Below are 57054 nucleotides of genomic sequence, written 5' to 3' on the forward strand. Positions count from 1 at the left end.
AATATTATCCAATATAATCAGCATGTTAAGCCGTCCGTAAGGGCGGCTTTCTGCGTTTGGGAAACACGCGCAGGAAACACATAGGAAACAGACGAAAAGGTACCGGGGCGCGATTTTGTCCACTTTCACAAATGCGTGATTTAAGAGCGGGGCACCCTGTCGCCTGTTTCAGGGTATGATCCTGTCTTGTCGAGTCAGGACAGTCTGCCCTTCTGCTGTCCGTATCAGGAGACGCACGAGCAGCCATGGCCGCAGACGAACTCACGGGACTGATCCGTTATCTCGGTCAGGAGGACTGGCAGGAGTGTTTTGGCGAAGTGCTCGGCGATCACATCGGTCCGGCGCTGGAAGCGGGCGACATCTCCTTCGAGGAGCTGGCGGAGATGATCGGCCCTGACGTTGCCATGACGCTGTGGGGCTGCGCTTTCGAAGATTTTCTCGGCCAGGACTGGAACGATGGCCGGAACTTCGTCGACATTTACCTCAAACGGCGGGGCTGGAAGGAAGGGCCGCGCAACAGCGCCTATATGCGTGCCCTCAAGGCTTCGGTCATGAGCCTGTATGAAGTCTCGGATATCAAACCCGGCCAGAGCCTGATGGCGCGTGACCTGCTGCGGGGTGGGGAACCCGTTCTGGTGCATGAAGGCACGGCTACCCGGACGCTGGAACAGTGGGACCGGATTGCAGCACGTCTCGTGCCGTCCGATGGAAAGACCATTCTGGCAGGTGGGCTGCTCGCCTATTCACGGGGTGCCTGCGAAGATCTGGCTGCGAACCTTTACATGGCTCTACGGAAAAGACGGGGCAAGGCCGAGTTTCCGAAAGTCGATACGCAGACGCTGCATGAACTTGCGCCGATGTTCACGCTGACCTGGCTGTTTCGGACACTGGAGGACATGGCCCGGCAGATGGAGGGGCCAGCGCTGTTCAATGGGGACGGAGAGGATTTGGTCTTCCACGAAGTGTGTTTCCCGCTGGCAAAGGGCGTGACACAGAAGACAGTGGCGGACGTGCTTGACGGGATCATGGCCCTGCGACCGGAAAACCGGTCATTCTGGAACTGGCTGAAAGAGCCGAGTAATCCCGTGGGCAAGGCTGGACGAGATGAAAACGGGCGGTTCCTGCGCACGGAGATGGATGATGGTGCGATCGTGCTGGGCACGCTGGATCTTAAGGGGCGGCAGTTGCGGCTGCAGGTGAACTCGAAAGAGCGTGCCGAACGTGGCCGTGCCATGCTGCAGGCTGGTCTGGGAGATCTCGTGCGCGCTCCGCTCACGCAGATCATGACGCCAGCGCAGGCGATGGAAGACCGGAGGACGCATGGACGGGAGGTCTCGCCAGAACTGCAGATCCCGCCCGAGGAGGAAGCCCGGATTATCGGGCAGATGCTGGAGCGGCACTATCGGCAGGTGCTTGATGAGCCTGTTCCCGCTCTGGGGGATATGACGCCGCGCCAGGCCGTCCAGACAGCCTCAGGTCGTAAAAAGGTGGCCATCTGGTTGAAGGGTATCGAAAACACTACGGTCCGCGCCCACGGGAGTGGCGGTGCCATGGCTGCCTACGATTTTGGGTGGATGTGGCACGAACTCGGAATCATCAGGCTCAGGAAATAGTCCGCTTACGCCTCTTCTCAGACATATTTTCTCCGAAACGGACTTCTACATAGCGGACGCAATTCTGCTAAATCTGAGAGCCGGATTACCGAAGCGCAGGAAACGTGCGTCGGACTGCCAATCAATTTGCATTTCTAACCAGGCTCGAAGCAGCTAGATTTCTTCAAGTCGTGGCTCTAAGACCCAAGGATCGCACAATGAAAGAAAACTGTCCTATTTATTTAAATTTACTAGCATGCACTCTAATATTGGCGTGGACTTTTTATAATTTCATATCGTTTGCGGTAGCGAATATTTACTCACAGTCTGAACAAATAAGTGATTATTCAAAAACAACAGCAATAATGGTTGGCATGTACACGGGATTGTACTGCATAAATTACTTCACGCTGGAGAGATACAACATAAAAATAAACACCACATCACTTCTTACCGTATCAACTTTAATGTTTTCATCGGCGAGTTTTTCTCAAGATATAACAACAAAACAAAGCATTATGGGTTTTGTTTTTATTGCCATGGGGAATGCATCTATAATTATTATTTTTTTTTATTTGATAAAATTAATCTTCGAAAATTGATAGCTAAAAGATGATTGTCAGCTTCAATCAATAATCATGAGGCCCGAAGTGGACGCAAAGTTGACCGGCAGTAGTCGCCGCTCAAAGCGGCTGTGACCATTGCCCGAAAGTCGACATTATCAAGCAAACCGCTATAGACTAGAGTGTGGAACAAGGCCGTCGTCTCCGGTTCGCTGCTACGTTGACGGTTTTCAGCGAAAGCAGAAGCTTCAACCTCGTATTGATGCTATCGTCGATTGACTGTGATTGGAGGCAGGAGCCGCGTGGCGCATTTCGATCTCACAGTAGCGGATAGCGGTTGTTCCTCCTCTTGCTTTCATATGGGACATCCAAGAAATTTTGATATTTTATCAATACAGATCATCGAATATAATTAATATATTATAATACATTATCTGGGTTTGTATCAAATTACATAGATAATTTACTATAAATACTTATTTATTTAATAATTACCTCATATACTTACTTCATTAACACTTTCTCGAGCCCGAGAGGGCAGCACTGAGAGCCCGATCCGAAAGTTCTTCAACCCTGACAATGCCTTGCTGTCCGTCTTGTGAGCATGCGGATTGAAGCGATCAGTGTCCACGCGGTTGATGAGGCGATGGATTTTTCCCAATCTTTGGCCATCCGCCTGCATCGTCCCAGCCAGGCGAATGTCCGTTCAACCACCCAGCGGCGCGGCAGGATTTCAAAGCCCTTTGCCGTATCGGATCGCCTGATGATTTCGATGGTCCATTTTCCCATGGAGGCGAGTGCAGATCGCAGTTTGTCGCCAGCATAGCCGCCATCGGCGAAGATGTGGCGCAGCCAGGGAAAGCGCCTGCGTATTGCTGCCAGGACATCAACGGCCCCATCACGGTCCTGAATATCGGCGGCATGAACGAGGAGAAAGATCAGGAAGCCACAGGTGTCCGTCACGATATGACGCTTGCGGCCCTTGACCTTCTTGCCCGCATCATAGCCAGAAAGCCCGCCACTTTCCGTGGTTTTCACCGACTGGCTATCCATCACGCCCGCGCTCGGGGAAGCTTCGCGCCCCTCAATCTCGCGCAGGGTCATGACCAGCACAGTATTCATGACTTCGAACAGTCTCGCCTCACGCCACGCGTAAAAGTAGCGCCTGACAGTGGATACCGGCGGAAAGCATTTCGGCAGCAGGCGCCACGCGCACCCGGCCGACGCTATGTAGAGTATGGTGTTGACAACCTCGCGCATATCCGTCGTGCGAGGGCGACCGCCCCGTTTCGCCGGGGGCACGAACGGCATGATTAAGGCCCACTCCCCGTCCGTCATATCCGATGGATACCGCAGTCCTTCCCGGCTATGTTCACGTCGGGCAATACCAGTCCATGCCACCATTCACTCCATCTCTTTGCAAAGACGGATGAATCACAACTGACTGGTATTGTTCAAAAACTTTCGGATCGGGCTCTGATCCGATTTTGGTGGTCATCGAAGCAGCTTGGTTTCGATGGCATTTTGCGTTTAATATCGACAAAACGGAGAGGATCAAATGTCGCTTTCAGGTGTTATGAGTTCGCCTTACCAGCGTAAATTTTTCCTGTTTTCATCGATCTTAATTATCATTGTTTCCTGTTTTGTCGTATGGATTCTTTATTGCTTCACTTCGGACACTCGTGGCTGGAACCTGCTCATTAGTGTCTTAGTTTCGATTATCACCAGCGCCATATTCTCCCTTGGGTCTGCGCTCTATCTTGCCTTTTTCTTCGAAGACCCCTTCGAACTAGCTTCCGCCCGAGAGCTGCTGCCTCAAGATGTCGGCCAAGCCCTTAGGCAGATAGCCGAGAACACGGCAGACTATAAGCTGTTCGTGCGCACTGGCCGCCATTTTAGGGCAGAAATTCTCCCTGTACTCGTCAATAGCGCCATAAAGTCCCGCAGGCCTGTCCAAATCGAGGTAGTGTTACTCAATTTTCGTAATGACGCTTTATGCGAGAAATACGCGACTTACCGGAAAAGTACTTCCTTTGACGCCAAGGTGTGGACAAAAGAATATGTGCAGCAGGAGGTGTTGGCGACGATCTTGAAGCTGATCGATACCGTGGTGAACCACAGCAGCCTAGTTAAGGTTGATCTTTATTTGAGCGATCGACTTTCGACTTTTCGAATTGACGGATCATCAGACGAGCTTATCGTCACCCGGGAAGATCCCAAGGATACAGCGTCACGTTATCGCCGCGATGATAGCGCCTACGCAGCCTTCCTGACCGAATTCAATTGGACGCGCGATGATGCGATAAAGGTTAGGCCTGGAAGCAATGGCTTGTCATTGCCGACAACATTGGAAGAAATGTTTGGCGGATCTTCCGTGCCAGCAACTGTCAGCGCTGGCGCGGCGAAGGCAAAAACTGCCCCCTCGCCATATGCCCGTTAAAATTCCTTTTCCGCTCACGCTCGATTACGTCAGATCGGCTTCAACTTTTGCCCTGTTTACAAGCCTCCAGTCGTGGGTGAAGGGATCAGATTCTACCTGTCTGGTTCACCCACACGGCTTCGCCGTAGTCCTCCTCAGGTCCGGGTTCGAAGACTGGCGGCTTCATTGGTGGCCGAAAGGACCAAGAACTTTGACTGGCATGCCGGGGATGATTCACACCCACGACAAAATAATTGAGAGCAGAATTCTCACAGGACAGATCAAGAACGTTCTTTATGACGTTTCGGCAGTAACGACCGGAGGGCAGCCTGTGTACGAAGTGGCCTACGCTGGCAACAAATATGTCAGAAATACCGCGAATGTTTTGCAAAAAACTGCTGAGCGAGTACGGGCAAGAGTGAGTAATATCCAAACTCTCAAGGCGGGTGACTGCTACCGCATAGAAAAACATGTTTATCACGAGGCCATCGTTCCAGACGACGCCGTAACGGCAACGATCGTATGTATGCACTCTCCGTCGCCGGGGCCTATCAAGGTGATTGGCCTAGATGGTTATCCAGAACACCTCGAGTTTCAACGGATCGAACGCCGAGCAGCTGAGTACATGGGTTTCGTTTGAGCGCCAATCTTCACCTCAATCTATGAAAAGACGAGGCTGTCGCGGCGAACCGCGTTGAGCATCATGAAATGAATGACGGATTTTTGCCTACTATGGCGAATAGGAGACATTCCGCTCACCCCCCTGATCGGCCTGTCTGCTCAATGATACAGGAGCAGACAGGCAGCAGTCGCCTACAATTCGGTCATTCAACCTTACGTTTGTAAGTTCCGAAAGCGGACATAATTTTAATAAATATTCTTGTACATTCAACTCTATCAGAAACTTCCAGAACGTATTAATTATGTTTTTAGAAGTCTACGAATTTCGTATATCTGTATTCTATTAAATCTAGTCGAACAGTGGTGTAGGTCATGATAGAAACTCCAGAACAAAGGAGTATAAATCGTGAGTTACAAATATTACGAGGAAAAGTCGCATGCAAAGAATGCAACAAGCAATATTCCCGTATTGGGAGATTTCTGCGTTACCGGAGCGGAGCATGAATCAAGCACAGATCATTGTTTTTCATCATTTCATTTGTGGAAATTAGAAGAAGTTCCTTACGAAGGTAAAATTTATACACTATGGAAAGATAAGGGATGGGTATCATCCACTGAGATATTGAATATTAGAAGTAGAACCCTCCACGAAATATATTCGGCAAAAGAGAACGAAGATACTATTAATACCGGTGAAAAAATTGAGGTTGAATTTAGAGTGTCTCACAATAGTAGTTATTTTGACTTAAGTAAAATGCCTGGAAAATCTGTGTAATATCGAAAAAATTCCGTCTACCAAATAGCCGTATTGCGGCCTGTGGTGTTGGATAGCACTCTTTCCACTAACCCCCACTGAACTGCCTGTCTGTTCTACTTTGTGGGAGCAGACAGGCGGCAGTCACCACATGTTGGATGCTTTTGGGTAAGCAGGGGATCGCTGAAAGCAACTATTCATGCGGCCAGCATTTCCTGTGAATCTCGACAAGGGTTGCTAACGGATATATGGCCTAGATTCCCCAGTCATTTAGTGAAGGGAAACGCCTGCTTAGCGCGGCGCAAAACAAGGCCGTTTGTTAAGGGATGGAATATGACTTTAATAGTATGTCTCAAGGCAAGAGATTGCTTCGTTATAGCCGCCGATAGCCTAACCTCAAGAGGTCAGAACACGCTCAATAGCGCGACAGTTAAGTTGCATCGGGTCGGCCCCAATGCGGTGGTTGCCAACTGCGGTCTTGCAATGGTGGGTGGTAAATATTGGGACGGAATATTATCTGGGTTTACCCCATCCGGGACTGGAACTCCGCTTGCAACTACGTCAAATGATCTTCAAATATTTCTGAGTGGAGTGATAGGTGGCGTTCCGAAAAATAACGTTGGGGCCTGCGCCGGAGGAAACACTTTCCTATTGGCGGGATACGATTCTGCTGCCTCCTGCATGGGGGTCTCGAAACTGCGTCGGATCGGCGACCGTCGTGTATTCGAGGAAAGAATGAATTACTTGATTCCATCGAGTTGTTATTATGTCGAATGGCTTGGTGACACTACATCCATTATGAAATATATAAATAAAAAAACCAAATGTTACCACGCGGATATGTCACAACAGGACGCCGTCACGTTCGCCGTCAATGCTATCAGAGGTGGGATCACCGCAAGTCAAGCCGCAGGAAAGACCACCATTGGAGGTGATGTCATACAGGTCGCAATAGTTTCAGACACCAATGTTGTTTTCTCTAATCATTCGCCTATCCCTGCAAGCTTCTATCAACATCTTATTGATACTGTTCAGAATGTATGGAAGGATCTAAAAGCACGTTTTCATGTAGCCGGAATGCGAATAAGAAAAGGCATTGGCCGGAAGGTATAGGTGAGATTTGCAATCTCGATCTTCATTTCGGCGGCCTTCAATTCTTATAGTTCTGGTTATTTGTTCCATCACTGATTTTTCATAAACGAAGCATGTTCTATTTGGATGCTAGAGTGTCTGCTTGTTGCTCTTCCATAAACAGCATCGGACATTCGGCTTTCCCCCCCCCTATGCAGCCTGTCCGCTCACGGAATATGAAGCAGACAGGCGGCATACGCCCTCAAGACAGTCGTAGCGCGTGGTTCAAGCGTTTCCCAATAGCGGACACTGAATGAGAGTTATATGCTCTTCGCATGCCCGGTACCAAGCACCATACTGCCCTTGCTTCGGCGGCCACCGTTTATATGTCACGCTGGCATCTAGTTGCCGATGGTGCGCCTGTTCAGACAGCAAGTTCCTACTTAGTGCCGGCCACCCGCGACGGCTCCCCGGCTATGTTGAAAGTAACTTCTGACCCCGATGAACTTCGCGGCAATCATCTCATGGCACTGTGGAATGGGCAGGGTGTTGCCGCAGTTATAGAACATGATCGAGGCGCTCTTCTTCTGGAAAGAGCAATTAGCGGTGGCACTCTCGCCGACCTTGTTTACGCAGGCTTAGACGATGAAGCGACGCGAAATCTTTGTGCGACAGCGGAACTTCTGCATTCAGCTTCACGATTACAGCAAGAAGAAATGCGGTCTTTGAAAAGCTGGTTCGCGGACTTACTCGATTTCTCGCCGAACAACGTAGAATGGTTGAAAGACTGCGGCCGCCAGGCCCACACGCTATTAAGTGATCCACAGGAGCAACTCGCCTTGCACGGAGACCTCCATCACGGCAACGTTCTGGATTTTGGGGCGCGAGGTTGGCGCGCGATCGACCCGAAGGGCCTTTACGGGGAAAGGGCCGCTGATTTTGCTGCTTTATTTCTGAATCTCGATCTTGCAGATTCACAGCGCCCCTACGCTATTTCTCCACAAAGGTTCGAGCAAAGGATCAGGCTTGTCAGCTCACATACGGGTGTTGAGCCTGTCCGACTGCTGCGATGGATCCATGCCTGGAGCGGCCTGTCCGCAGTCTGGTTTATCGAAGATGGGATTGCTCCGGAAACTCAGCGGGCAGTTGCGCATCTGGCGTCTGAGGCGCTCGGTTAAGAAGGCAGCAGAAGTTGCCGCTTTCAACTCTCATATCGGCCGTAAACCTGTTACACTGACGTTTCCGAAACGGGATCAGCCTCACTGGCCACTGAAACAAGAAATTTGATCTACTCTAAAACTCAAATAGTAAGTTTGGAATTATGAATTTAGAAAACAATGATGAACTCGAAAAATTTAAGAGTTATATGCTTGAGAGATTTTTAGAACTAGAAAGAGATAGTCGTGGTACCGCTTGGGATTTTGTAGGGCTATCGGTATCCTTGGATTATCTTGCCTCACTTACCAAGATTCATGTCATAGATCAAAGAACAGGAAAATTAAAATGCCAGTCAGGCAGCGAATATTTCACGTCTTTCATCAATAATTTTTTTCCGGAAGCATATTCTCAATTCACCTATAGATGCGGCTCCAAGGACTTGCCGGAGCAGATGTACCGCATTCTTAGATGTGGTTTGGCACATGCCTTCAGCTTGTATGGCGAGCCCAGTGGGCGCGGTCGGACTGGATCAATTATGATCGGGCATGGGGTGGATAATCTAATCCCCGCTCAAAAGGAACCGCCTCGTGATGATACTGTAATCCTGAATTTTATTCCGTTTATTAATGATGTGCGGACGGCACTTAACAATCTCATAGAGGCAGCCCGCTTTGATTCACGGTTAAAAGAGCGCGTGTTAAAACGTATTCGAGCGCAACCCCCACTCCAACTAATCCTCGAATAGTTTCGCTGTTTAGCCTTGTGTAGAGATGAAAACTTGCTGGAGATCAGTTAGGCGTCAGTCTGATGGATTTCTCTCTTCATTGCCGATGACCGGACATTCTGCTCTCCTCCCCATAGCAGTTCATCCCCAGATACGGACTTTGCCGTGACATCTAAAAGGAGGGCTTCAGTAGTTACGGCAAGGCGATAGAGGCCGCAGTCATTTTATTCGATCTTCATCGTCAGAAGTGGAGCATCGATCTCTTGCGCAGAGAACGATACTGGATTTTGACAGGCGTTGTTAACCTGCAAACTGAAGATATCAGGACGGGCGTAATGGCCTGCCACGTCCAGATCGTATTTCCCCCGGATCACATCATCCAGATCGATATCCGCCGTAATAATGGCTTCACGATCATAGATCGGACCTGCGATGATTTCACCGAGCGGATTGACGATTACGCTTCCGCCACGAATGAGAACGGTTTCTGGGTCGTTACCCTGATGGCAGGTATAATTTTCCGGCGCATCCGCGCGCGTCATATACTGACAGGCACTGAGAACAAACGTCCGCCCTTCATAAGCGATATGCCTCATGGACGCCTGCCAGATGTCGCGCTCGTCTACTGTAGGTGCACACCAGAGATTGATGCCACGGGCATACATGCTTTGACGTAGGTCAGGCATGTAATTTTCCCAACAGATCGCAGCCCCGATACGCCCAATCTCTGTTTCGAATACCGGAATGGTCGAACCGTCTCCCTGTCCCCAGACCAGTCGCTCGGTGCCGGTCGGCATCAGCTTGCGATGTTTGCCCAAAAGCATCCCATCGGGTCCGAAAAAAAGCGCCGTACAATACAACGTAGCCCCATCACGTTCGATAACCCCAACAACGAGATGGGCCTTCATTTTCGCCGCGAAAGAGCCGATCCGCGCTGTTTCTGCTCCCGGAACGTCAATGGCTGACTTCCAGTATCGAAGGTAATCCTCACGTCCTTCAGGGGAGCGGCTTCCCAGAACAGCACCGAAGTTCAGACCTTTTGGATATCCGCCGACATACGCTTCAGGAAAAACTGCAAGCTCAACGCCTTGTGCTGCTGCGGCTTCGCAATGGGCCTCCATCCGATCCAGTGTGCGAGGGGTGTCGAAGAGACTGGTTCCTGCCTGGATAACGGCGACGCGACGCTGGCTCATGTCCGGATCTCTCATGGATATGGTGAATTGCAATGACGGGGAGAGTGGACTTTCTCACATTATCGGGCAAATTGATTGTTTTGATAGTCAAAATCACTATGGTCGATATCTCACGTCTTGATTTCAATTTGGTCACTACCTTTCTGGCGCTCTGGGAAGAGCGCAGCGTTTCCCGAGCCGCAAAACGGTTGTCATTGAGCCAGTCAGCCGTCAGCGCTTCTCTGGCCCGCCTGCGGGAAGCGGCGGATGACCCCCTGTTCGTCCGCACACGTGACGGCATGCAACCAACCCCTCGGGCAATTGCCATGGCGGAACCGCTACAAAACGGAGCGACGCTGATCCAGACAGCGTTCTCAACCGTCACGGCATTTGATCCGGCAACCAGCCGACAGCATTTCTCTTTGGGAATGTCCGACGACTTCCAGATCGCGGCTGGCCCCCTGATCGCAAAACGTCTGGCAGAGGAAGCCCCACGGGTTTCGGTGACATTCAGACAGGCCAACAAACATCGCGTCGAGGCTCTTTTCGAAGCAGGAGAAATCGACTTTGCTGTTGTCGCACAGCCAAATGTGCGCTCCGGATTACAGCAGCAGGAGATCGGGCGGTCCGGTTATGCCTGCCTGCTTGATCCAGTCGCCTGCGACCTTACACTGCCGCTAACACTGACAGATTATCTGTCTCTGCCACATCTTCTGGTCTCGTTTTCAGGTCGCGAAGGCATTGTAGATCAAGCCTTGAAAGATCTTGGTCACTCACGACGGGTGCAATCGGCGCTGACACATTTTTCTGCCCTTCCTCCCTTCCTGATCGGGGCGCGTGCCATTGCCACACTACCAATTCATGCCGCCCAGAGCCTCGCAGCTGTTTCAGGCCTTACTGTCTGCGCGGCACCCATTGATTTGGGAGACTATTCTGTATCGATCCTCTGGCAGCGAACGGTCGATAATCCCTGGATGCGTCAGATTATGAGCGATGCCTTCCTGGCGATTTCACCGGACTTAGAGGCAATCTATTCGGGTTAATCTCGCATCGTGAATGTCCGATATCGGACAACAATAAACTGATAACCGACATTCCGAATTCCCCCCCATTGGCGACATTTTTCTGCCGGGAAAGGGGCGAGCGTGCTGGCTTGGGTGTAGCCTTCGGAGTCAGAGGGTTGCGCGGATTTTCATGACGGGTTGAGAGGGTGGGAGAGAGTCTCCTGTCCGCCCGTCATGGAGTTTTTCGCCATGGCGACCGCTATTCCCAAAATCATCCTGAGTTCCTCCCGTGATATTCCGTTCAACAGGTTGGTGCTGTCTCAGTCCAACGTCCGGCGTGTGAAGTCCGGCCTGTCGATCGAGGAACTGGCCCGCGACATCGAGCGTCGTGGGCTGCTGCAGAGCCTGAATGTCCGTCCCATCCTTGACGGCGAAGGGGTCGAGACCGGTACCTATGAAGTCCCGGCCGGTGGGCGTCGTTTCCGTGCTCTCGAACTGCTGGTGAAGCAGAAGAAACTGGCGAAGACTGCCCCGGTGCCGTGCGTGGTGCGCGAGGCCGGATCGGCCATTCTCGCCGAAGATGATTCCCTGGCCGAAAATGTCCAGCGGGTAGCCCTGCATCCGCTGGACCAGTTCCGCGCCTTCCGTGACATGCTGGAAAAAGGCATGTCTGAAGAGGAAATCGCCGCAGCGTTCTTCGTCGCACCGGCCGTGGTCAAACAGCGCCTGCGGCTGATGACCGTGTCCGACAAGCTGCTTGAGATCTACGAGCAGGACGGCATGAAGCTGGAACAGCTGATGGCCTTTTCTATCAGCGATGACCATGCCCGGCAGGAGCAGGTCTGGGAGATCGTGTCCCAGAGCCATAACCGTGAACCCTATGTCATCCGCCGCATGCTGACAGAAAAGACCGTGCGCGTTTCAGACGCCCGTGCCCGCTTCGTGGGGCTGGATGCCTATCTTGCCGCTGGTGGCCACGTTATGCGTGACCTGTTCGAGGCCGATGATGGCGGCTGGCTGCAGGATCCGGCCATTCTGGACCGGCTGGTCATGGAAAAACTGCACGCAGCCGCCGAAGATATCCGTGCTGAGGGCTGGAAATGGATTGAAACCGCCCTGTCATTCCCATGGGGTCACACACGGCATTTCGCTGAGATCGACGGCACGGAAATGCCGCTGACCGATGAAGAGACAGCCCGTCTCGAAGCCCTGCGTGTCGAGCAGGAAACTATCGAGGCCGAATATGCTCAGGCCGATGAATACCCCGATGAGGTGGATGCAAGACTGGGCGAGATCGAGCAGGCCATTCTTGCCCTGGAAGAACGGCCTCTGGCGTTCGATCCCGCTGACATGGCGCGGGCAGGGGCTTTTGTCAGTCTCGACAGCGATGGCACGCTGCAGGTGGAGCGGGGGTTCGTGCTGCCCGAGGACATGCCGGCTGGGCCGGAAGAGACCGATAATGCCTATGGTTCGGATGAATACGATCACCCCGCGTATGATGGGCAGGATGAACGTCTTACGGGTTATGGTGGCGATGAAGGCGAAGTGAGCGATAGCGTTACTGCTGACGTCGAACCCGAGGAAGAAGACGGGATCAAGCCGCTGCCCGACCGGTTGCTCACCGAACTGACGGCCTGGCGCACGCTGGCCCTGCGGGATGCGTTTGCCGGCAACCCGCATATCGCCCTGACCGAACTGCTGCACACCTTGGTGCGCGATGTTTACTGGCAGACATCCGGCGCGGATTGCCTGGAAGCCTATGTCCGGGAAATCCCGCTGCCGATCCATTCGCCCGACATGCCGGGCAGCCTTCCAGCCCATGCGCTGCGTCAGCGCAACGAGGGCTGGAAGCATGATCTGCCGGATGACGAGGATGCGCTGTGGCGCTGGATCGACGGGCTGGACGATGCCAGCCGCATGGCTCTGCTGGCCCACTGCCTGTCCTTCGGGGTCAACGCGCTCTACGAGCGTATGCCCACTTACGGCGCGGTGTCCCAGCGCAGCGTCACCGAGCGTCTCAAACGGGCAGACCGTCTGGCATCGGCCCTCAGTCTCGACATGGTGGAGGCGGGCTGGCAGCCCACGGTCGAGAACTATCTCGGTCGGGTGACCAAGGCCCGTATCCTGCAGGCGGTGCGGGAAGCGCGCGGCGATGAGGCGGCCGAGCGCATCGCCCACCTGAAGAAGCCTGACATGGCCCGCGAGGCCGAGCGGCTGCTGGATGGTTCGGGCTGGCTGCCCGAGGCGTTGCGCACGACAGGTGGTGCAGAGCAGGTGCCGGTTGAAACGGCAACGGTGGACGAGGGTATGGAGGCTATCGCCGCCGAGTAGCCTTTATGAGGTCTGGAACTTTGAGACAGCGGCTTCCGATACCCGGAAGCCGCTTTTTTCATGTCCGGTGCCCGGAAAGAGGAAGAGGGCGGCTTCGCCTCTGGTGCCGAATAACCGGCATAGAGGAGAGTTTTCCATGACCACGACCACCATCCTGCCCCCTGCGTCCCATGGTGCAGCTTCCGGCGGCTTCCGGATTGATCCGTCCCGTGGCACCCGCAGCGCCCGCGTCTCGTCCGAATGGTTTTCCCGCCCGGATGACGAGCGGTATCTCTCGCTGTCCGATCTGCACGCCGCCACACTGGCGCGCGCGGATCGGGCCACGGCCCGCACGGTGGAAAGCCGCGCCATCCGTGTCGAGGCTGCTCGCGACAATGCCGAGCGTCTGACCCTGACCGTGCCGGGACAACATGAGCCGATCGCACCGACGCACTGGTCCTTTGGCCAGATGTGCAGTCTGGTGGGGGCACCATCGTCGTACCTGCGTAACCTGCCGGCCCCACTGGCGGCGATCAATCTACAGCACGGGCTGCTGTCGCACCGCGCAGAACTGGTGAAAACGCTGGAAACCGAGGACGGCCGCGTCGAACTGCGCGCCGTCACGGGGCCGGATTACGGCCGTATCTGGGACCATGAACTGGTCGGCGCGGTGCGGAAGATCGCCGGCGATGGCACAGGCGATACCAACTGGAAGGTGCCTGGTGTCATCGACTGGGCCACCATGACCCATAATCCGTACGTGGACATCACGAAGGAAACCACGACGCTCTACGCATCGGATCGCGATGTATTCCTGTTTCTCGTCGACGATACACACCCGATCGAGGCGGGACGCCTGCCCAATGGTGAGCCCGATCTCTATTTCCGGGGCTTCTATGCCTGGAACTCGGAAGTCGGCAGCAAGAGCCTTGGCATCGCGTCATTCTATCTGCGCGGAGTGTGCCAGAACAGAATGTTGTGGGGCGTGGAGAATTTCGAACAGATCACGATCCGGCATAGCAAGTTCGCAGCCTCGCGTTTCGTGCATCAGGCGACACCGGCGCTCCGGAATTTCGCCACGGCCAGTCCGGTCTCGTTCACCTCGGGCATTCAGGCCTCGCGCCGGGCGTTGGTGGCGAAGACCGACGACGATCGGGAAACCTTCCTGCGGCGTCGTGGGTTCTCCAAACCGGAAACCACGAAAATCATTGAGACGGTGTTGAACGAGGAGGGACGCAAGCCCGAGAGCGTGTTCGATTTCGTGCAGGGGATCACGGCGCTGGCGCGGACGAAGACCAATCAGGATACGCGGCTGGATTTTGAGGGCAGGGCACGCAAACTGATGGAGAAGGTCGGATGAATGCGTCCATCATCAGAGGCCAGCGTGATGGGGAAGGGGCGGCGGACAGGGTCCGCCGCCTTTCACCTGTCGGCAGGTCAGTCGTTCAGGCTGTCCTTGAGCGCCTTGGCAGGCGTGAAGGCCAGCTTGCGCGAGGCCGCGATCTGGATGGTCGCACCCGTGGCCGGGTTGCGGCCTTCGCGGGCGGCGACCTCTTTGACCTTGAACTTGCCGAAGTTCGGCAGGGTGATTTCGTCACCCGCTTTGGCAGCAGCGGTCATGGTCTCGATCAGCGCGTCCAGCACCTTGCGGGTATCGGTCCTGCTCGTGTCGGTGGTGGTGGCGATATGATCGACCAGATCGGCAATCTTCATGGGACTATCCTTCGTTATCTGTCGGGCCGAAACCCGCTGCTCCTGCCGTTACGGGGGAATTATGGCGTCTTCAAGCCTGCAGGGAGGGTGCAATGACAGACATGCCGCCATGGGATGCTGGTGATCTGGCCCGCAGGCTGGGCGAAAACGCCGAGGCGGTGTGCCGTCATTACCTCTCCGCTGGCCGACGGCACGGCAATTACTGGCTTGTCGGCGACGTTCATAACACGCTGGGACGGTCGCTCTATGTCCGCCTGCATGGTGGACCGGACGGACGTGGCCGTGCGGGCAAATGGACGGATGGCGCGACCGGGCAGCATGGCGATCTGCTTGACATCATCCGCGAAAGTTTCGGGCTGCTCGATTTTCGTGATGTTGCCGACGAGGCACGTCGTTTCCTCAGCCTGCCGCAACCGGCACCACGACCGGCCCCTGATCGCGGCCGTTCCCATGCGTTCAGCCGCGATATTTCGGGGCAGGCATCTGGCACCGCAGACGCCGCACGTCGGCTTTGGGCCATGTCCCGTCCGATCGTCGGCACGCTGGCGGAAACCTGGCTGCGGCATCGTGACCTGACGCGCCTGTCATCCCTGTCATCCCTGCGTTTTCATCCTGACTGCTATTATCGCGCCGATACCGACAGCTCGACCGAGACCTGGCCCGCGCTGATTGCCGCCGTCACCGACCTCGACGGCACTGTGACCGGGGTGCATCGCACCTGGCTGGCGCGCGACGGACGCGGTAAGGCGCCTGTCGAAATGCCGCGTCGGGCGATGGGCGACCTGCTTGGCAATGCCGTGCGCTTTGGCACGGTGTCTGACGTAATGGCGGCAGGCGAGGGCATCGAGACGGTGCTGTCGCTCCATGAGGTCATGCCCGATCTGCCGCTGGCCGCCTGCCTGTCCTCGGCGCATCTCGCCGCCATGGCGTTTCCGGCCACGCTGCGCCGCCTCTACGTGCTGCGTGATGACGACCTGGCCGGGGATCATGCAGTAGCGACCTTGATGGCCCGGACGCAGGAAGCCGGGATCGAATGCCTCGTGCTGTCACCGCGTCTGGCGGATTTTAACGATGATCTCCGCTACCTCGGGCGTAGCGCTATGCGGGCGATCCTGCATCCCCAGCTTGCCCCGCAGGACGTGGTGCGGTTTCTGCAACCCGTTGCGCACTGAGGCGGGCCGGGAAGGGGGTGTGAGATCCGTCTTCTTTCCCGTGTGGCGCGGGGCTGTCCTGTTTCCGGATGGGGCGCGCCCGCAGCCTTTCTGGAAGGGGAGCGGGCGTCAGCCAGGCCGGCCCTACAATGGCGGAGCCGGCTATTTTCCGCCGCGCGGGACTGCGTCCGCGCTTTGCATCGCGAAGCAAAATAGCCGTCTTCCTGCCATCCTCCTCTGCGTTCCGGCCGCGCGTTGCGCGGTTCCGGCCCGGCCTTCGTCTGCCGCTATCCGCCCCCGGAAAGGCCGCGAGGGGCGCGGCCAGAACCGGAGGACAGATCCATGACCCGCACACCGGACGATTTTGAACCCGCACACGCCACCTCTTCCACCGCCCACGTGCTGGCCGAACTCCAGCTTTACGGCCACCGTCCCTTCGAGGATGAGCCGGACGCGAGGCCGTTGCCCGACGCCAGCCAGATCGAGGGCGCGGTCGCCGATATCTTCGACGCGCTGTCCGCCACGCTGACCGACACGCGGCTGGAACCCGATCTCGAACCGCTGCTCTGGTCCACGGTCAACGTCTTCCATCGCATGGTCGGGCAGGTGGAGCGTGATCTTGACCGCAACGAGCAGGCGCAGAAACGCAGCCAGCAGGAACAGGATGGCAGTGAGATCCGCTCGGTGGAACTGGAACGCCTCATTGCCGAGGGGCTGACTTTGCTGGAGCGACGCAACGCTTACGAGATCTTCCGCGACCTCGCCTGCGACCAGTTCGAACGCCTGACCCTATCGCCCTGGCGGCCACGTTCCGGCTCGCTGGTCAGCCGCAGCACCCTGACGGCCTCCATGATCGACAGCCGTGATTTCCTCAACGCTCGCCGCAAGGCCGAAACCGAACTGCTCGTGCCGGCCGGCCCCAAGATCGCGGTCACGGGCGGCCCTGATTACGAGGACCACCATCTGATCTGGAACCGTCTCGACAAGGTGCGCGAGAAGCATCCCGACATGGTGCTGTTGCATGGCGGTTCACCCAAGGGGGCGGAATTCATTGCCTCCCGCTGGGCCGATCATCGTGATGTCGCGCAGATTGCCTTCAAACCTGACTGGAACCGGCATGGCAAGGCCGCCCCGTTCCGGCGCAACGACGCTCTGCTGAAAGTCCTGCCCATCGGCGTCATGGTGTTCCCCGGATCGGGCATTCAGGACAATCTGGCCGACAAGGCCAAGCAAATGGGCATTCCGGTCTGGAGGTTCCACAGGGAGGCTGGCGCGTGAGCGTTTATTCAAACTATTTTGATTGAGAGGGATGAATGATCAATCCACGTAAATTTGTGTCGTCCGGTTGCAGAAATTGATATGCAGTATGTTTGGCGTTTATTGCTGGAATGACGCCGCGCCAAAAGAACAACACCTGTTGTCCAACGTAGTCGGCCAAGTTGTTTAGACAAGGGTTTCTAATAGGCACATCAAAGCGCAATGGCAAACTTTCGCCATTGAACAAAAACCGTTTTATGGACGACAAAAAGTAATAATGTTTGCCCCGAGAGACTGTGGCGTCTCCGTAGATGATATGATTTTCACAGTCCAGAATATTTATATCGTTTTGTAAATATCGTATATATGTAAATGCAGATTTGTAATTCCATTGATGGTCGTTAATAGTCAGAGAATGAGCTTCCCGCTCGGTTTCGGGTATCTTGAACCATGTGTCGACAATTTTCGACATCGTAGCAGGATAAAGTGGGCGAGATGCTTTTGCCGTACGGGACAATGCGATTAATTGTTCTTTTGAAGGAGGCATTCGCCGTTGTGGGCGTGGTGGCATACCGAGACAGTTCGGTATTGGGGTCGGAGGTAATATACTAGGTTTCGGTTTGGCTTCCCCGGGTTGAAGAGGATCAGAGTGACTTTCCGCTTCGTTAGGGCATCCAGTTACATGTCCCTCCTCCGCATAGAAAAACGTATTCTTGATTGTCTTTGGGTAAACTCTGACAAGGCAATGCTCGTCCGGACAAAAGCAACTGAGGCGTCTGTCTTTTTCTGCATAAGAGACATGTATTTTACTCTGGGTTTCCCAACAGAGTGCCTCCACCATCAACTCTTTCCGCACGGTCTTTCCTATCCTGACTGTGACGCGAATTATAGTATATTACTTATTACTGCGTGTGGTTGATAGGTTCAGTTGGATTTTAACCACGACCTGACAGGATAGTGTATTTGGGGTGCGCACTCTACTCGCACCCCGGAAGGCCCCGCCCAGAGAGATCGGGGGCGGAGTGTGACCTCTTTCACCGTTCTCGCTGCGGGGACGATGGATGAGGGAGGCGATGGCTCCCTTCCTCGTCGGTGAACCGGTCGAAACAGCAGCGGCGAAAGAAGGATCGTCCAGCGGGCAACTGGCTGGCCAGCCTTCGTTGGAACGATGGGGCCATAGGATGCGGCCCGAACCGTTCGCAGTAGAGACGCGGCAGTCGGGGCAGGTATCAGGCCGCAGCCCGCGCCATCAGCATGGAAGACGGTCGCACCGGTCGAGCGCGATATTCTCCTATGTCGCACGTTCCCCACCTGTCGGACCGGTCATGCCGGCATCCTATCTTCTGGGGCTGTCGGGTCCGCACACCATGGCCTCTGTCGGATGGCTGATCTAGCCGAAGACCGGCTGCGCCTCGATCGGCTGGCCGCAACGGCGTTCCGGAACTTTCTTCCCCTGCCGGCTGCGCCGTCATTCCTCGCGAGCCAAGAAAGTTCTGGTCCTGCCGTCCTCCGCTGCGCTGCGGCCCTGAAGGGTGCTCTGCCGCTCGCCTCCGGCTGGTCGATCGCCATCGAGGCCACGGTGGTCGCGGCCCGATAACAGCATGGAGATACGACAATGGCTAACATCGGTTCCTTCAAGAAGGTGGGCGAGGGCTTTGAAGGCGAAATCGTCACCCTGGCCCTGCAGGCCCGCAATGTCCGCCTGGTGGCCGAGACCAACCGCGCCAACGACAACGCCCCCAACTACCGCGTCTATCTCGGGCGCGTGGAACTGGGCGCCGCATGGACCCGCCGCTCCAGCGAAGGCCGTACCTATCTGAGCCTGAAGCTGGACGATCCTTCTTTCGCCGCCCCGATCTTCGCCAACCTGTTCACCGACGAGGAAGGCGAGGGCTACTCCCTCATCTGGACCCGGCCGCGCAGCCGGAACGGGGACTGAACCTCCCACGACCAACCCCGCCCGGTCTCTCCGGGCGGGGCCTTCCGGGTTTTCTGGCGGGCTCTTTCAGGGCGCGGGCGATCGTGCTGGTCGCCCGACGTGAGACGCAGGAGGAACATGAGGCTTTCCCTCAGCCTTCCCATTGTACCATGCGCGAGGGCGCACCGCGTCAAGGACGCGCGGTGCCCCCAATTTTGCCCGACGCACCCGTGCCGGGCGCGCCAGACAAAATCGGCTCCCCCACGCGCCGGCGAGCCGGTCGCCTGCGGCGCTCCCTGACCCGGTCCGCCCCGGCATGAGCCGTCCGTCCTGTCTTCGAGAAACGAAAGGAGCAGGACGATGACCACGCTACACGACCATATCCAGATGCTGCGCGCCGAACTGACCAGCTTTCACCTCAGCCGTCGCGAGCGCCGACAGATCGAGCACGAACTCAAAGAGGCGCTTGCCCGACGCGATGCCGAGCCCCCCGCCTGACGGGGGACTTCAGGTTTGCAGGGCAGACTTATCGGTCAGTTGGAACAGGCAGGATCATGAGACATCACGACCCTGTCAGAATGCGCTGGTGTGGCATGGCACCGACCTCTCTGGCGATACGGCCTCTTTCAGCCCCGAACTCCCTTTTTCGTCGCGATAACTATAGCCATCATCCAAGCCCCCATGCCCGGAAGGCAGCGTTAGGCGTCATTTCCGTTACGGTTATGTATCGCGATGGTCATGCACTGCCTTTCTCACGGTATCTCCCTCCGTCTCTCGCCAGACCGGTAATTCTGGCCACAGATGGGAGGAGTCCGTCATGGTCGAGCACCTGGAATGGCACGATCCACGCTTCCGCGAGCATCTGCGTCTGCTCAATGGTCCCGGACTGGCACAGGAACTGCTGCGGCATATCCCTGCTTATGTGACCGGATACCACCATCTTCGCCAGCACCTCGATACACTTACGGACCTTCGGGTACGCTATGAACTGGCGGGCGATTTCGCTCACCACTGGGGGTTATCCTGTTCCGGCTGATCCGGATATTCCCGCATGGATCAAGCCTGCATTATGGAGCCCTGAAGTCTATCCGGGTGTGACAATTCTTGTCGAAGCCCCTGAAGACTTTCACGTTCGCACGATCCCCGCGCGCTTTCTTCACGGGGCATCCCCGATGGAACAGCAGCCCGGTATCCTTGTCGTTGTCATCTCGCCCGATGATGGTGCCCATCATCTGCAGATACAGGGATGGGCGGCGTCTGCCCGTCCTGCAGCACTCATCCCTCTGGACGGCGCTGAGGAAATCCGTATTGCAGAACTGCGACGTTTTCTGAAACGTCTCACCGGTGCATCTGTTCCCGGCCTGCCACGCTCGCTCTCGCTCCGGCCCTACCATGTCTGGCGGATGGCCGATGTCATCTGCGCATATGCCGGGCGTATGGCCGGGGCCTCGCAGCGTGAGATCGGCCGGGTTCTGGATCCGTCCGTCCGCACCATGAATGCCCGGCAGTGGGATACATCGTCCCAGCGTGCGCGTGTCGGACGCCTGCTGAAGCGGGCTACACGTCTCGCTGACCGACGCGAATATGTCTCCCTCCTGCGACCGGGCCGTTTCCGTCTGCGCGCGTGATTTTGACCAATCCTGCTTTCGCGACAGGACCGTACGCGCCAAAGGAACGGTCGTTTTTCGCACGTCTCCCGCACGACAATTATTGCCGAAGCTCCGCGTGGTTACGCCCGAACAGACGGAGGCCGACATGACGATCTCACCTCCGCGTCAGGACAGTTTCCTGCGCGAGCAGCTTCTCACCACGCCACAGGCAGCCCACAAACTCAACATCTCGCCACGCACGCTGGAGCGCTACCGCTGTCGTGGCAGCGGCCCGATCTTTCGCAAGATGGGCGGGCGCGTGCTCTATCACGTCGATGATATCCGCGTGTGGGTCGAGAATGTGGCCTGCCGCTCCACGTCCGAGACGGCCTACGAGGTCGCCCGCATGCTTGGCAGCCGCAAGCACGGGAGGGGGCCATGATATCCCTTCCCGTATCGCGGCCTATCACACCATGCCTGCTGATCGACCTCATGTCGTGGCCATTTTTCAGTCTCAGCAAGTCGCCGCGGCACGTGCCGGTCAGCTTTCGCATGGGCCACGTCACCATGCACGTAGCTGGACGCGATGATACGCCCATGGCGACGATATGGGATGCGGATATCCTGATCTGGGCCGTTTCGACCCTTGTTGCCGCCCGGCGGCGGGGACAGCCTCTGTCGCCGCACGTCCGGGGCAGCATGCGCGACGTCCTGCGTTTTCTCGACCGGGGCGAGACGTCCGCCCGTTACGCGCGGCTGCGGGCGGGACTGGAACGGCTTGCTGATACCCGTGTCACGACATCCCTGCGCCAGACCCGGGAAGGTGCGCTCGGGTTTTCGTGGATTGTCGCTTGGCAGGAACGACGGGGCGAACTTGATCTCATTCTCCCGCAATGGCTGTGCGATGCGGTCGGTCGCCGGGCGGTTCTTGATCTCGATCCGCGCTATTTCACGCTGACCGGTGGCTTTGAACGCTGGCTCTACCTTCTCGTGCGACGGCATGCCGGTCGCCAGAAAGACGGCTGGGCCTTTGATCTGCCGCACCTGCACGAGAAATCGGCCTCGCGTTCGCCCTATCCCCGCTTCGTCTTTGAGATCCGTCGCCTCGTCACGGCAGACAGCCTGCCGGGCTATCGACTGCGGCTGGAGGCGCCGTCGGGGGACGTTCCGGTGCTTCATTTCATGCCTGCTTCCGAAACTTATCCACATGATCTTGTGGATAACCGTGTGGAGGACTCGTGATGCCATTCGGCCTATCAGGAATCGATTTCCCGGCCTATCGGGAATGGGATGTTGAGATAGTCGATTGTTATAAAAGGGGAAAATCTCGCTCTCTAAGAGTACTAAATATTATAACTATTCAGTACTTGTACACCGCGCCAGGGCGCGCGCGTGAGTCCTCGAATACCATAAAAACTGCTGGATTCGTCTCGACATTTCCCGACAGTCCTGCGCCACGACATGACTTTTTACGAGCGGGCTTTCTGCTCGGGAAGCGACCCGTTTGTGGCGGCAGCCGATCTGTCGTGATGCAGCGGAACTGCGGCCAATGCGCGGCCAACATCCGTCCTCCTGTTGCAGGAGGGCACGCATGAACCACGCATCTCGCGAGGTGATGACGCATCTCGAACTGACCTGGCTGGAAAAGCGCATCGAACAGTGGCTGCGCTTTGGTCATGCGCTGGAAACGCAACCGATCGATCGCTATCGCCGCCGTCTGTGTTTCCCACCGGGCGCCGTGTTCGCCCTGCTGCGCTGGACACAGGCGGAGTGTGGGGCGGCAGCCTGCTGCATCGATATTGTGCGCGCCCCCCATGCGGGTGAGCCCCGGGAACGTCTGCCTTTCGTGCCGACGGGTGCGGAACGTCTGCTGCATCGCAGCGGCTGGATGCAGGTCCGGACCGTGCTTGCTGTCATCGACGCGCTGGAACGGCGCCGGATCAATCCCGTGCATGTCTGTCCATCCTACTGGCAGCAGCTTGCCAACGGTCTGCGGGAAGGCGGCATCGTGCCGTCCTACACGACCGCCCGGCATGAGGCATGGCTGTGTAGGAGGACCGTGCCATGACGCGCAGGGGCTGGTTCTTCACTACCTATTTCGCAGCGCTGGGCGTGGGCCTGTCGATGGCCCTGCATCCGGTGCCACGCCTGATCTGGAACGCTACGGCCAGTGTGCCAACGGGTCTGTATCGCCTGCACCCCGAACGCTTGCCTCATGTCGGGGATCTGGTGGCGCTTCGTCTGCCGGAAGGCGATGCGGACAGGCTGGCGCGTGGTGACTATCTGCCGCGTGGCGTGCCGTTGCTCAAACCGGTGGCGGCGATTGGCGGACAGACTGTCTGTCGCACGGGAAGTCATATCGTCGTCGATGGACTGGGTGTCGGCGAGGCACTGACCACTGATCATCGCGGGTGTCCATTGCCTGTCTGGCAGGGCTGTCACCGTCTCGATGCGCGCGAAATCTTTGTGATGAACACGCACGAACCCCGCAGTCTGGACGGCCGGTATTTCGGTCCACTTCCGGTCAGCAGCGTGATCGGGCGCGCGACCCCGCTATGGGTTGCCGCAGATTCCGTGCCTGCCGCCGGCCTTTCTTCGCCACGCTTTTTGCAGGATCACTGACATGGCCCAGATCGGACTCTTCACGCGCACGGCAGACGGTTTTTCCGGACGTCTGCGCACACTCTCGCTGGATGCCGAACTGACACTGGTGCGCATCGAGACGCCGGAAGGTGGCAACGCGCCTGATTATCGCATCCATCTCGGTGATGGCAGCGACGGCCCCGAAGTCGGCGCGGGCTGGACACGCACCGGCGAACGGGCCGGCGAATACATCGTCGTGGTGCTTGATGACCCGTCGTTGGCACAGAGCGTACGCGCGACCCTATTCCAGTCGGGCCGTGGCGGACGGGTCTGGCAACTTGTCTGGAGCCGCCCGCAGAAACGTCAGGGAACCCGCGAATGATGCGCCTGACTGCAGGAACAGGGCAAAAGGGCAGCAACTCCCATGTGTGTGCCCGCTCCATCCTGTGTCGGCTGTGCTGCACGGGACTGGTAGCGTCGCTGATATTTCTGGCACGTCCGGCCTGTGCGCAGGATATCGACGGGCTGATCCGTCAGGCCGCCCTGCGTGTCGCCCTGCCGCCGGAATGGATCCGTGCGGTGATGCAGGTGGAAAGCGGTCGGGATGCGCATGCGATCTCTGCAAAGGGCGCGATGGGTCTCATGCAGATCATGCCTGCAACATGGCAGGGGTTGCAGCATGATCTCGGCCTCGGTGCCGATCCTTTCGATCCGCAGGACAACATCCTCGCCGGGGCCAGCTATCTCCGAATGCTGCATGACCGCTACGGGGATGCGGGCTTTCTGGCTGCCTACAATGCCGGTCCGGGGCGTTATGAAGCCCATCTCGTCACGGGGCGGCCCTTGCCGCAGGAGACGCGGGATTACGTGGCGTCCGTTGCGCAACTGCTGGACGGACGCACGTTGTCTGCAGACGTTCTGCACCACATCGACGCAACTGTTGCGCGGAATCAGCCGGAGGATACGCTGTTTGCGGGGCACGTCATATGGCGTTCGTCCGGGGCTTTCCCGCATGCGCCGAAAGCACTGGCTGACATGTCGCAGGCGTTGTTCGTGCCCGTCTCGATGGGGCCGGCACCATGACCAGGTATGCGCGGAAGCCCTCGCAGCAGGGGGGCAAGAAGGCAGGGAAACGGCGATTGTCCTGGGGATCGGGTCTCTGGGGCTTAACGCAAGATAAAAGCCGCAAGGTGCGGCATGGTTGGGGAGGGCAGTTTTTCTGGGTTTTTCACAAGGTCATTTTGCCGCGTCAAGGTCTCAGGCGGCCTGATTGCCCTGTTTTCAATATGTTAGTGCAAGGTGCGGCCCGTCATGGCCCGCGATGACGATTTCCGGGTCCGCCCCGGTCGCATCCACTCGACCCGTGCCCGCCAAGGCCGGTCTTTCATCGGGCGCGTGCTGGCCGCGACCAACCGGGCCGGGGGCATGGGGCGTCCGGGATCGGCAAACGGACGCAAGGGACCATCGACCTTCGGGCGGGGCAGGGGAGCGGCAGCGCGTGCCAACCGTCTCCTGTCGCGGCGCACCCGGCTTGCCATCGTCAAGGCGAGGGTGGTTCGACATGGCGCACGGGCTACATTGCGTGCCCATCTGTCCTATCTCCAGCGTGAAGGTGTCACGAAGGACGGGGAGAAGGCCCGGCTGTTCGGGGCCGAGCGCGACCATGTGCCCGCGCGTGAATTTGCCGAGCGGTGTCAGGATGACCGGCATCATTTCCGCTTCATCGTTGGACCTGAGGATGCGGTGGACATGGCGGATCTGAAAACTTTCACGCGGGAACTGATGACGCAGGCCGAGCAGGATCTCGGCACGCGTCTTGACTGGGTGGCGGTCAGTCACTGGAATACCGACAACCCGCATGTCCATGTCATCGTGCGGGGCAAGGATCAGGCTGGCGAGGATCTGGTCATCTCGAAGGATTATATCCGCGAGGGCCTGCGTGCCCGTGCCCAGAATCTTGTTACCCTCGAACTCGGCCCGCGCACTGAAAATGAAATCCGCCGGAACGTGGAGCGCCAGGTCGAGGCGGAGCGCTGGACCCAGCTGGACCGGCAGTTGCAGCAGGACGCGGATCAACGCGGCATTATCGATCTGGCGCCATCTCCCGACCGGCAGCCTGACGCCTTCGCGGTTATGAAAGTCGGACGGCTGCGGCGTCTGGAGCGCATGGGTCTCGCCCATGAGGTGCGTGCCGGGCAATGGCGTCTTGATGAAACGGCGGAGGTCACCTTGCGCGAGATGGGTCAGCGCAATGACATCATCAAGCGCATCCATCGCGGTCTGAGCGAGCAGGGGATCGAACGCGCTTCGGCGTCCTGGGTGCTGGCCGGGGAAGAACTGGCCGAGCCCGTAATTGGGAGTCTGGTCGCACGTGGTCTGGATGATGAGATGAAAGGGAACGCCTATGCCGTAATCGATGGCGTGGATGGGCGGACACATCATGTCCATTTGCCTTCGCTGGAGGCTGCCGGGGATGTCCCGCCCGGCGGTTTAGTCGAATTGCGGAACTATGAGGATGGCAAGGGTCATCGACGGACCACGCTCGCTATGCGTTCGGACCTGTCGATCAGCGAACAGGTGCAGGCACGTGGCGCAACATGGCTGGACCGCCAGCTTGTCGCCCGTGATCCGGTGGCGCTGGGTGAGGCGGGCTTCGGGGCGGAGGTCCGCGATGCTCTGCGCGAGCGCAGCGCTCATCTGGTCGAGCAGGGACTGGCGCGACGTGACGGCGAGAAGACCATTTATCCGCGCGGGATGATTGCCACGCTCCGGGAAAGGGAGGTCGGTGAACTGGCCCGACGGCTGGAGGCGGAGCAGGGGTTTGCTCATCAGCCATCCGGTACAGGCGAGTATGTGTCAGGGACTTATCGCCAGCGCTTCGTCCTGGCATCCGGTCGGATGGCAATGATCGATAACGGGCTTGGCTTTCAGCTCGTACCGTGGACTCCCTCGCTGGAAAAACAGCGGGGCAGGGAGGTCTCGGGGATCGCCCGTGATGATGGCGGTGTCGACTGGTCGTTCGGGAGACGGCGGGATCAGGGGCTGGAAATCTGACGCCATCTGTTTGCGGGAGCGGACGCTCAGGTTCGACGTGTCCGGATCCATCGCAGTTTCAGGCGTTGCAGGTAATCGGTACACCGCGCCACCAGCAGATAGAGTGCGGGCGTGGTGAACATGGTCTGGGCCTGACTGACGAGCAGGCCGCCGATCAGCGCGATGCCCAGCGGCTGGCGCAGTTCCATCCCGTAGCCCCCCATCAGCACCAGGGGCAGCGCGCCGAGGGCGGCGGCAAAAGTGGTCATGACGATGGGCCGCAGTCGCAGCAGGCAGGCCTCGCGGATGGCGTCCCGTGGCATCAGGCCGCGTTCGCGTTCGGCATGGATGGCAAAATCCACCAGCAGGATCGCGTTCTTGAGCGAGATGCCGGTGAGCAGCAGCATGGCGATCACCGCCATGCCCGAGAACGGCAGCCCGAAGAGATCGAGGGCCATGATGGCCCCGATCCCGGCTGAGGGAATGGTGGAGATGATGGTCAGCGGGTGCCACACGCTTTCATAGAGCATGCCCAGCGTGATCCAGACAGCCAGGATGGCCGCGATGATCAGGATCTCGCTGTCATGCGTGCTTTTTCCAACATCCCCCTCATCGCTCTGCAATTCCCCGGTGATGGTCTCCGGCAGATGCAGGCTCCGCCATTCCTGATCGATAACAGATTGTGCCTGTGACAGGCTGACACCCGGCGCCAGTTCCAGCGCCAGCGAGGCGGAACTGGCGTACCCGATATGGGTGACGGCCACCGGATCGAGACTGGGGGTCATTCGCGCCACCACCGAAAGCGGCACCAATGTCTCCGCCCCGGTCGCCACCGCCGATCCGGTCGAGGCATTCGCTCCGCCCGCCAAAGAATTGGCGATCTGGTTCCGAAACGCCGTGGCACTCGTCGAGGCTGTGGTGCTGGCCGTGGCCGACGTGACCACCCGGATGGTGTTCGACGCCGAACTGCCCGAGGCGGAGCCTCCCGAGGGGCTGATCCAGAACTGTTTCAGGATTTCCGGATCGCGCTGGAAGCGGTTTTCCACGGTCAGCACCACGTTGTATTGCCCGTGGGTCGTGTAGACGACCGAGGCGGTGGTCTGGCCCAGCGCGTCGGACAGGGTATTGCCGATGACCTGCGGTGTGACCCCGACACGGGCAGCGGTATCGCGGTCGATGGCCAGCGTGATCCCCTGTCCCGGCGGATCGACGTCCGGATCCACATCCGTGAACTCCGGGTGACGGCGCAGGGCTTTCGCCAGTTTCCGTGTTGCCGGTCCCAGAAGTCGGTCGTCCTCGCTGCGCAGGATGTAGCTCACCCCGCTGCTGTTCGAGCCCACCCGCATCATGATGTTGCCCGGCGCCTGGGCATGGTATTCGGCGTGGATATCCTTGCCCATCCGGGCGATCACGCGGGTCGCGACTTCCGCCCCGGAAGCCCGCCCGGTGGAGAGATCCCGAAGCGTGGCGAACACCATGCCGTGGCTGGAACCCTCGCCCGTATCCAGATAGGCGATGACATGCGTGACCGCCGGATCCTCCAGCAGCACCCTGCTGAAGCGCTCCAGCCGGGCTTTTGTCTGCGCCAGTGAACTGCCGCTGCCTCGCGATCCGCCCGAGACGATGCCGATATCCTGACGCGGAAACACAACCTTTGGCATACGGGTGAACAGGACTACACCCACCAGCAGGGTCAGTGGCAGCAGCAACGCGGTCTTGCCGGGATGGCTGAGGCAGAATTCCAGAATGCGGCGATACAGGCTGCCACTGTGTTTCTCGTGGTCCAGAAAATCTGCGGCATCCCCTTCTGGATGAACGGCTGTTCTGTTCTCAGAAAACCGCATGCACAGCGCCGTCAGACACGGCGTGACCATACAGGACAGAACCAGCGACACGGTCACGGCGATCCCCACCGTTCCGGCAAACTCCCGGAACAGCCGTCCGGTCAGACCGGAGGCCAGTCCGATCGGCAGGAACACCGCCAGTACCGAGACGGTAATGGACAGCAGCGTGAACGCCACCTCGCTTGCCCCGGCAATGGCGGCCTCGTCGATGGAAAGCCCCCGCTCGCGCATGCGGATGACGTTCTCGATCACCACGATGGCGTCATCCACCACCAGCCCCGTGACCACCGTCAGCGCCATGAGCGAGAGATTGTCCAGCCCGAACCCCGCCAGATGCATCGGCCCAAGACTGGCGATCAGGCAGCATGGCACGATGATCGCGGCTGCGATGGATGCCGTCCACGAGCGCAGGAACACCCACACCACGGCCAGAGCCAGCAGACAGGACGCCAGCAGTGTCACCAGCGTATGGTGCAGCGAGGAGCGGATCACCGCCGAACCATCCCGCGCAACCGCGATATCCGCCCCGGGCGGCATCAGCGTGCGCAACTGCGGCAGGCGGCCCTTCACCGCATCGACGATGCCGACCAGATTGGCTCCCGGCTGGGCGCGTACCATCAGGGTCAGGGCCTGTTTCCCGTCAAAGAACGCTGCCGCGTTCACGTCCTGCATGCTGTCGGTGACGGTCGCCACATCACGGAGCCGGATGGGACGACCGCTCTTATAGGCGATCACCAGATCCCGGTAGGCATCGGCATGTTCGGCCTGGTCGTTGACCGCCAGTTGATAACGCTGGTCGCCCATGTCGATCACGCCCTTGGGCGTATGCGCATTGGCCGAGGCCAGGGCCGCGCGCAGGTTCTCGAACCCCATGCCGTATTTGAAAAACAGCAGCGGGTTCATCTCCACCCGCACGGCGGGTGCGGAACTGCCCATGAGCGTCACATCGCCTACCCCCTGCACCTGCAGGAGCATCGGCCGCAGCGTCGTGTTCACCAGATCATAGAGGCGCGACATGGATTGCAGGCCGGGTGTCACCGCCAGGATCAGCACCGGCGTCGCGTTGGGGTTGGCGCGATGATATTGCGGGTCCGATCCCGGCGTGGTCGGCAGGTCACGCCGGGCCGCCCGGATCGCTGCTTCCACGTCTCGGGCCGCGCCATTGAGGTCACGGCCCAGTTCAAACCCCAGCGAGATGGAGGTCTGCCCCCGTGTGGAGGAAGACATCATCTGTGTAACGCCCGCGATATTGCCCAGATGCCGCTCCAGCGGGGCGGCCACCGTGCGGGCCATGACCTCGGGCGAGCCACCGGCGTTGGAGGCCGAGACCGAGATCACCGGCAGATCGACATCGGGCAAGTCCGAGACCGGCAGGAGGGGCAGCGCCATCAGGCCCGACAGCACGGCGGAGAGCAGCAGAAGGAGCGTCGCTACCGGGCGATGGACGAACCAGGCGATGAATTTCAAGGAAGATGTCCCGTCACTGCGGGAGGGCTCACTCTATAAGACGATCGACGCGGGCATTTTTTCAGAGAAAGACGAAAAAATATCCGGCGTCTGTCAGCGGGCCTCCAGATCATGCCCGGCTGACGGTGTGACCGTGATGGCGGCGGCCTGCACCGCCAGACCGTGCTCGGCCGCGACCCGACGCAGCACTGTGGCGACTTCAGGGGCGTTGCAGGCGATCTTCCGACCCGTGCCGGCTTCTACGAAGGTAATCGCGAGAGCTGCTTTGCGTTCCGGCGCGACGCTGTAGAGCCACTGCCGGTCGGGTGTAACATCCCGGCGCAGGATGGCACGCTCCACAAAGAGGTTGAGATTGCGCTGGATCGACCCCTGGGAGGGCGCGTGCCCATCCTCCATCATCTTTCCCAGTGTTTTCCATATTTCCACCGCCGTCGCGCGTGGTCCGGCTTCGAGGATGCCGTGCAGCAGGATGCGGCGCAGATCGGTCATCTTGATCCCGACCTCTTCGCAGCGGTCTTCCAGCCTGCTTACGGCGCTGCGGCTGGCACCCATGCCAGGACGGATCTCACTCAGGGACGGCGAGGAACGACGATATTCGGAAAAGGCGAGCATGGGTTTGATCCTGTCACGATCAGGGAAAGGGAATGGAAGTAAAAATGGGACACAAAACGGCGAAACCCTCAGTTCCCTCCGGTATGGATGTAGAACTCGACGGGCACTGTCAGGGTGATCGGATCTCCTGCGACACTGTCCGGTGGAATGGGCAGTGGCTGGGCGCGTTTGGGGAGCGCTATGGCTTCCTGATCCAGCAGCGGATGGCCGGAAGAACTGGCGAGTGTCACCGAAAGCACATGGCCCTTGCGGTCCATGGAGAAGGTCACGGTGGGCACGCCTTCCTGGTGATCGGCCATGGCGTCGGACGGGTAGCGCTTGAACTTCTCCAGTTGCGCCAGCAGCGCGCCCTGCCAGGTCACCGGGTCATGCGACGCCTTTGACGACGAGGCACCCGGTGCAGGCGCCGCTTGTGCGGGCGCTGGCGGTGCTTCCGATGACGGCGGCGCGGTTGTCGCCTCGGCGGGTGGCGTCCTGTCCGGGATCGGCTTTTTGAGCATCGGCACCGGTTTATGCTTCTTCACCAGTTTCTTTGGCTTCTCGGGCTTTGGCACCGGGATTGGCGGATTGGGTGCGGGCGAAGGTGGGGCCGTGATCTTGGGTGGTTCAACCGGGGCCGGATCGGGAATGGACTGCGTCTGCTGTGGTCCCGGCGGCAGATCCGTGGGCGGGGTCGGTGTTGAGACCGGTTCGGGGGCCATATCGATGGCAATGGCGGCGGGCGGTGGTTCCGGCACCGCCATGACCGGTGGCGGCAGGCGCATGATCCACCAGATCGCTCCGCCACCGACCGCCAGCACGGCGAGGAAGGACAGACCCCAGCGCAGGGCGTCATCCCGCCGGGCCAGTCGCAACTGGCCACGTTGCCACTCGGCAAAGGAAGGTGCTGCCGTGCTGGTGGCGGGATGCCCTTCGGCCTGCGTCATGTCGGACGCACTGCTCATGGGGTCGCGCCTGACGCCGGGGCAGCGTTGCCAGACGGCACAGGCGTCGAACCTGCCTCGCTGCCCTCTTCCTGTCCCTGAAGATTGACCAGCGCGACCTTGAGGTAGCCGGCGGACCGCAGCTTATCCATAACACCCATCAGTGTGCCGTAATCAACTGTCTTGTCGGCGCGGAGAAAGATGCGCTCGTCCTTGTTGCCCTTGGTCGCACTCTCCAGTGCGCCGGGCAGCGCATCGGCGGAGATGTCGTCTTCGCCAAGAGCCAGTCCGTGATCGGCCTTTACTGTCAGGAACACCGGATCATCGGGGCGCGGCGTCGGCTTCTCGGTCGAGGACGGCAGGTCGACTGGCACGTTCACCGTGGTCAGCGGGGCCGTGACCATGAAAATCACCAGCAGGACCAGCATCACGTCAATGAACGGCGTGACGTTGATCTCGCTCGCCTCGTGCGGGCTTTCATCGGTGTGGCGGATACGGATCATCCCGCTTACTCCCCGGCGACCGAGCGGCTGTCGCGCGATGCGCCCAACCGTACCACCTGTCCACTGGCGGTCAGGGCCTGCATGCGGCCCAGATCGCGCGAGACCAGACGCATGACCAGCGCAGTGAGGTCGGCAACCTGCGCGCGGCACGAGGCGGTCTGGCGGGCAAGATGATTGTAGATCACCACCGCCGGGATCGCGGCCACCAGACCGAGCGCGGTGGCCAGCAGGGCCTCGGCAATACCGGGTGCGACAACGGCGAGGCTGGTCGCCTTGCTGGCAGCAATGCCGGTGAAGGAGGTCATGATCCCCCACACCGTACCGAACAGACCTATGAAGGGCGAGGTTGCTCCGATGGTGGCCAACACGCCGGTTCCACGCAGGAGCCTGCGCCCCTCAGCGGCCTCAAGACGTTCGAGGTGCAGGACGATGCGTTCCTTCAGTCCCTCGCTGTCATCGGGGATGTCGGCAGAGCGTTTGCGTTCCGTCTCGGCGGCCATCACCAGCGTATGGGCGATGGAGGAATTGCCCCGTGTCCATTCCTCGCCAAGGTCCAGCGTATTGGCCTCTTCCAGCGCTTTTTCGGCCTTCTGGAGTTTCAGGCGCACACGCAGCAGTTCGACTGACTTGGCGATGAAGATGGTCCAGGTCAGCAACGAAGCTGCGGCCAGCAGGATCATTACACAGCGGACCACAGGCCCGGCGTTGAGGAACATGTCCCACGGAGAAAAAGAAATGGGGGCAAGATCGGTCATGAGAGACCTCCTTTGGAAGACGGTCTGCACCACGCCCGGATCAGGCAGATGACCGTAACGATGAGGGGAATGGACAGGGCGGCCCAGGACAGGGCCAGCCAGACGCCGTGCTGGCCCAGCAGGGCGGACAGCAGGCCGAAGGTGGTGAGCAGACCCAGTGCGATGGGCCATGGCCAGATGGCGACGGACGGACGTGATGTCGAAACAGGTTGGGATGACATGGGGGTTTCGGGAGAGACGGCGTTCATCGGACGGTCTCCGCCGTCAGGACAGAAACAGCCGTATCGTCTACGTCATCCAGTTCGTAACCCAGCGCCCGCAGCCGGGCGTCGGTGGCGATCCTGCGTTTGCCAGCCCACAGCACCAGACCGCTGGCCAGCACGCCGATCACCACCACATCGAGCAGCGCCCACAGGATTTTCAGGGGCATGCCGCCGTAATCACCGAAATGCAGGGGACGGGAAATTTCGAGGAAGCGGAGATACCACGGCATCGGATACGCCCCGGTCAGCTCGCCCGTGCGGGCATCGACCAGCACCGGCGTGAACAGTCGGGCGCGCAGCGGGGTCGCACCCCGGGTCCAGAGCACATAATGCACAGGGCTGCCGAAGGAGGCGCCGGGGAAGGACAGGCCGGTCACCTCATTGCCGGGAGCCGCCTTTGCCGCCGTATCGAATGCGGCCTGCACCGAGGACAGATGGTCTTGCGACGGCACCGGCAGATTGGCGTAGGGACGTAAAATCTGCCGCACATCGGTCACGCGCCACAGGCCGAACAGCGGGGTCTGGAGTTCGTTGACCAGCCCGGTGAAGCCCACCACGGTTGCCCAGACCAGCGTGGCCACACCCAGCAGGTTGTGTAGGTCCAGCCAGGTCAGGCGTGAGGCCCGATCCGTTCGGACCGAGCCAAACGGTAGGCGCTTCATGAAGCGGCCATACAGCACCGTGCCGGACACCAGCGAGACCACGAAGACGCCGCCCATTACGCCGAGAAACAGGCGGCCTGTCAGTCCTGCAAACAGACTTGTGTGAAGCTGGTTGCAGATGCCCATGATGATGCCCGTCCAGGTGCGCGGCTCCTTGGGCGCATCGGCGGGGCGCGACTGCTCCAGCACCTTGGCCGTGCGGGCGTCGAACTTGATCCAGTGTCCGGAATGGCGGTCGGGGTGGTTCTCGTCGTCCTTGAGCGCCTGCCAGCTTGGAGCCATGGAGACCAGAACAGCCGGTTCATCGTCGTCAGGATTGACGCTGGTGATGATCTGGCCGGGATAGAGCGCACGCGCCTTGTCCACGATGACATCCAGACTGACGTTGGGCGTGCCCGGCGGCAGAACCTCGTAAGGCGGGTCATCGTCGCCGACGAACGCGTCCCAGATCTGCTCGGAGAACAGCAGCGGCAGGCCGGTCACGCACACGATCAGCAGGAACAGCGTGCAGACCAGGCTCGTCCATTTATGGACCACGAACCAGCGACGAAGCGTGCGGGTGGTCATGGCACAAACGCGCCGACGAATACTGCCGGTCTGCTACCTTTTAAGGAATAAGAATAACACTGAATCGCAACTGAATGGCGGAAAGGCGGGCAACCGTGCTGCATATGAACTCTCCCTGCGTGCCCGGAACACGCAGTCGACGACGGCGTCCGGAATGAAAACGGGGCGAACCCCTGCTGGGAGTATGGATGCTTGGCGATGCCGTTTTTTCAGAAAAAAGAGCGATGAATGACAGACACGTGATATGCGGTTTTTGAAGGACTTGCGTCTTACCCACAGAAAACAGCCTTTCTTTCATCGTAGGTGTCCTGTTCATTGACCCTCGCTGAACTGCGGCGAAACCGGCGGCCTGCTGCTAAATCTTGCGGAAACTCGGACCCTGTGTCATCACAATTGCGAATCCTTCTTAATTTCTGAATGCTGGTATTGTGAAGGCATCGGGAACCACCTGTCTTGAAGTCCAAACATCCGTCCCTTGAGCTTTACGAGGCTCACCGCCCCGGCCTTCTGTCCTATGCGCGACAGCTGTCGGGTGACAGCGTGCTGGCGGAAGACATCGTGCAGGATGCGTGGGTGCTCTTTGCGCGGCAGTCCGCCAGCACGATTGCCTCGCCCGGAAGCTACCTGCGGACCATCGTTCGCAACCTTCTGATGACGCGTGCCCGCCGGACAAAAATCGAGCGGATGAGCGAGGCGGACTTTGACGTTGTTACGGCGACCGTTCCCGATGATGCCGCATCACCCGAAGAAACCGTAGCGGCCCGTGAAACGATAATGCGTGTGATGGATGCGCTTGATGCCATGCCCGAGCGACAGGCGGAGGCCATTCGCATGTATCATTTTGAAGGGATGAAATTGCGGGAAGTCGCCGCCGTGCTGGGCGTATCCATTCCAATGGTGCATGGTCTGATCACCGAAGGGTTGGCAGCCTGCAACCGGATACGCAAGGAAGGGCAGTAGGCCTCGGTGGATTTGAATTATTTTCTGAAAAACCGGGGATGCCGCGCATCTTATCGGTATGACCTTGCGATCCTACCTGCTGTGTTCCACCCGGGTTGTCTCTCCCGTTCCGGGACAGGGGAGGCGCAACATGGCTGAGTCCCGCAGTCCCGATGAGGCAGCCGCAGGCTGGCATATCTATCTCCGTGAAGAGCCGGACGATCCCGAACTGCGCCGCCAGTTCGAGGCATGGCTGCAGGAAAGCCCGTTGCACCGACAGGCCTGGGCGGAAATCAATGAGACGCTGGGCGTACTCGATCTGGCCCCACCGGAGCGCAAGAGGCGGGGCGGCGCCCGTAGAAGGTTCTGGGGTAGTCCGGCGAACGATCGCACAGGCAGGAGAAAGGCAAAGGTCGCCGCATTTGCCGGCTTTGCCATGGCCGCCTGTATAGCCGCCTTTGTGTTCGTGCCCGACCTGTCACTACGTCTGCGGGCGGACCATTACACGCAGGCAGGCGTGACACAGGACATCCATCTGGCCGACGGCAGTGAGGTCATTCTGGCACCGCGTTCCGCAGTCGCCATGCATATGACGGCTCATGAGCGGCGGATCGATCTGCTGCGCGGCGAGGCCTATTTCGTGGTGCATCATGATGCCAGTCGGCCGTTTACCGTAATTGCCGGACCGGTGACGGCGACGGATATCGGCACGATGTTCGATGCCCGGACAGATGGTGATGAGACGTCCGTAGCGGTGCGGGAAGGGGCCGTGCATGTGTCCGCAGAGGGAAGCATCGGCCTGGAGCGCGACCTGCATGCGGGGGATCGCGTCGATGTCAGAGGCGCCCAGGTCATATCCGATACGCAGGCACCCGAGACTATCGGGCTTTGGCGCGACGGAATGCTTGTGGCGCAGGACAATACCATCGCTGACATGGTGGCAGCGCTCCAGCCCTGGACCAGCACCCGGATCATCGTCGCGCATGACACGCTGGCAGTACGTAAGGTCAGCGGTTCCTACGACCTGCATCATCCGGAAACGTCGCTGCAACTGATCGTGCATCCCTATGGGGGAAAAGTCATGTCCGTAACGCCCTGGTTTGCACTTGTGACGGGGCGCTGAGACAGTCTGACGGGCTGGTTTCTCGTTGCTCGTAAGGCGTTCTCACAGACATCGATTCAGCCCCGCATACACGGCAGCGGACGTGACATGCTTCAGATCGCAGGAAATGGCCTCTGCGAGAGGACAGCTCTGTCTGGGAGCGTGTGCCGAGGTGTGGGGGCTGAATTCAGAAAAATGCGCAACCTCACGGAAAAGAAAAAACCCTTATTAAACAGAGTGATAAAGAGCATCACGCAAAAAAAATAAAAAAATCTGCAATTTTTTCCGAAAAAACGGCCCTCCCGTGCATCTCACTTACCATGCCCATTGGATGCAAATGAATTGCATTAAAAATTGAGATGACAGGAAGAGCCGCGCCCATGCATTCGTCAGGATTTCTGAGGAGACCGATAGCCGCATCGGTCCTGATGCTCGCCACCACCACCGCGTTGACGTCCTTTGTCCCGACCAGAGCGCGGGCAGAGACCGCGCAGGCACAGCCAAAATACAGCTTCAATATTCCTGCCGGATCGCTGTCGAGTGCGCTGGTCTCGTTTAGCGCCCAGTCCCGTATTCAGGTGACATCACAGGCGCCGACACTGGCCGGTCATACGACTACTGGGCTACGGGGACAGTTTACGTCTAGTGAAGCGTTGGCGCGTATTCTTCAGGGAAGTGGGTTGTCATACCAGACGCTGGGAGAACATGCTTTCCAGATTGTGCCCGCACCCAAGGCCGCCAATATCACGCTTGGTCCGGTGCGGGTCGGAGGTAGCTTTAACGCACATGCAGCAGCTATCGGTCCAGGTAACGGTTATGTTGCCACCTATACTGATGCAGGGACGAAGACCGATACGCCTCTATGGGAAATTCCGAGTTCTGTTTACGTAATTACCAAACAGGAAATTCAGGACCAACAAGCACAAAATATTATGGAAGTACTCCGTTATATGCCCGGAGTATATGCTGAGAAGACAGGAACTGCAAACAATGGAAATGCAGGTACATCCGGGGGCGGATTTATGCAGCGTGGTTTTCAATCCACGCAGTATGTTGATGGTATATTATCGAACTCAAGATCGGCTGGAGAAACGGCATTTGTCGAGAGAGTAGAAGCTCTAAATGGTCCAGCTTCAGTGATGTATGGTCAAACAGGGCCGGGGGGTATTATCGCAACACGTTTAAAACAACCCACTGATACACCGATTAGAAATGTATCCGTAGGTTTCGGAAATTGGGGCCGCTACGAAGCTACCTTTGATGTCAGTGACAAAATCACGAAATCAGGAAATGTAAAATATAGAATTGCTGGAATTGGCGACACTCAAGGAACACAAACGGACTATGTAAATTATAAGAGAGTTGGTATTCTTCCTTCTATAAAATGGGATATTGACAATAAAACAAGCCTTACGTTGGTAGGAAGTTACATGTATACGCCGGATTCAGGTATGTATGGTACCGGCTATCCCCTCGTAGGTACGTTGATCCGTGGGAAAGAAGGATATCTTCCACGTAGCCGTTTTCTTGGAGAGCCGACCAACCAGATACAGTCTACTAAAGAAGCCCGCTTCGAATATCAGTTTGCGCACAAATTTAATAAATACTTAGAATTTCAGCAAACGTTTATGTATGAAGATTCTAAAGCGTATTACAATACTATAACTGGCGGGACATTATCGACTAATGGTTCTACTTATTCAAGGACAGCTAACAAGGCGTGGCAACCCAGTAAAACTATTGGTCTAGATAGCAAAATAATCAGTCATATTTCAACTGGTCCTGTAAGCCATACAATAGTGGTTGGTATGGATTTCCGACAAGTAAAAGTGGAGCAGAACCTCTATTATGACCTAAGTGGTAAGTCAATAAATATTTGGTCGCCGCAATACGGATGGACTCCAAACTATAGTTGGTCGGGCCCTGACAATATTACAAATCAGGATATGTTCCAGACATTAAACCAGAAAGGCATATATTTTCAGGATCAGATGAAGTTTCATAAGCTTACTGTGACCTTAGGGGGGCGACAGGACTGGTATGGTTATGATGCAACTGTTTATGCTCAGAGCCACATTGGGGCGACAAATGTGGCACGACATGTAATCGATGTAGAAAAGGAGCCCGCTTCCGCATTTACATGGCGTGCAGGCTTTACGTATAACTTTGATTTTGGGCTGACTCCATACTTCAGTTATGCAACATCATTCATGCCTCAGGTCGGATATTTTGACGTGAACGGGAAACTGTTCAAGCCTAAACAAGGGGATCAGTTTGAAGCTGGTCTAAAATATTTAATCCCGCATTCCAATATTTTTCTGACTGCTGCTGCATACCACATCAAAGAAGCTCACTATGCCATCACCGACACAGATAACCCTGATTATCAAGTCGATGCGGGGACTGTTGTGTCTAAAGGGGTTGAATTGTCCGCGCACGCAAACCTTACCAAGGATCTTCATTTAACAGCTTCTTACAGTTTCAATGATACACGAGTATCAAGGAGTGATACAGTGGAAAAGAAGAGGGATATATACGGGACCGTTATTGGTACCGTTTCAGAGGAAGGAAAATATATTTCTGGACTTCCTCGTAACATGGTCAACATGTTTATTGAATATAACCCTCCCGCCAGAATTCTGCATGGATTTGGTGTGAATTTCGGTGTTCGATATATTGGAATGACCTACGCTGATAATGCAAACTCGTTTAAAGCGCCTGCGTATACTATATTTGATGTCGGTGCTCATTACGATTTTTCTGCATTAACTCCCACTCTCAAGGGATTGAAAGCACAGCTGGCTATATCAAATCTGGCGAACAAGAGATACGTTACATCTTGTAGTTCTAGTAGTGGTGGTGGCGCTTGCTACTACGGACAGGGCCAACGGATATACGGGAACCTTTCGTATAGCTGGTGAAATTTTGCCGACCGAAACTGCACTGATTTTCCTTATTTAGTTTCAACGTATTGCCCCTCGTCTTGATGCCAAAGTCGTGGGGCAACGCCGCTGCAAATTTCGATAGGTGACGGCTGCAAGAAACGTGGGTTGCACTTGCAACGTCCGACGGGTGACCTATGCAAAATTCGTGATATCGCACTGTGCAAGATTCGAGAGTGATGTATGCAACATGCGTGACCTACGTTGGCGTATATTGGATAATGATAGTTCCAAATTAATTTTGAAACCGCAGAGGTCTTGCGTCTTTGTCAGGATATATCCGGATAGCGTTCCCGGAGTAACCGGAGAAAACGAGCCAGAGATGGGTTGGGGTTATCGGCCCGCCAACAGGCTACAAAACGTAGTTCAACAGGCTGGCGACCGTTGAGTACCTGCCGGTAGACAATGTTGGTCAGGCCGTCTCCCGTTGCGCTTTCATAATCGATCATGACGCTGCCGTTCTCCGCCACAAAGGGTTTGAGAAACTGTGTCTCCATATCGTGTGTCACGAGATTGGGGGCGCGCACATCGACTGAGAGATAATGGCGGATGATGTCCGCGATCTCCGGGCCGGGATCCTGTGTGCTGATGAGAAACCGCTCATCGCGCAGAAGGCTCCATTCCAGAACGGGCAGTGCTGCGAGCTTATGATCGGACCGCAGTGCGGCCACACAGCGTTCCGACCAGAGCCGGAGCAGCGCATCCTGCCATTCCAGTCCGCCCGCTGTGACAATTGCAATATCGACCTGTCCAGTTTCGACCTTCTGCAACAGTGATGCACGACTACCGCCCACAAACTTCCACGGAATGGTCGGGTGTCTACGCTGGAATTCCCCCAGCGTTGCCCGGAGGTTTCCGGTCGAGACGGATGTATAATAACCAATCGTAAGGCGGCGGGCTGTCTGCCGGGCACCGGAACCGGGACTGTTCACCAGCATATCCACATCGTGGACGATCTGCCGCGCCACATGCAGGAAGTCGACGCCATGGGATGTTGGTCGTACGCCCGCTGGCGTGCGGATAAAGAGCGTACAGCCAATCATATCTTCCAGTAGGCGGATGTCCTTGGAAAGAAGGGTGGCACGTATGCCCGATGCAGCCGCTGCTTTGCGGAGGCTACGATGCTCGGCGGCCGCGAGCGCGGATCGCAGATGGCGGATTTCGATCGTCATAACAACCTAGATGCGCCTAACGCCTGAATTTTAAGCAGAAAATGAGGGCAGGCGATCCTGCAGGATTCACAACGTCGTTACGGATGTTAACGGCGTGGACCTGGTGCCGTCGTCTCAGGGGAAGGCCATCCCCATGAAAACCTATTGAAGCGCGATTGTGACGTAGAGCCCATGCGAGCGGCGATAATTTTACGCCCGGATACGCCGACCCGCGCGGCCGGGTCTGCGGTGCTGGCATTTATGCCTTTCTCTCGCCTTTTCTCGATTGATGAAAAGGAGGAAACGGCGATGTCAGGAGCGCGGATCCTATGGGGACAGCTGTGCGTCGTACTGGCGCTGGTTGTCTTGTCCTGGTGGGTGGCGACCGAGTGGGTGGCCTGGCAACTGGCATTCCAGCCCGAACTCGGTCAGCCATGGTTCACCTTGTTCCATCACTGGCCGGTCTATGCGCCGCCGCTTGTTTTCTGGTGGTGGTATGAATTCGACGCCTACGCGCCGCACATCTTCTCGCAAGGTGGCTGGATTGCTGGCTCGGGTGGTGTGCTGGCATTTCTCGTGGCTATCGCCATGTCGGTGCGTCGTGCGCGGGAGGCCAGACGGGCCGCTACCTATGGCAGCGCGCGATGGGCGAATGCCGAAGACCTGCAGAAATCCGGATTGCTCGATCCCGACGGCGTTGTGCTGGGCTGTCACCGCAAGACCTATCTTCGGCATAATGGCCCGGAGCATGTTCTGTGCTTCGCGCCCACACGCTCGGGCAAGGGCGTGGGTCTCGTCATCCCGACACTCCTGACCTGGCCGGGTTCGGCCATCGTGCATGACATCAAGGGGGAGAACTGGCAGGAGACCGCAGGCTTCCGGGGAACATTCAGCCGTGTCCTTCTGTTTGACCCCACCAATCCCCGCTCGGATGCCTACAACCCCTTGCTGGAAATCCGCCGGGGTGAGTGGGAGGTGCGGGACGCCCAGAATGTGGCTGACGTGCTGGTCGATCCCGAGGGCTCTTTGGAACGTCGCAGCCACTGGGAAAAGACAAGCCATTCCCTTCTTGTCGGGGCCATCCTGCATGTCCTGTATGCGGAGAAGGACAAGACCCTCAGCGGCGTGGCAAACCTGCTGTCCGATCCGAAGCGGCCGATCGAGACGACATTGCGCGCGATGATGCGGACGAAGCATCTGGGAGAGGCAGGGCCACACCCCGTGGTGGCCTCGGCCGCTCGGGAACTGCTCAACAAGTCCCCCAATGAACGGTCAGGTGTGCTGTCCACCGCCATGTCATTCCTTGGCCTGTACCGTGATCCGGTCGTGGCCAAGGTGACATCCCGCTGCGCGTGGCGGATCACCAATATCGTGCGTGGCGGCCGCCCCACGACGCTCTATCTCAGCGTGCCGCCATCGGATATCAGCCGGACCAAGCCGCTGATCCGCCTGGTGCTCAACCAGATCGGTCGCCGCCTGACGGAAGACCTGCAACACCAGAAGCAAAATCATCGCCTTCTGCTCATGCTGGATGAGTTTCCGGCGCTCGGGCGTCTCGACTTCTTTGAAAGCGCGCTCGCCTTCATGGCGGGGTATGGCATCAAGGCCTTTCTCATCGCCCAGAGCCTCAACCAGATCGAAAAAGCCTATGGGCAGAACAATTCAATTCTCGACAACTGCCATGTCCGTGTCTGTTTCGCGACGAATGATGAGCGGACGGCTCGACGTGTGTCTGACGCCCTTGGCACGGCTACCGAGGTCCGGGCACAGAAAAACTATGCCGGGTACCGCCTGTCGCCCTGGCTAGGGCATCTGATGGTCTCCCGGCAGGAAAGCGCCCGGCCTCTGCTGACACCCGGCGAGATCATGCAGCTTCCACCTGACGAAGAGGTTGTCATGGCGGCTGGCACGCCGCCAGTGCGCGCCCGCAAGGCGCGTTATTATGCCGATCCGCGCTTGCAGGAACGTATCCTGTCGCCGCCTCCGCCTCCGCCTCGGTCGCTGGCGGGCGCTTCGGGCGCGGATGACTGGAGCGGTAGACCCACGCCAGATCAGATGCCTCCTGAAGATGAAGACACGTTGGCTGGAACGTCTTCCGACGAACCGATGGGTGCAGGACAGAAGCAGACGCGTGAGTTTGATGCAGCCCACACGCCGAAAGCCGGACGGGGGCAGGACGAGCATGAACGCAAAGACCCGGATATCGATCCCGATCATGCCTCCATGCGAGCCAGGCGGGAATTCGAGGATCTCCAGCGAATGACGCGGTTGGCTGCCTTGGATCGGGATGATGGCATGGAGATGGAAGGCCCATGAAACGCGTGCGCAGGAAGCAGCAGATTACAGTGTATCTGGACCCGGTTCTGGCGGAGACGCTCGGCGATCTCGCTACACGTCGTCGCCAGTCCCAGTCCATGCTGGTCGAAACGGCTCTGGCCGCCTTTCTTTCCCCGGAGGACGGAAAAGGTGAGGGGGCGCTGAACCGACGACTGGAACGGCTTGATCGCCGGATCGGTCACATGGAGCGAGACCTTGGGATCAACGTCGAGACACTGGCGCTTTTTATTCGCTTCTGGCTGCTCACAACGCCACCGTTGCCCGAGCCGACTGCGGCCGCTGCCCGTGCCCAGGCGACTGCGCGTTATGAACAGTTCATCGAGACGTTGGCGCGGCATTTAAGTACCGGACACCGTTTGCATCAGGATTTGAGTGGGGAGCAGGAAGTGCTTTCGTGATCGATATCGTAGGAGATGTGCCCTAATACTGGTTTGTCTTAATCTTTATCTAAAAGCCTGCCGATCTGGAGTAATTAGGCGACCTATCCCGACAATTATGCGTTACGCCACGCCCGTCCACGTTGGGCAAGAATCTGCTGTTGAAATTGGTCAGCACATGCCTTTCCTAATACTTCCCGCAACTGATGGAAGTCCTTCTGTCAGCCAAGAAATGCGGGCAAGGTCATGTCTCACGTTTCGTCACAGCAAGGTCGCTCACGTGGTATTTCCATGCTGCGTACGGCTATGGGGACTGCCGTTGCTCATCATCTTTCGGATCCGTCCGTTATTGAAGTCATGCTCAATCCTGACGGGCGGTTATGGATCGACCGTCTGGCTGACGGCATGGTGGATACGGGTGAGACGATCGCGTCTGCCGATGCCGAGCGCATCGTAAGGCTGGTCGCACACCATGTCGGGGCGGAGGTGCATGAAGCAGCACCGCGCGTCTCGGCCGAGTTGCCAACCGGCGAACGGTTCGAGGGGTTGCTGCCGCCAGTGGTGACAGCCCCGAGTTTCGCCATTCGCAAACCGGCGGTCGCGGTCTTTACCCTCGACAATTATGTCGAGGCCGGGATCATGACTGCAGGCCAGGCGGATTATCTCCGTCGCGCGGTCGCGGAACGGAAGAACATCCTGGTCGTAGGCGGGACCAGCACAGGCAAGACCACACTGGTCAACGCCCTGCTGGCCGAAGTCGCAAAAACCAGTGATCGCGTCGTGCTGATCGAGGATACGCGCGAACTGCAATGCATGGCGCCCAATCTCATCGCTCTGCGGACCCGCGAAGGTGTCATCACGCTGTCGGACCTTGTCCGCTCCGGCCTCCGTCTGCGTCCAGACCGTATTCCCATCGGTGAGGTGCGTGGGGCCGAAGCACTGGATCTGGTCAAGGCATGGGGCACCGGGCATCCGGGTGGCATCGGCACGCTGCATGCCGGATCGGTGCTCGCTGCCCTGTATCGGCTGGAACAACTGATCCAGGAGGCGGTGGTCACGGTGCCACGCGCCATGATCGCCGAAACCATCGACGTCATTGCCGTGCTTTCGGGACGCGGTACGGTCCGTCGCCTCTCCGAACTGGCTGAAATCGACGGTCTCGATCCCACGACCGGAGCCTATCGCCTCCGCCCGGTCAGCCTCTCTTCTTCCGAAACATCATTCTCTGCCAATGGAGAATCATCATGAGGTCGCCTTCAAGTCTGCGCGCTATCGTGTGCGCTGGAGCACGTCCTGACCGTCGTATGTCGGAGCTTCGTGTGTTCGGAACATCCATGCTGCTGTCGCTTGTTTTCGCATCATCGGCATGGGCGTCCGGCACGGGGATGCCGTGGGAAACACCGCTCAACGAGATCCTGGAATCCGTGCAGGGACCGGTGGCGAAGATCATCTCGGTGATCATCATCACCATTACCGGTCTGACCCTGGCCTTTGGCGAAACATCAGGAGGGTTCCGCCGCCTGATCCAGATTGTCTTCGGACTCAGCATCGCTTTTGCGGCGTCCAGCTTCTTCCTGTCTTTCTTTTCCTTCTCGGGCGGAGCGCTGATCTGATGGCGGTTCTCTTCGATCCTGAAGCCGAGGCCGTGCCCGGTTATTTCGTGCCCGTGCATCGCTCCCTGACCGAACCGATTTTGCTGGGTGGTGCGCCACGGGCCGTGGCCATTGCCAACGGTACGCTGGCCTCCGCTATAGCCCTCGGCCTGCGGCTTTGGCTGGTCGGGGCGGTGTTCTGGATCGTGGGGCACACCCTCGCGGTCTGGGGAGCGAAGCGCGATCCGCTGTTCATCGAGGTGGGGCGGCGGCATCTCCGCTACCCCGCCTGGCTTCGCGCATAGGGGAGGGCAGGGCCATGATGTCCCTTGGTGAATATCGTAGCCGCGCCGCCGTCCTGTCCGACTTCCTGCCCTGGGCCGCGCTGGTCGGGGAAGGCGTGGTTCTGAACAAGGATGGTTCTTTCCAGCGCACGGCGCGCATCCGAGGTCCCGATCTGGACAGCGCCACTCCGGCCGAACTGGTGGGCGTGACGGGGCGGCTGAACAGCGCCCTGCGGCGTCTGGGTTCGGGCTGGGCCGTGTTTGTGGAGGCGCAGCGCACCCCGGCGACCCTCTATCCCGAAAGCGATTTCCCTGATGCCGCCAGCCAGATGGTCGATCTGGAACGCCGGGAGGCCTTCGAGGATGAAGTCGTGCATTTCGAGAGCCGGTATTTTCTTACCTTGGTTTGGCTGCCGCCCGCGGAAACCTCGGGCCGTGCCGAGCGCCTGCTCTATGAAGGCATGGAGCGCGACGGGCATGATCCGCAGGGTCTGGTAAGGGGCTTTATCGACCGGACTGACCGTCTGCTGGCCCTGCTGGACGGTTTCATGCCCGAAGCCGCCTGGCTGAAGGACGGCAAGACGCTCACCTACCTGCATTCCACCATTTCCACTCGGCACCAGCGAGTCCGGGTGCCGGAAATCCCCATGCACCTCGACGCCCTGCTGGTAGATCAGCCCCTGGCGGGCGGTCTGGAGCCCAAACTGGGCGATGCCTTCCTCAAAACCCTGACGATCACGGGTTTTCCCAGCCGGACCTTTCCCGGCATTCTGGATGACCTGAACCGTCTGGCCATTCCCTATCGCTGGTCCACGCGGGCGATCCTGCTCGACAAGACCGATGCGACGAAGGTGCTGACGAAGATCCGTCGCCAGTGGTTTGCCAAGCGGAAATCCATCGTCGCCATCATTCGCGAGGTCATGACCAACGAGGCCTCGGTATTGGTGGACAATGACGCTTCCAACAAGGCGGCCGATGCCGATCTGGCTTTGCAGTCGCTGGGCGCCGACGATGTCGGGCAGGCCTATATCACTGCGACCGTCACGGTGTGGGATGGCTCTGCCTCGATCGCGGCCGAGAAGCTGCGTCTGGTCGAAAAGATCATTCAGGGGCGTGACTTCACCTGCATGGCGGAAAGCCTCAACGCGGTGGAGGCGTGGCTGGGATCATTACCCGGTCATGTCTACGCCAATGTGCGCCAGCCCCCGGTTTCAACCCTGAACCTTGCGCACATGATTCCGCTTTCTGCTGTCTGGGCCGGCCTTGAACGGGACGGGCATTTCAACGCACCCCCATTGTTTTACGGCAAGACAGCCGGGGCCACGCCCTTCCGGTTTTCCCTGCATGTTGGCGATGTCGGCCATACCTTGATCGCCGGACCGACAGGGGCGGGGAAATCCGTGCTGCTGGCGCTCATGGTCCTACAGTTTCGCCGCTATGCGGGCGCGCAGGTTTTCGCCTTCGATTTTGGCGGCTCGCTGCGGGCCGTGACACTGGCGATGGAAGGGGACTGGCATGATCTTGGTGGAGGCCTGACGGAACCGGAGGACGCAGATCATGGGGCAGGCGAACAGGCTAGCGGCGTCTCGCTTCAGCCGCTGGCCCGTATCGACGATCCGACCGAGCGGGCCTGGGCGGCGGAATGGCTGGGGCAGATCCTCGTCCGGGAAGGCGTTACCCTGACACCGGAGGTAAAATCTTATCTCTGGTCGGCCCTGAATTCCCTGGCATCGTCGCCCGCTCATGAACGGACCCTGTCAGGCGTGGTGGCGCTGCTTCAATCCAACGCTCTCAAGCAGGCGCTCGCTCCCTATTGCCTTGGTGGTCCTTATGGCCGGCTGCTCGACGCGGACGCTGAGCGGCTGGGTGAGGCCGACGTCGTGGTGTTTGAGACCGAAGGTCTGATCGGCTCCGGTGCGGCGTCATCGGTTCTCTCGTATCTGTTCCATCGCATCGAAGGCCGTCTAGATGGGCGTCCGACGCTGCTGGTCATCGACGAGGGCTGGCTCGTTCTGGATGACGGCGATTTCGCAGGGCAACTCCGGGAGTGGCTGAAAACCCTGCGTAAGAAGAACGCCTCGGTGGTGTTTGCCACCCAGAGCCTGTCCGATATCGCCAATTCCTCCATTGCTCCGGCGGTGGTGGAGAGCTGTCCCACGCGGATCTTCCTGCCCAACGAGCGGGCGATAGAACCGCAGATCGCGGCCATCTACCGCGATTTCGGGCTGAACGAACGCCAGATCGCCATCATCGCGCGCGCCGCATCGAAGCGGGAATATTACTGCCAGACCCGGCGGGGAAACCGTCTGTTCGAACTGGGGCTCGGGCCGGTCGCACTCGCCCTGTGCACGGCATCCGGGAAGGATGACCACCGTCTGATCGATCAGGTGCTGGCGGAACATGGGCGGGACGGTTTTCTCCCAGCCTGGTTCGAAGCGCGGGGTGTCATGTGGGCGGCGGACCTCCTGCGGGAAGGAGCCGTACCATGACGGAAAAACCTTTCCGTATCCGGGCAACGCATTTCCGTCCTGGATATGCGGCGGCTATGGGCGCCGCTCTGGTTTTTCTCATGCCGGTCATGCCTGCCTATGCGCAGTGGGCAGTGTATGACGGAGTCAACCATGTCCAGAATGTTCTCATCGCGGCACGGACCCTCCAGCAGATCGATAATCAGATCACCTCTCTGGCCAACCAGGCCCAGATGCTGGTCAATCAGGGACGTAATCTGGCGAGCCTGCCGCTATCGACTCTCTCGACGCTGCAATCGACGATTTCCCAGACCACGGCACTGCTCGCGCAGGCGCAGAACATTGCCTACAGCGTCCAGTCCGTCGAGCAGCAGTACCAGCAGTCCTACACTTCCGTCTCGTCGGGCATGTCCGACAGCGCCCTGTTCAGCCAGGCGCAGACACGGTGGCAGAATTCCGTGGGGGGGTTTGAGGACGCGCTGAAACTGCAGGCCCGCGTCGTGGGGAACATTCCTTCCGACAGCAGCGCCATGACCCAGCTTGTCTCGGCCAGCCAGACTTCCACGGGTGCCCTGCAGGCCGCGCAGGCTGGCAACCAGCTTATGGCCCTGCAGTCCCGGCAGCTTTCGGACATTCAGGCCGAGCTTGCCGCCAACGGCAGGGCTACGGCGCTGGAGCGGGCGCGGAATGCGGCAACGGAAGCGCAGAGCGAGGCGCAGTACCAGCATTTCGCGCAGCATGACGCCTACACTCCCGGCATGGTGTCCATGTTCGGCAGCAGCGGGAACTGACCGCCATGGCGATGGGCAATGTGGGCGTTATCGACACCTTCCTGAATACCTTCACCACCACCATCGATACGGGTTTCGGTCTGGTGAAGGGAAATGTGATCTCGCTGGCAGGTACGCTGTCGGTGCTGGACATTGCTCTTGCCGGCCTGTTCTGGGCCTGGGCGGCGGACGAGGATGTCATTCAGCGTCTGGTGAAAAAGACCCTCTATATCGGGTTCTTTTCCTTCCTGATCAGCAATTTTTCCAGCCTGTCGAAGACCGTCTTTGACAGTTTCGCCGCCCTTGGCCTGAAAGCCGGTGGGGGTACGCTGTCGCTGGACCAGTTCCTGCGGCCCGGTCGGCTGGCCCAGACCGGGTTCGATGCGGCGCAGCCGCTGCTGGACTCAGTCCATAAGCTTCTTGGTCCTGTCGCGTTCTTTACCAATTTCGCGCAGATCTTCGTGCTCTGCCTGTCCTGGCTGATCGTGCTCGCCGCGTTCTTCATTCTGGCCGTGCAGCTCTTTGTCGCCCTGATCGAATTCAAGCTGACCACGCTGGCAGGGTTTGTGCTGATCCCGTTTGCCCTGTTCAACCGCACGGCTTTCCTTGCCGAGAAGGTCATGGGCAATGTTGTCTCTTCGGGCGTGAAGATCATGGTGCTGGCCGTGATCAGCGCCATTGCCGCCACGCTGTTCAGCCAGTTCACCACCTCCTATGGCGATGTGCAGCCCACGGTCGGGCAGGCCCTGTCCGTGGTGATCGCCTCACTGGCCATTGTGGGCCTTGCGATTTTCGGGGGCAGTCTGGCCAACGGGCTGATCGCTGGTGCCCCCCAGCTTGGCGCAGGTGCCGCTGTCGGCACGGGCATGGCCGTCGCTGGTATGGGAGCTGCTGCCGTGGCGGGCGTCGGCGCGGCTGTTTCTGGTGGTGGGGCAGCTCTGGCCGCCACGGCGGCAGCCGCGCGGGGAGGGGCGGCCGTAGCAGGCGCTGCATCAACAGCCTACACGCTAGGGTCCGCGACAGCGGCTGGCGGGAGCGCTGGTGCCCGGATGGCTGCTGGTGTGGGCGGCATTGGCCGGGCGGCCGGGTCTGCGGCTGCAGGCGCTGTGAAAAATAAGGCCGCCAGTGCCGTCAGCACCATGAAAGATAGTTTCTCATCGGGCGGCAAGGCGGCCTTTACCGCGACCGGTGGCCGGACAACCGGTTCAAGTGGTGGCGCCGCTGAGACGGGGGCATCGGCAGGCGGAACGGGGTCATCCTCGTCAGCATCATCCGCCAGCGAGCCTCCGCGCTGGGCAAGCCGCATGAAGCGCCGGCAGGCGGCGGCCCATGCCGCCGAGGCCGCCCATGTCATCCGCTCCGCCGATGGCGGGGGCGGATCTTCCTCCATTGATCTGTCGGAAAAGGAATGAGGACGATGTTCCGTCGCTCCACGGTGCGCTACGGCACGACGCCGGAGCCGGTTACCCCCTATCAGAAAGCCGCCCAGATCTGGGATGAACGCATCGGTTCCGCCCGCGTGCAGGCCCGCAACTGGCGGCTGATGGCGTTTGGTTCGCTGTTCCTGTCCGCAGGCCTCGGGGCCGGGCTGGTCTGGCAGTCCGCACGCGGCACCATCACGCCGTGGGTCGTGCAGGTGGACCATCTGGGCGAGGCGCAGGTCGTGGCGCCTGCGACAGCCGCCTATGTGCCGACCGACCCGCAGATTGCCTGGTATCTGGCTCGGTTCATCGAGGATGTCCGCGGTCTGTCCTCCGATCCCGTGGTGGTGCGGCAGGACTGGCTGCGCGCCTACGCTTTCACCACCACGTCCGGTGCCCAGGCGCTCAACGATTATGCCCGTCAGAACGATCCCTTTGCCCGCATCGGGCATGAGCAGGTCGAACTGGACGTGTCGTCCGTCATCCGGGCGTCGCCCGCGAGTTTCCGGATTGCCTGGGTCGAGCGGCATTACCGCGACGGGGCCTTTGTCGGCACCGAGCGCTGGACCGCGATTGTCTCGGTCAGGCTCAGCCCGCCGCGTGATGCCGATCACCTGCGGAAAAATCCCCTTGGTGTTTTTGTCTCCGCCATCAACTGGTCGAAGGAGCTGGGCCAATGATCCGTCGCGCTCTTCGTGTCCTGCCGCTGCTGATCCTGCCCCTGGCCGGATGCGCGCAGCATTACCATCCGCCGGTCATCCGCTACGATGATGCCGTGCAGGCCACGAGTCTGCCGGACCCGCCGAAACCGGTGCGGGTGGTGGAAGTCCCGAAACCGCTTCCCTTGCCGGGACAGCTTAAGCCGTTGCCTTCACGACGTGCGGTCCATCCGGCCCCCGAAGTCGCCGATCCCACAGCGCGTGTGACGCAGGCCAATCTGGCCGCGCGCATCCAGCCCAAGCGGGCTGGATTCATCAATGCGGTGCAGGTCTATCCCTATTCTCCGGGTGCCCTCTATCAGGTTTACACCTCACCCGGCGAAATCACAGACATCATGCTTCAGCAGGGTGAAAAGCTGGTCGGCACTGGGCCGGTTGCTGCCGGTGATACGGTGCGCTGGATCATTGGCGATACCGAAAGCGGGGCAGGGGCGACAAAACGCATCCATATCCTGGTCAAGCCGACGCGGCCGGATCTGACTACCAATCTGATCGTCAACACGGATCGGCGGACCTATCTGGCGGAACTGCGCTCCACGCCCGCGATTTACATGGCATCAGTGTCGTGGGACTATCCCGAGGATGACCTGATTGCTCTGCATCGGCAGGAGAGCGCCGCCGATGATGCTACCCCTGTGGATGCAGGGTTGGATCTGAATGCCCTGAATTTCCGCTACGCCATCCAGCCGGTGAAAGGCGGCACACCGCCCTGGCTGCCCAGCCGGGCCTTCGATGACGGCCATAAGGTCTATATCGCCTTTCCGTCTGGCATAGGGCAGGGGGAACTGCCCCCGCTGTTCGTGCTGGGAGCTGATGGCGGCCCGGAACTGGTCAACTACCGGGTGCGGCAGAACTGGATGATCGTGGACCGGCTGTTTGCGGCGGCGGAATTGCGCTTGGGCGACAAACATTCCGAGCAGCGGGTGCGCATCTTACGCACCGATGGACGGCGGACATGACGGACGGGCAGGAGGAACGCCGGGACGAAAGAGGGGAGGGCGGCACAGAAAATGCATCCCCAGCGGTCCCGCCATCGCCGCCCGATCTGCGTCTACGGGCGGAACGACCGCGTGTCGTGCGTCTGTCGCGCTATGTTGTCTGGGGTCTGGCGGGCACGGGCATGATCGGGATTGGTCTGGCGCTGGGCTACGCGCTGCAGAATTCCGCCCGGCAGGGACCAGCGTTCGCCGTGCAGGATTCTGATGTGCGACCTTCGGCCGATGGGCTGGATGCCCTGCCAAAAGATTATACGGGCGTGCCCAGGCTGGGGCAGCCTTTGCCCGGTGATCTGGGCAAACCGATCCTGAAGGCACAGCAGGAAGGCAGGGCCGGACCGGTTTCGGGCATGGGTGACCGGCGCGCTGAACAGGAAGTCGAAGCAGCCATCACCAGCAAGCTGTTCGTGCAGACGCAGGATGCCGGGCGGCAGGACAGCGCATCTGCCCCTACGTTGCCCTCAACCGGGAATAACGCTCCGACTGCCCTTGCGAGCACAAACGACCGGCAGGCCGCCAACCGCGCCTTTCTGGCGGGACAGCCCGATCGTGTGACGGTCAGCCCGGATCGTCTGGCGCTGCCTGTTTCCCCATACGTCATTCAGGCGGGAACAGTGATCGCGGGCGCGCTCAACTCGAAAGTCAGTTCGGATCTGCCGGGGCAATTGATCGGGCATGTGACGCAGAACGTCTATGACAGTCCGACTGGGTGCTACCTGCTTGTGCCCCAGGGCAGCACGCTGTTTGGCACCTATAACAGCAGCGTCTCTTTCGGACAGCAGCGCACGCAGGTGATCTGGACCCGTCTCATCCGTCCCGATGGTGAGAGTATCGTGCTCGACAGGATCCCGGGTGCGGATGCGATCGGTCAGACCGGGCTCAAGGATATAGTGGACCAGCACTGGGGCCAGCTTTTCAGGGCAGCATTGGTGACAACCATGCTGAGCGTTGGGTCTGAAGCCGGGACATCATGGGGTGAGAACAACCTGCTTCAGGCGATCCGCAGCGGGGCGAGCAACGGGTTTTCCATGGTGGGAAACCGCCTGATCGACCGCAGTATGGATATCCAGCCCACGCTGACCGACCGGCCGGGTCTGCCGTTCACGCTGATCGTCAATCGCGATCTGGTTTTGAAACCCTGGCATCCGCATGAAGGAGCAGCACCATGACAAAACTCCGTATCAGCACCATTCCTGACAGCCGGCCGGTCAAACTGACGATCGAACTGCCAGCCGAGATACATCGTGACCTACTGCTGTATGCTGAACTGGTCTCGGAAAAAGCAGGTGAGGCGGCAGATGCCATCCCCGATACGGCCCGGCTGGTGCCGCTCATGGTCGGGCGTTTCATGGAAACCGATCGGGTCTTCCAGAAACAGCGGCGGGGCAGAAAGCCAGCATCTGCAGCAGGAACGACAGGCGTCTCCAACGAAGGGTAAAGCAGGTTTGGTGCGCACAAGCAGCGTCAGTCTGTTTCCATAAACCGCTCCCAGCGCCGTAGTCGAGGCAGCACGCGGACGATCAGAACCCCGTCGTCGTCAATGAGATAGAGGATATGGTGAGCCCGATGACGATGCAGTCTTATCGTTGGGTCGAACTCGCGACGTTCCGGCGCAAGCTGCGGATGTGAGGCAATAAGGTCGAACGCGTCCGCCAGTCCTGTATGGTAGGTTTCGGCCCGCCGTGGCCCGAAATCCCTCACGCCCTGCGTATAGATGTTGACGATGTCGTCTTCGGCGAGCCGTGTTTTTCTACAGGTCGGCATCCGTCGTCCCGGCAGCCGCGCGAGCATCCTGCAGCAATTGCTTCATGCTCCTGGTCCCGATGCCACTACGCAGACCGGCCGTGATGTGGGCCTGAACCTCATCATGCGCGGCACGGGCTTCCTGATCACGCCGGATTAGGTCGCGGACATAGTCGCTCGCATTGCTGTAGCGTCCCGTCCTGGCCTGAGCCTCTACCCATTCCTTCATGGGGTCGGGCAGGGATACGTTCATTGTTGCCATCGGTGCCTCCAAACTTGGATTTGGCAATTCCTGCCAATCTTTGTCAATGAAATTTGGCCTGCGTGGCATTTTGGTTCTGGCTAAAGTGTTGCGTCCAAGTGACGTATTCATGCAATCATCAATGTCTACGTTTTCATGTGAATTAGGAAAGTTCGTAATATAAAACAATTGCGTAGAATATTTATCGTATAAATTCGAAAATCTAATAAATTTATCTAGATGTATATCGATTGCTTTGGGTGAGCAATGACATATCAGATACAGTTTACTCTTTGTGAACCACGCTATACGGCAAACGGTGCGGTGAGGATGTAATTTTGTTTTCGTTCAGGTCGTATATGCGCTAAGCAGAATTATGAAAACGAGGGATGATACCGAGGCATTGAATAGCCTCACGGTGCGTGCTGTCGGAGACATGCTTGGTCTCAAGTTGCCGACCTCAGGAACAACACGCTGTCCACTTCCGGACCATGAGGACAGGACGGCGTCATTTGATATACGGCGCGGCGGCCTTCGCTGGATTTGTTATGGCTGCAACCAGCGAGGCGGTGCGATTGATCTCGTCAAATCCTGCAAAGGAATGACATTTCTCGAAGCTAAGCGTTGGCTCGCGGCGCAGAGCGGTTTGGGATTTTCTCTAACGGAACGTCGGCGACATCGGGCAATTGCAAAACATTGCAGTCGAGCGGTTGTACCTGTTGCTGCGCCAAAGGAAGAAGAGGAAACGCCGCCGGATCATACAGTTTATGCGGCTTTGCTCAAGCATGCTCATCTCCTGCCAGCAGGGGCTGAATATCTACACGGCCGTGGCTTCCAAGATTCTACCATTGCAGACTTTAGAATTAGCCAGATGCCTAGCATCACTGTCATTCGGTCTCTTATTGCAGAATTTGGATTCGCCCGAGTAGAGGCCGCTGGGCTGCTAACCAAAAGTTCAACGCCGGACAGGTATTGGGCAATCTTGCCTGAGGGTGCACTGCTACTTCCCTATATGGAAGCAGGACGGATCGCCTACTTTCAGGCGCGGATTCTAGAAAACGGTGCCAAAAAAGATCGCTGGCGCAACCTCAACCATCGGCACCGGCGGCTCTATAATGTCGACGTGCTTTTTAACCCGCAAATCAGACACGTTGCGATTTGCGAGGGTGCGATGGACGTGATTGCTGCCGCGCAGCTGGGACGTCAGGCCATTGGCCTGATCGGCGTCAGTATGAGGCTGTCGCCAAAAGAGATGATTGCTCTGCGTGGCAAGCAGGTCGATTTGCTTCTGGACTGGGACGATGCTGGCGATCGACGCGCCGCCGACCTTCGTAAGGAACTTGCGCGTTTTGGCGTGGCAGCGACGCGCAAATCGGCGCCATCAAGTGGAGCGAAGGACGTCAATGATTATCTCCGGGAGGGGAACAGTCGGTTATGAATGCGTATGAGCGATTACTGCTCCCCGAAAATCTAAACTATGCTTGGGTTAAAGCGAAAAATCTTTATCGTATGGCCGATGGATATATCGACACCGGTGAAATCGCGGCATTCGAACTTGATCTTGAGCGACGATTGGAGGACATCCGGCGACAGTTCGAAAAAGGTAGCTATCGACTGAAGCCGCTCCGGCCGCTTCCTCGCCCCAAGAAAATTTGTGGTGAGCAGGCCATTAATCGCCAATATTACCATGTCGCGATTGAAGACCAGGTAGCATGGATCGCGTTGGTGAATGCTCTAGGTCCCAATCTCGATCAAATGATGGAACCTTGGAGCTACGGAAACCGCCTCTACCGACCTGCTTGGTATGAGAAAGACGAGGAGAGTAATTCGCATCTTGAGATTGGTCCCTATCGTCATGCCAGCGGACATCTCTATCGCAAATTCCAGCATAGTTGGCCTCTCTTTCGCCGCCACATCTCGTTGACTGCACGTATGATGGCGTTCCACCGAAAATTGCACCGTGACGAAATGGACGAGCCAGACCAACTTGCGGAGATAACTGCTGAGCGCACCGAACTAATCTATTTTAAGCCTGAATTTTGGGTACAACAGAAAAAATCGTCTAAAACCGATCTTTATTATGCTTCGATTGATCTCAAGCAGTTTTTTCCTGATTTAAAAGTTGAGGGAGTGCTCAGGGGCCTTACTATGGCAGGAGGAATGGCGGAACCACAGATTGCCAATATTGTAACTAAGATGTTGGATTTTCAGATTGACACGTCGGGAATGCCCGATGCCGCATTTGAAAATGTCGAGCCACCTTTTCTGAAGACCAGCGTCAAAGGTATTCCGACTGGCCTTTTTGTCGCCGGCTTTCTGGCCAACGCTGCAATGTTTCCCATTGATCGTCTTGTAGCGACACAACTTGCTCAACAGCGTAATGTCGCCCATTTTCGATTCGTCGACGATCATACGATTATTGCTTATGACTTTGATGTGCTGTGTAACTGGATTCTTTGGTATGAGCGACTGCTTAAGACGCAGGACATAGGCCCCAAAATTAACGAGGAGAAATACGATCCTGAGAATTTGGGCTCTTGGCTGAGCCACCTGAAATCGGGGGCGTCTATTGCTGATTCTCAGGATAAAAAGGGGGGCGATCTTCGAGCGTCCGCGATGCATGAAGCAAAGCTCGACGGGAAAAACCCGACCAAGTTGATGACCAAGACACTTGCTCAAGTCTCAGCGATTGCGGCTACCGACATCCACATTTTGGATGACGGAGATCTAGGCGAACGGCTGAAAATGCTTGAATGGCTATTACTTGCCGACATTCCGGAGAGGGAAATTCGTCCCGATACAAGGGCCGCATTTGCTGCCGGACAGATAGCTTCTCTTGTTCCAGTGCTAATCCAGGAAGCAAATGGGCTTGTCGACACGGCTCGCGATGTCGCTGCTTATGAATTGCAGCGCCCAAAAACTGGACAAGCGACTGCTGATGAGCAGAAGTGCTATGAGGAAAAACTAGAAGAGCTTAAGAGTAAACTTCGCGCTTGTGAAAATAATCAGGAACACAGCGAGCATGCTATTATGGATCGTTGTTTTAGGCTCCTGCTCCAGTCCCTACGTGAGCATCCGGGTAAGCCTCGTCTCTTTTATCGTATCCATCAATATTGTCGTGTGACAGGTCATCAAGGCCTAGCCTCCGTTTCGGAGTGGCTGGAGGATATGCGCGTCGCCAACCATCACAGTTGGGCAGACTATTATATTGCTCTTTCTTTTCAACTCATGGCTGCTGGCCTTCTAACTACTGCACGCCGCCTCCTCGCAAATATTTCCCTTCGTTCAGATGTGAAAGCATCCGTCAATTACCTCAAAGATGTTGCTGGGCTCAATATTGGTGTGTATTGCGTACCGCAAAACCGGGAAACTTGGTATCATGCGATGGGCCGCCGCGAGTTCGGCGTGGCGTTGATTCAGGTAGCTCAAATGCTTTTGGGTCATTCCCAACATGTTGAGCTTGCGCAACGCTTGGCAGCACTTTCGAAGGCCTATGTAAATGTGCAGCCGGGTAACTCTGCCGATATGTGGCTCGCGGAGACTGGTTATACGCCGGGCGTATGGGCGCATCTTGCTGAGGAGATACTATCAGCTAATTCGCAGCCTTCACCAGCGTGGTCGGCTCTAGTTCCTTCTTTCTCATTTGACCAATGGAGTGATCTACAGGGAGCACGCCGATACCCTGAATATATTCCTTCAGCCGCATGGACGCAGTTACTCAACATGTCCGCCCCACTTCCAAAAA

The 57054-nt window shown here is 58.2% G+C and carries 54 protein-coding genes (1 of these 54 only partly in view); 40 read left to right on the forward strand and 14 right to left on the reverse strand.

Going from position 1 to position 57054, the window contains the following annotated elements; genetic code table 11:
* Nucleotides 1–245 precede the first annotated feature (245 nt).
* Nucleotides 246–1613, forward strand: coding sequence for a hypothetical protein (locus HNO79_RS14120; protein ID WP_214165623.1), 1368 nt, complete (start codon nt 246–248; stop codon nt 1611–1613).
* A 1109-nt stretch (nt 1614–2722) separates the two neighbouring features.
* On the opposite strand, the gene HNO79_RS14125 is transcribed toward HNO79_RS14120, so the two are convergent.
* Nucleotides 2723–3559, reverse strand: a complete 837-nt coding sequence (locus tag HNO79_RS14125; RefSeq protein WP_214165624.1) for an IS5 family transposase — start codon at nt 3557–3559, stop codon at nt 2723–2725.
* Nucleotides 3560–3713: 154 nt separating this feature from the next.
* On the opposite strand from HNO79_RS14125, the gene HNO79_RS14130 reads away from it, so the two are divergent.
* From HNO79_RS14130 to HNO79_RS14155, 6 genes are all read left to right on the forward strand, one after another.
* The gene (locus HNO79_RS14130) at nt 3714–4595 is read left to right on the forward strand and encodes a hypothetical protein (RefSeq protein ID WP_214165625.1); all 882 of its coding nucleotides are present in this window, start codon (nt 3714–3716) and stop codon (nt 4593–4595) included.
* 199 nt (nt 4596–4794) lie between these two features.
* Complete coding sequence (locus HNO79_RS14135) at nt 4795–5214, forward strand: hypothetical protein (protein WP_214165626.1); 420 nt, start codon at nt 4795–4797, stop codon at nt 5212–5214.
* A 387-nt stretch (nt 5215–5601) separates the two neighbouring features.
* Nucleotides 5602–5970 (forward strand): hypothetical protein, encoded by a 369-nt coding sequence (locus HNO79_RS14140; protein WP_214165627.1) that lies wholly within the window; start codon nt 5602–5604, stop codon nt 5968–5970.
* Nucleotides 5971–6282: 312 nt separating this feature from the next.
* Entirely contained in the window at nt 6283–7062 is a 780-nt protein-coding gene (locus HNO79_RS14145) for a hypothetical protein (RefSeq protein WP_214165628.1), read from the forward strand.
* Between the two features lie 293 nt (nt 7063–7355).
* Nucleotides 7356–8198 (forward strand): aminoglycoside phosphotransferase family protein, encoded by an 843-nt coding sequence (locus tag HNO79_RS14150; protein ID WP_214165629.1) that lies wholly within the window; start codon nt 7356–7358, stop codon nt 8196–8198.
* A gap of 143 nt (nt 8199–8341) precedes the next feature.
* Nucleotides 8342–8923, forward strand: coding sequence for a hypothetical protein (locus HNO79_RS14155; RefSeq protein ID WP_214165630.1), 582 nt, complete (start codon nt 8342–8344; stop codon nt 8921–8923).
* A 203-nt stretch (nt 8924–9126) separates the two neighbouring features.
* Here the strand turns inward: HNO79_RS14155 and HNO79_RS14160 are convergent, their stop codons facing one another.
* Nucleotides 9127–10095 carry a carbon-nitrogen hydrolase family protein gene (locus tag HNO79_RS14160; RefSeq protein ID WP_275954922.1) on the reverse strand — a complete coding sequence of 323 codons (969 nt, stop codon included), beginning with the start codon at nt 10093–10095 and terminating at the stop codon, nt 9127–9129.
* A 44-nt stretch (nt 10096–10139) separates the two neighbouring features.
* Here HNO79_RS14160 and HNO79_RS14165 point away from each other — a divergent pair, with 44 nt between their 5' ends.
* From HNO79_RS14165 to HNO79_RS14175, 3 genes are all read left to right on the forward strand, one after another.
* Nucleotides 10140–11117 (forward strand): LysR family transcriptional regulator, encoded by a 978-nt coding sequence (locus tag HNO79_RS14165; RefSeq protein WP_244987556.1) that lies wholly within the window; start codon nt 10140–10142, stop codon nt 11115–11117.
* A gap of 210 nt (nt 11118–11327) precedes the next feature.
* The gene (locus HNO79_RS14170) at nt 11328–13409 is read left to right on the forward strand and encodes a ParB/RepB/Spo0J family partition protein (protein WP_214165632.1); all 2082 of its coding nucleotides are present in this window, start codon (nt 11328–11330) and stop codon (nt 13407–13409) included.
* Nucleotides 13410–13545: 136 nt separating this feature from the next.
* A complete protein-coding gene (locus HNO79_RS14175) occupies nt 13546–14748 on the forward strand; it encodes a DUF932 domain-containing protein (RefSeq protein WP_214165633.1) in 1203 nt (400 codons plus the stop codon).
* A 77-nt stretch (nt 14749–14825) separates the two neighbouring features.
* On the opposite strand, the gene HNO79_RS14180 is transcribed toward HNO79_RS14175, so the two are convergent.
* Nucleotides 14826–15119 carry an HU family DNA-binding protein gene (locus HNO79_RS14180; RefSeq protein WP_207846461.1) on the reverse strand — a complete coding sequence of 98 codons (294 nt, stop codon included), beginning with the start codon at nt 15117–15119 and terminating at the stop codon, nt 14826–14828.
* Between the two features lie 74 nt (nt 15120–15193).
* Here HNO79_RS14180 and HNO79_RS14185 point away from each other — a divergent pair, with 74 nt between their 5' ends.
* Nucleotides 15194–16273, forward strand: coding sequence for a DUF7146 domain-containing protein (locus HNO79_RS14185; protein WP_214165634.1), 1080 nt, complete (start codon nt 15194–15196; stop codon nt 16271–16273).
* 321 nt (nt 16274–16594) lie between these two features.
* A complete protein-coding gene (locus tag HNO79_RS14190; RefSeq protein ID WP_214165635.1) occupies nt 16595–17530 on the forward strand; it encodes a DUF2493 domain-containing protein in 936 nt (311 codons plus the stop codon).
* Nucleotides 17531–17543: 13 nt separating this feature from the next.
* On the opposite strand, the gene HNO79_RS14195 is transcribed toward HNO79_RS14190, so the two are convergent.
* On the reverse strand, nt 17544–18350 hold the full coding sequence (locus HNO79_RS14195; RefSeq protein ID WP_214165636.1) for a hypothetical protein: 807 nt from the start codon (nt 18348–18350) through the stop codon (nt 17544–17546).
* Between the two features lie 774 nt (nt 18351–19124).
* On the opposite strand from HNO79_RS14195, the gene HNO79_RS14200 reads away from it, so the two are divergent.
* The 11 genes from HNO79_RS14200 to HNO79_RS14250 all read left to right on the forward strand — a co-directional run bounded on the left by HNO79_RS14200 (nt 19125) and on the right by HNO79_RS14250 (nt 26653).
* Nucleotides 19125–19448 carry a DUF736 domain-containing protein gene (locus HNO79_RS14200; RefSeq protein ID WP_006560122.1) on the forward strand — a complete coding sequence of 108 codons (324 nt, stop codon included), beginning with the start codon at nt 19125–19127 and terminating at the stop codon, nt 19446–19448.
* A 339-nt stretch (nt 19449–19787) separates the two neighbouring features.
* Nucleotides 19788–19925, forward strand: a complete 138-nt coding sequence (locus HNO79_RS14205) for a hypothetical protein (RefSeq protein WP_214165637.1) — start codon at nt 19788–19790, stop codon at nt 19923–19925.
* A gap of 319 nt (nt 19926–20244) precedes the next feature.
* Nucleotides 20245–20463: a transcriptional regulator domain-containing protein gene (locus HNO79_RS14210; protein WP_207846264.1), complete on the forward strand. Its 219-nt coding sequence runs from the start codon at nt 20245–20247 to the stop codon at nt 20461–20463.
* Nucleotides 20464–20521: 58 nt separating this feature from the next.
* Nucleotides 20522–21055, forward strand: coding sequence for a DUF2285 domain-containing protein (locus HNO79_RS14215; protein ID WP_214176811.1), 534 nt, complete (start codon nt 20522–20524; stop codon nt 21053–21055).
* Nucleotides 21056–21182: 127 nt separating this feature from the next.
* The gene (locus tag HNO79_RS14220; protein ID WP_207846266.1) at nt 21183–21458 is read left to right on the forward strand and encodes a helix-turn-helix transcriptional regulator; all 276 of its coding nucleotides are present in this window, start codon (nt 21183–21185) and stop codon (nt 21456–21458) included.
* Nucleotides 21455–22258 carry a replication initiator protein A gene (locus HNO79_RS14225; protein ID WP_214165639.1) on the forward strand — a complete coding sequence of 268 codons (804 nt, stop codon included), beginning with the start codon at nt 21455–21457 and terminating at the stop codon, nt 22256–22258. Before HNO79_RS14220 ends, HNO79_RS14225 begins: the two co-directional genes overlap by 4 nt.
* A 349-nt stretch (nt 22259–22607) precedes the next feature.
* Entirely contained in the window at nt 22608–23084 is a 477-nt protein-coding gene (locus HNO79_RS14230) for a DUF2840 domain-containing protein (protein WP_214165640.1), read from the forward strand.
* A complete protein-coding gene (locus HNO79_RS14235) occupies nt 23081–23638 on the forward strand; it encodes a S26 family signal peptidase (protein WP_214165641.1) in 558 nt (185 codons plus the stop codon). The genes HNO79_RS14230 and HNO79_RS14235 overlap by 4 nt, the downstream gene beginning before the upstream one ends.
* Before the next feature lies 1 nt (nt 23639).
* Nucleotides 23640–23981 (forward strand): DUF736 domain-containing protein, encoded by a 342-nt coding sequence (locus HNO79_RS14240; RefSeq protein WP_214165642.1) that lies wholly within the window; start codon nt 23640–23642, stop codon nt 23979–23981.
* Nucleotides 23978–24682 carry a lytic transglycosylase domain-containing protein gene (locus HNO79_RS14245; protein WP_214165643.1) on the forward strand — a complete coding sequence of 235 codons (705 nt, stop codon included), beginning with the start codon at nt 23978–23980 and terminating at the stop codon, nt 24680–24682. Before HNO79_RS14240 ends, HNO79_RS14245 begins: the two co-directional genes overlap by 4 nt.
* 228 nt (nt 24683–24910) lie before the next feature.
* Entirely contained in the window at nt 24911–26653 is a 1743-nt protein-coding gene (locus tag HNO79_RS14250; RefSeq protein WP_214165644.1) for a relaxase/mobilization nuclease domain-containing protein, read from the forward strand.
* A gap of 26 nt (nt 26654–26679) precedes the next feature.
* Here HNO79_RS14250 and HNO79_RS14255 read toward each other — a convergent pair whose 3' ends face one another.
* The 7 genes from HNO79_RS14255 to HNO79_RS14285 all read right to left on the reverse strand — a co-directional run bounded on the left by HNO79_RS14255 (nt 26680) and on the right by HNO79_RS14285 (nt 34228).
* Nucleotides 26680–29943 (reverse strand): efflux RND transporter permease subunit, encoded by a 3264-nt coding sequence (locus HNO79_RS14255; RefSeq protein ID WP_214165645.1) that lies wholly within the window; start codon nt 29941–29943, stop codon nt 26680–26682.
* Nucleotides 29944–30036: 93 nt separating this feature from the next.
* Entirely contained in the window at nt 30037–30555 is a 519-nt protein-coding gene (locus HNO79_RS14260; RefSeq protein WP_214165646.1) for a Fur family transcriptional regulator, read from the reverse strand.
* A gap of 68 nt (nt 30556–30623) precedes the next feature.
* Nucleotides 30624–31499, reverse strand: coding sequence for an energy transducer TonB family protein (locus tag HNO79_RS14265; RefSeq protein ID WP_244987557.1), 876 nt, complete (start codon nt 31497–31499; stop codon nt 30624–30626).
* Nucleotides 31496–31981, reverse strand: a complete 486-nt coding sequence (gene exbD, locus HNO79_RS14270; protein WP_214165647.1) for a TonB system transport protein ExbD — start codon at nt 31979–31981, stop codon at nt 31496–31498. Before exbD ends, HNO79_RS14265 begins: the two co-directional genes overlap by 4 nt.
* Before the next feature lie 5 nt (nt 31982–31986).
* Complete coding sequence (exbB, locus tag HNO79_RS14275; protein ID WP_214165648.1) at nt 31987–32736, reverse strand: tonB-system energizer ExbB; 750 nt, start codon at nt 32734–32736, stop codon at nt 31987–31989.
* On the reverse strand, nt 32733–32984 hold the full coding sequence (locus HNO79_RS14280) for a hypothetical protein (RefSeq protein WP_214165649.1): 252 nt from the start codon (nt 32982–32984) through the stop codon (nt 32733–32735). The genes exbB and HNO79_RS14280 overlap by 4 nt, the downstream gene beginning before the upstream one ends.
* On the reverse strand, nt 32981–34228 hold the full coding sequence (locus HNO79_RS14285) for a PepSY-associated TM helix domain-containing protein (RefSeq protein WP_214165650.1): 1248 nt from the start codon (nt 34226–34228) through the stop codon (nt 32981–32983). The genes HNO79_RS14280 and HNO79_RS14285 overlap by 4 nt, the downstream gene beginning before the upstream one ends.
* Before the next feature lie 453 nt (nt 34229–34681).
* Between HNO79_RS14285 and HNO79_RS14290 the strand changes: the two genes are divergently transcribed.
* From HNO79_RS14290 to HNO79_RS14300, 3 genes are all read left to right on the forward strand, one after another.
* A complete protein-coding gene (locus HNO79_RS14290; protein WP_214165651.1) occupies nt 34682–35188 on the forward strand; it encodes an RNA polymerase sigma factor in 507 nt (168 codons plus the stop codon).
* A gap of 130 nt (nt 35189–35318) precedes the next feature.
* Entirely contained in the window at nt 35319–36290 is a 972-nt protein-coding gene (locus HNO79_RS14295; RefSeq protein ID WP_214165652.1) for a FecR family protein, read from the forward strand.
* 407 nt (nt 36291–36697) lie between these two features.
* Nucleotides 36698–39190 carry a TonB-dependent siderophore receptor gene (locus HNO79_RS14300; protein ID WP_244987558.1) on the forward strand — a complete coding sequence of 831 codons (2493 nt, stop codon included), beginning with the start codon at nt 36698–36700 and terminating at the stop codon, nt 39188–39190.
* Nucleotides 39191–39480: 290 nt separating this feature from the next.
* On the opposite strand, the gene HNO79_RS14305 is transcribed toward HNO79_RS14300, so the two are convergent.
* The gene (locus tag HNO79_RS14305) at nt 39481–40383 is read right to left on the reverse strand and encodes a LysR family transcriptional regulator (protein ID WP_214165654.1); all 903 of its coding nucleotides are present in this window, start codon (nt 40381–40383) and stop codon (nt 39481–39483) included.
* Between the two features lie 288 nt (nt 40384–40671).
* Between HNO79_RS14305 and HNO79_RS14310 the strand changes: the two genes are divergently transcribed.
* The 12 genes from HNO79_RS14310 (at nt 40672) to HNO79_RS14365 (ending at nt 52763) form a co-directional block, all read left to right on the forward strand.
* On the forward strand, nt 40672–42678 hold the full coding sequence (locus HNO79_RS14310) for a conjugal transfer protein TraG (protein ID WP_214165655.1): 2007 nt from the start codon (nt 40672–40674) through the stop codon (nt 42676–42678).
* The gene (locus HNO79_RS14315) at nt 42675–43097 is read left to right on the forward strand and encodes a CopG family transcriptional regulator (RefSeq protein ID WP_214165656.1); all 423 of its coding nucleotides are present in this window, start codon (nt 42675–42677) and stop codon (nt 43095–43097) included. Before HNO79_RS14310 ends, HNO79_RS14315 begins: the two co-directional genes overlap by 4 nt.
* 270 nt (nt 43098–43367) lie before the next feature.
* On the forward strand, nt 43368–44324 hold the full coding sequence (trbB, locus tag HNO79_RS14320) for a P-type conjugative transfer ATPase TrbB (protein ID WP_214165657.1): 957 nt from the start codon (nt 43368–43370) through the stop codon (nt 44322–44324).
* The gene (locus HNO79_RS14325) at nt 44321–44689 is read left to right on the forward strand and encodes a TrbC/VirB2 family protein (RefSeq protein WP_408885695.1); all 369 of its coding nucleotides are present in this window, start codon (nt 44321–44323) and stop codon (nt 44687–44689) included. The genes trbB and HNO79_RS14325 overlap by 4 nt, the downstream gene beginning before the upstream one ends.
* Nucleotides 44689–44973, forward strand: a complete 285-nt coding sequence (locus HNO79_RS14330) for a VirB3 family type IV secretion system protein (RefSeq protein ID WP_010511125.1) — start codon at nt 44689–44691, stop codon at nt 44971–44973. Before HNO79_RS14325 ends, HNO79_RS14330 begins: the two co-directional genes overlap by 1 nt.
* A gap of 14 nt (nt 44974–44987) precedes the next feature.
* Entirely contained in the window at nt 44988–47441 is a 2454-nt protein-coding gene (gene trbE, locus HNO79_RS14335; RefSeq protein ID WP_214165659.1) for a conjugal transfer protein TrbE, read from the forward strand.
* Nucleotides 47438–48211 (forward strand): P-type conjugative transfer protein TrbJ, encoded by a 774-nt coding sequence (gene trbJ, locus HNO79_RS14340; RefSeq protein WP_214165660.1) that lies wholly within the window; start codon nt 47438–47440, stop codon nt 48209–48211. The genes trbE and trbJ overlap by 4 nt, the downstream gene beginning before the upstream one ends.
* Before the next feature lie 5 nt (nt 48212–48216).
* On the forward strand, nt 48217–49602 hold the full coding sequence (gene trbL / locus HNO79_RS14345; RefSeq protein ID WP_214165661.1) for a P-type conjugative transfer protein TrbL: 1386 nt from the start codon (nt 48217–48219) through the stop codon (nt 49600–49602).
* Between the two features lie 5 nt (nt 49603–49607).
* Nucleotides 49608–50291 carry a conjugal transfer protein TrbF gene (gene trbF, locus HNO79_RS14350; RefSeq protein WP_214165662.1) on the forward strand — a complete coding sequence of 228 codons (684 nt, stop codon included), beginning with the start codon at nt 49608–49610 and terminating at the stop codon, nt 50289–50291.
* Nucleotides 50288–51289: a P-type conjugative transfer protein TrbG gene (gene trbG / locus HNO79_RS14355; RefSeq protein ID WP_214165663.1), complete on the forward strand. Its 1002-nt coding sequence runs from the start codon at nt 50288–50290 to the stop codon at nt 51287–51289. The genes trbF and trbG overlap by 4 nt, the downstream gene beginning before the upstream one ends.
* A complete protein-coding gene (locus HNO79_RS14360) occupies nt 51286–52494 on the forward strand; it encodes a TrbI/VirB10 family protein (RefSeq protein WP_214165664.1) in 1209 nt (402 codons plus the stop codon). Before trbG ends, HNO79_RS14360 begins: the two co-directional genes overlap by 4 nt.
* Nucleotides 52491–52763 carry a DUF2274 domain-containing protein gene (locus HNO79_RS14365; RefSeq protein WP_214165665.1) on the forward strand — a complete coding sequence of 91 codons (273 nt, stop codon included), beginning with the start codon at nt 52491–52493 and terminating at the stop codon, nt 52761–52763. Before HNO79_RS14360 ends, HNO79_RS14365 begins: the two co-directional genes overlap by 4 nt.
* A 26-nt stretch (nt 52764–52789) precedes the next feature.
* Here the strand turns inward: HNO79_RS14365 and HNO79_RS14370 are convergent, their stop codons facing one another.
* Entirely contained in the window at nt 52790–53089 is a 300-nt protein-coding gene (locus HNO79_RS14370; RefSeq protein ID WP_214165666.1) for a type II toxin-antitoxin system RelE/ParE family toxin, read from the reverse strand.
* Entirely contained in the window at nt 53076–53330 is a 255-nt protein-coding gene (locus HNO79_RS14375) for a type II toxin-antitoxin system ParD family antitoxin (RefSeq protein WP_214165667.1), read from the reverse strand. Before HNO79_RS14375 ends, HNO79_RS14370 begins: the two co-directional genes overlap by 14 nt.
* A 415-nt stretch (nt 53331–53745) precedes the next feature.
* Here HNO79_RS14375 and HNO79_RS14380 point away from each other — a divergent pair, with 415 nt between their 5' ends.
* Both HNO79_RS14380 and HNO79_RS14385 read left to right on the forward strand, forming a co-directional pair.
* Complete coding sequence (locus tag HNO79_RS14380; RefSeq protein ID WP_214165668.1) at nt 53746–54747, forward strand: toprim domain-containing protein; 1002 nt, start codon at nt 53746–53748, stop codon at nt 54745–54747.
* Nucleotides 54744–57054, forward strand: the 5' portion of a protein-coding gene (locus tag HNO79_RS14385; RefSeq protein ID WP_214165669.1) for an RNA-directed DNA polymerase. It continues 932 nt past the right edge of the window; the window shows 2311 of its 3243 coding nt (coding positions 1–2311); it begins with the start codon at nt 54744–54746; its stop codon lies off the right edge, out of view. Before HNO79_RS14380 ends, HNO79_RS14385 begins: the two co-directional genes overlap by 4 nt.

Source organism: Komagataeibacter oboediens, from assembly GCF_018491655.1.
Taxonomy (GTDB): Bacteria; Pseudomonadota; Alphaproteobacteria; order Acetobacterales; family Acetobacteraceae; genus Komagataeibacter; species Komagataeibacter oboediens.

What these genes read in the sequence shown, in the direction of transcription:
- HNO79_RS14190 (WP_214165635.1), top strand. Translation starts at nt 16,595, where the DNA reads ATGACCCGCACACCGGACGATTTTGAACCCGCACACGCCACCTCTTCC.
- exbD (WP_214165647.1), bottom strand. Translation starts at nt 31,981, where the DNA reads ATGATCCGTATCCGCCACACCGATGAAAGCCCGCACGAGGCGAGCGAG.
- trbG (WP_214165663.1), top strand. Translation starts at nt 50,288, where the DNA reads ATGATCCGTCGCGCTCTTCGTGTCCTGCCGCTGCTGATCCTGCCCCTG.
- HNO79_RS14145 (WP_214165628.1), top strand. Translation starts at nt 6,283, where the DNA reads ATGACTTTAATAGTATGTCTCAAGGCAAGAGATTGCTTCGTTATAGCC.
- HNO79_RS14310 (WP_214165655.1), top strand. Translation starts at nt 40,672, where the DNA reads ATGTCAGGAGCGCGGATCCTATGGGGACAGCTGTGCGTCGTACTGGCG.
- HNO79_RS14380 (WP_214165668.1), top strand. Translation starts at nt 53,746, where the DNA reads ATGCTTGGTCTCAAGTTGCCGACCTCAGGAACAACACGCTGTCCACTT.
- HNO79_RS14135 (WP_214165626.1), top strand. Translation starts at nt 4,795, where the DNA reads ATGCCGGGGATGATTCACACCCACGACAAAATAATTGAGAGCAGAATT.
- HNO79_RS14375 (WP_214165667.1), bottom strand. Translation starts at nt 53,330, where the DNA reads ATGGCAACAATGAACGTATCCCTGCCCGACCCCATGAAGGAATGGGTA.
- HNO79_RS14220 (WP_207846266.1), top strand. Translation starts at nt 21,183, where the DNA reads ATGACGATCTCACCTCCGCGTCAGGACAGTTTCCTGCGCGAGCAGCTT.
- HNO79_RS14150 (WP_214165629.1), top strand. Translation starts at nt 7,356, where the DNA reads ATGCCCGGTACCAAGCACCATACTGCCCTTGCTTCGGCGGCCACCGTT.
- HNO79_RS14130 (WP_214165625.1), top strand. Translation starts at nt 3,714, where the DNA reads ATGTCGCTTTCAGGTGTTATGAGTTCGCCTTACCAGCGTAAATTTTTC.
- HNO79_RS14280 (WP_214165649.1), bottom strand. Translation starts at nt 32,984, where the DNA reads ATGAACGCCGTCTCTCCCGAAACCCCCATGTCATCCCAACCTGTTTCG.
- HNO79_RS14360 (WP_214165664.1), top strand. Translation starts at nt 51,286, where the DNA reads ATGACGGACGGGCAGGAGGAACGCCGGGACGAAAGAGGGGAGGGCGGC.
- HNO79_RS14160 (WP_275954922.1), bottom strand. Translation starts at nt 10,095, where the DNA reads ATGAGCCAGCGTCGCGTCGCCGTTATCCAGGCAGGAACCAGTCTCTTC.
- HNO79_RS14330 (WP_010511125.1), top strand. Translation starts at nt 44,689, where the DNA reads ATGGCGGTTCTCTTCGATCCTGAAGCCGAGGCCGTGCCCGGTTATTTC.
- trbJ (WP_214165660.1), top strand. Translation starts at nt 47,438, where the DNA reads ATGACGGAAAAACCTTTCCGTATCCGGGCAACGCATTTCCGTCCTGGA.
- HNO79_RS14200 (WP_006560122.1), top strand. Translation starts at nt 19,125, where the DNA reads ATGGCTAACATCGGTTCCTTCAAGAAGGTGGGCGAGGGCTTTGAAGGC.
- trbE (WP_214165659.1), top strand. Translation starts at nt 44,988, where the DNA reads ATGATGTCCCTTGGTGAATATCGTAGCCGCGCCGCCGTCCTGTCCGAC.
- HNO79_RS14325 (WP_408885695.1), top strand. Translation starts at nt 44,321, where the DNA reads ATGAGGTCGCCTTCAAGTCTGCGCGCTATCGTGTGCGCTGGAGCACGT.
- HNO79_RS14315 (WP_214165656.1), top strand. Translation starts at nt 42,675, where the DNA reads ATGAAACGCGTGCGCAGGAAGCAGCAGATTACAGTGTATCTGGACCCG.
- HNO79_RS14235 (WP_214165641.1), top strand. Translation starts at nt 23,081, where the DNA reads ATGACGCGCAGGGGCTGGTTCTTCACTACCTATTTCGCAGCGCTGGGC.
- HNO79_RS14260 (WP_214165646.1), bottom strand. Translation starts at nt 30,555, where the DNA reads ATGCTCGCCTTTTCCGAATATCGTCGTTCCTCGCCGTCCCTGAGTGAG.
- HNO79_RS14240 (WP_214165642.1), top strand. Translation starts at nt 23,640, where the DNA reads ATGGCCCAGATCGGACTCTTCACGCGCACGGCAGACGGTTTTTCCGGA.
- HNO79_RS14230 (WP_214165640.1), top strand. Translation starts at nt 22,608, where the DNA reads ATGAACCACGCATCTCGCGAGGTGATGACGCATCTCGAACTGACCTGG.
- trbL (WP_214165661.1), top strand. Translation starts at nt 48,217, where the DNA reads ATGGCGATGGGCAATGTGGGCGTTATCGACACCTTCCTGAATACCTTC.
- HNO79_RS14205 (WP_214165637.1), top strand. Translation starts at nt 19,788, where the DNA reads ATGACCACGCTACACGACCATATCCAGATGCTGCGCGCCGAACTGACC.
- HNO79_RS14300 (WP_244987558.1), top strand. Translation starts at nt 36,698, where the DNA reads ATGCTCGCCACCACCACCGCGTTGACGTCCTTTGTCCCGACCAGAGCG.
- HNO79_RS14120 (WP_214165623.1), top strand. Translation starts at nt 246, where the DNA reads ATGGCCGCAGACGAACTCACGGGACTGATCCGTTATCTCGGTCAGGAG.
- exbB (WP_214165648.1), bottom strand. Translation starts at nt 32,736, where the DNA reads ATGACCGATCTTGCCCCCATTTCTTTTTCTCCGTGGGACATGTTCCTC.
- HNO79_RS14295 (WP_214165652.1), top strand. Translation starts at nt 35,319, where the DNA reads ATGGCTGAGTCCCGCAGTCCCGATGAGGCAGCCGCAGGCTGGCATATC.
- HNO79_RS14225 (WP_214165639.1), top strand. Translation starts at nt 21,455, where the DNA reads ATGATATCCCTTCCCGTATCGCGGCCTATCACACCATGCCTGCTGATC.
- HNO79_RS14155 (WP_214165630.1), top strand. Translation starts at nt 8,342, where the DNA reads ATGAATTTAGAAAACAATGATGAACTCGAAAAATTTAAGAGTTATATG.
- HNO79_RS14370 (WP_214165666.1), bottom strand. Translation starts at nt 53,089, where the DNA reads ATGCCGACCTGTAGAAAAACACGGCTCGCCGAAGACGACATCGTCAAC.
- HNO79_RS14245 (WP_214165643.1), top strand. Translation starts at nt 23,978, where the DNA reads ATGATGCGCCTGACTGCAGGAACAGGGCAAAAGGGCAGCAACTCCCAT.
- HNO79_RS14195 (WP_214165636.1), bottom strand. Translation starts at nt 18,350, where the DNA reads ATGGTGGAGGCACTCTGTTGGGAAACCCAGAGTAAAATACATGTCTCT.
- HNO79_RS14285 (WP_214165650.1), bottom strand. Translation starts at nt 34,228, where the DNA reads ATGACCACCCGCACGCTTCGTCGCTGGTTCGTGGTCCATAAATGGACG.
- trbF (WP_214165662.1), top strand. Translation starts at nt 49,608, where the DNA reads ATGTTCCGTCGCTCCACGGTGCGCTACGGCACGACGCCGGAGCCGGTT.
- HNO79_RS14125 (WP_214165624.1), bottom strand. Translation starts at nt 3,559, where the DNA reads ATGGTGGCATGGACTGGTATTGCCCGACGTGAACATAGCCGGGAAGGA.
- HNO79_RS14175 (WP_214165633.1), top strand. Translation starts at nt 13,546, where the DNA reads ATGACCACGACCACCATCCTGCCCCCTGCGTCCCATGGTGCAGCTTCC.
- HNO79_RS14305 (WP_214165654.1), bottom strand. Translation starts at nt 40,383, where the DNA reads ATGACGATCGAAATCCGCCATCTGCGATCCGCGCTCGCGGCCGCCGAG.
- HNO79_RS14185 (WP_214165634.1), top strand. Translation starts at nt 15,194, where the DNA reads ATGACAGACATGCCGCCATGGGATGCTGGTGATCTGGCCCGCAGGCTG.
- HNO79_RS14265 (WP_244987557.1), bottom strand. Translation starts at nt 31,499, where the DNA reads ATGAGCAGTGCGTCCGACATGACGCAGGCCGAAGGGCATCCCGCCACC.
- HNO79_RS14365 (WP_214165665.1), top strand. Translation starts at nt 52,491, where the DNA reads ATGACAAAACTCCGTATCAGCACCATTCCTGACAGCCGGCCGGTCAAA.
- HNO79_RS14170 (WP_214165632.1), top strand. Translation starts at nt 11,328, where the DNA reads ATGGCGACCGCTATTCCCAAAATCATCCTGAGTTCCTCCCGTGATATT.
- HNO79_RS14210 (WP_207846264.1), top strand. Translation starts at nt 20,245, where the DNA reads ATGGTCGAGCACCTGGAATGGCACGATCCACGCTTCCGCGAGCATCTG.
- trbB (WP_214165657.1), top strand. Translation starts at nt 43,368, where the DNA reads ATGCTGCGTACGGCTATGGGGACTGCCGTTGCTCATCATCTTTCGGAT.
- HNO79_RS14250 (WP_214165644.1), top strand. Translation starts at nt 24,911, where the DNA reads ATGGCCCGCGATGACGATTTCCGGGTCCGCCCCGGTCGCATCCACTCG.